At 31.5% G+C, this 57,671-nt stretch carries 54 protein-coding genes and 1 pseudogene (1 of these 55 cut by a window edge); 20 read left to right on the top strand and 35 right to left on the bottom strand.

Annotated elements, in window-relative coordinates; translation table 11 throughout:
- Positions 1-23: 23 nt before the first annotated feature.
- From HW275_RS12445 to HW275_RS09715, 11 genes are all read right to left on the bottom strand, one after another.
- Complete coding sequence (locus HW275_RS12445; protein ID WP_255460060.1) at positions 24-857, bottom strand: hypothetical protein; 834 nt, start codon at positions 855-857, stop codon at positions 24-26.
- A 33-nt stretch (positions 858-890) separates the two neighbouring features.
- Positions 891-1,967 (bottom strand): tRNA pseudouridine(55) synthase TruB, encoded by a 1,077-nt coding sequence (gene truB / locus HW275_RS09760; RefSeq protein ID WP_178936335.1) that lies wholly within the window; start codon positions 1,965-1,967, stop codon positions 891-893.
- Positions 1,968-1,997: 30 nt separating this feature from the next.
- Positions 1,998-3,608, bottom strand: coding sequence for a cardiolipin synthase (gene cls / locus HW275_RS09755; RefSeq protein ID WP_178936334.1), 1,611 nt, complete (start codon positions 3,606-3,608; stop codon positions 1,998-2,000).
- 317 nt (positions 3,609-3,925) lie between these two features.
- Positions 3,926-6,496 carry an ATP-dependent chaperone ClpB gene (gene clpB, locus HW275_RS09750; protein ID WP_178936333.1) on the bottom strand — a complete coding sequence of 857 codons (2,571 nt, stop codon included), beginning with the start codon at positions 6,494-6,496 and terminating at the stop codon, positions 3,926-3,928.
- Between the two features lie 863 nt (positions 6,497-7,359).
- Complete coding sequence (locus HW275_RS09745) at positions 7,360-7,725, bottom strand: Rid family detoxifying hydrolase (RefSeq protein WP_178936332.1); 366 nt, start codon at positions 7,723-7,725, stop codon at positions 7,360-7,362.
- A gap of 102 nt (positions 7,726-7,827) precedes the next feature.
- Positions 7,828-10,152, bottom strand: coding sequence for a patatin-like phospholipase family protein (locus HW275_RS09740; protein ID WP_178936331.1), 2,325 nt, complete (start codon positions 10,150-10,152; stop codon positions 7,828-7,830).
- 437 nt (positions 10,153-10,589) lie between these two features.
- The gene (locus HW275_RS09735; RefSeq protein ID WP_178936330.1) at positions 10,590-11,306 is read right to left on the bottom strand and encodes a YjjG family noncanonical pyrimidine nucleotidase; all 717 of its coding nucleotides are present in this window, start codon (positions 11,304-11,306) and stop codon (positions 10,590-10,592) included.
- 56 nt (positions 11,307-11,362) lie between these two features.
- Complete coding sequence (locus HW275_RS09730; RefSeq protein ID WP_178936329.1) at positions 11,363-11,935, bottom strand: TMEM175 family protein; 573 nt, start codon at positions 11,933-11,935, stop codon at positions 11,363-11,365.
- Between the two features lie 145 nt (positions 11,936-12,080).
- Positions 12,081-13,088 (bottom strand): hypothetical protein, encoded by a 1,008-nt coding sequence (locus HW275_RS09725; protein WP_178936328.1) that lies wholly within the window; start codon positions 13,086-13,088, stop codon positions 12,081-12,083.
- Complete coding sequence (locus HW275_RS09720; RefSeq protein ID WP_178936327.1) at positions 13,069-13,875, bottom strand: protein-ADP-ribose hydrolase; 807 nt, start codon at positions 13,873-13,875, stop codon at positions 13,069-13,071. The genes HW275_RS09725 and HW275_RS09720 overlap by 20 nt, the downstream gene beginning before the upstream one ends.
- 80 nt (positions 13,876-13,955) lie before the next feature.
- Entirely contained in the window at positions 13,956-14,396 is a 441-nt protein-coding gene (locus tag HW275_RS09715) for an Rrf2 family transcriptional regulator (RefSeq protein WP_178936326.1), read from the bottom strand.
- A gap of 205 nt (positions 14,397-14,601) precedes the next feature.
- Here HW275_RS09715 and HW275_RS12600 point away from each other — a divergent pair, with 205 nt between their 5' ends.
- Together HW275_RS12600 and HW275_RS09705 are read left to right on the top strand one after the other, a co-directional pair.
- Positions 14,602-14,742 (top strand): transposase, encoded by a 141-nt coding sequence (locus HW275_RS12600; protein ID WP_178936450.1) that lies wholly within the window; start codon positions 14,602-14,604, stop codon positions 14,740-14,742.
- Positions 14,708-15,028, top strand: coding sequence for a transposase (locus HW275_RS09705; protein ID WP_178936325.1), 321 nt, complete (start codon positions 14,708-14,710; stop codon positions 15,026-15,028). The genes HW275_RS12600 and HW275_RS09705 overlap by 35 nt, the downstream gene beginning before the upstream one ends.
- A 508-nt stretch (positions 15,029-15,536) precedes the next feature.
- On the opposite strand, the gene HW275_RS09700 is transcribed toward HW275_RS09705, so the two are convergent.
- The 12 genes from HW275_RS09700 to HW275_RS09645 form a co-directional block, all read right to left on the bottom strand.
- Positions 15,537-15,869, bottom strand: coding sequence for a hypothetical protein (locus HW275_RS09700; protein ID WP_178936324.1), 333 nt, complete (start codon positions 15,867-15,869; stop codon positions 15,537-15,539).
- Between the two features lie 150 nt (positions 15,870-16,019).
- Positions 16,020-17,273, bottom strand: a complete 1,254-nt coding sequence (locus tag HW275_RS09695) for an RNA-binding domain-containing protein (protein ID WP_178936323.1) — start codon at positions 17,271-17,273, stop codon at positions 16,020-16,022.
- A 92-nt stretch (positions 17,274-17,365) separates the two neighbouring features.
- Positions 17,366-17,656, bottom strand: a complete 291-nt coding sequence (locus tag HW275_RS09690) for an AraC family transcriptional regulator (RefSeq protein ID WP_018497707.1) — start codon at positions 17,654-17,656, stop codon at positions 17,366-17,368.
- A gap of 4 nt (positions 17,657-17,660) precedes the next feature.
- Positions 17,661-18,248: a TMEM175 family protein gene (locus HW275_RS09685; RefSeq protein WP_018497706.1), complete on the bottom strand. Its 588-nt coding sequence runs from the start codon at positions 18,246-18,248 to the stop codon at positions 17,661-17,663.
- A 216-nt stretch (positions 18,249-18,464) separates the two neighbouring features.
- Positions 18,465-19,049, bottom strand: a complete 585-nt coding sequence (locus tag HW275_RS09680) for a TMEM175 family protein (RefSeq protein ID WP_178936322.1) — start codon at positions 19,047-19,049, stop codon at positions 18,465-18,467.
- Between the two features lie 131 nt (positions 19,050-19,180).
- Positions 19,181-19,807 (bottom strand): flavodoxin, encoded by a 627-nt coding sequence (locus tag HW275_RS09675; RefSeq protein ID WP_178936321.1) that lies wholly within the window; start codon positions 19,805-19,807, stop codon positions 19,181-19,183.
- A gap of 47 nt (positions 19,808-19,854) precedes the next feature.
- On the bottom strand, positions 19,855-20,847 hold the full coding sequence (locus HW275_RS09670; RefSeq protein ID WP_218975119.1) for an alpha/beta hydrolase: 993 nt from the start codon (positions 20,845-20,847) through the stop codon (positions 19,855-19,857).
- 19 nt (positions 20,848-20,866) lie between these two features.
- Positions 20,867-21,151 carry a carboxylesterase family protein gene (locus tag HW275_RS09665; protein WP_255460059.1) on the bottom strand — a complete coding sequence of 95 codons (285 nt, stop codon included), beginning with the start codon at positions 21,149-21,151 and terminating at the stop codon, positions 20,867-20,869.
- Positions 21,152-21,176: 25 nt separating this feature from the next.
- Positions 21,177-22,079 carry an alpha/beta hydrolase gene (locus HW275_RS09660; protein ID WP_178936319.1) on the bottom strand — a complete coding sequence of 301 codons (903 nt, stop codon included), beginning with the start codon at positions 22,077-22,079 and terminating at the stop codon, positions 21,177-21,179.
- 90 nt (positions 22,080-22,169) lie between these two features.
- Positions 22,170-23,843 (bottom strand): carboxylesterase/lipase family protein, encoded by a 1,674-nt coding sequence (locus HW275_RS09655; protein WP_178936318.1) that lies wholly within the window; start codon positions 23,841-23,843, stop codon positions 22,170-22,172.
- The gene (locus tag HW275_RS09650; RefSeq protein ID WP_018499005.1) at positions 23,840-24,964 is read right to left on the bottom strand and encodes a carboxymuconolactone decarboxylase family protein; all 1,125 of its coding nucleotides are present in this window, start codon (positions 24,962-24,964) and stop codon (positions 23,840-23,842) included. The genes HW275_RS09655 and HW275_RS09650 overlap by 4 nt, the downstream gene beginning before the upstream one ends.
- Before the next feature lie 110 nt (positions 24,965-25,074).
- Positions 25,075-26,139: an alpha/beta fold hydrolase gene (locus HW275_RS09645; RefSeq protein ID WP_178936317.1), complete on the bottom strand. Its 1,065-nt coding sequence runs from the start codon at positions 26,137-26,139 to the stop codon at positions 25,075-25,077.
- Positions 26,140-26,288: 149 nt separating this feature from the next.
- Here HW275_RS09645 and HW275_RS09640 point away from each other — a divergent pair, with 149 nt between their 5' ends.
- On the top strand, positions 26,289-27,140 hold the full coding sequence (locus HW275_RS09640; protein ID WP_178936316.1) for a LysR family transcriptional regulator: 852 nt from the start codon (positions 26,289-26,291) through the stop codon (positions 27,138-27,140).
- Between the two features lie 35 nt (positions 27,141-27,175).
- On the opposite strand, the gene HW275_RS09635 is transcribed toward HW275_RS09640, so the two are convergent.
- Positions 27,176-28,018, bottom strand: a complete 843-nt coding sequence (locus HW275_RS09635; protein ID WP_178936315.1) for an aldo/keto reductase — start codon at positions 28,016-28,018, stop codon at positions 27,176-27,178.
- Positions 28,019-28,203: 185 nt separating this feature from the next.
- Positions 28,204-28,704, bottom strand: a complete 501-nt coding sequence (gene ybaK, locus HW275_RS09630; RefSeq protein WP_178936314.1) for a Cys-tRNA(Pro) deacylase — start codon at positions 28,702-28,704, stop codon at positions 28,204-28,206.
- Positions 28,705-29,065: 361 nt separating this feature from the next.
- On the opposite strand from ybaK, the gene argF reads away from it, so the two are divergent.
- The 13 genes from argF (at position 29,066) to dapB (ending at position 40,866) form a co-directional block, all read left to right on the top strand.
- Positions 29,066-30,055 carry an ornithine carbamoyltransferase gene (gene argF, locus HW275_RS09625; protein ID WP_178936313.1) on the top strand — a complete coding sequence of 330 codons (990 nt, stop codon included), beginning with the start codon at positions 29,066-29,068 and terminating at the stop codon, positions 30,053-30,055.
- 100 nt (positions 30,056-30,155) lie between these two features.
- The gene (locus HW275_RS09620) at positions 30,156-31,382 is read left to right on the top strand and encodes a family 10 glycosylhydrolase (RefSeq protein ID WP_178936312.1); all 1,227 of its coding nucleotides are present in this window, start codon (positions 30,156-30,158) and stop codon (positions 31,380-31,382) included.
- A 305-nt stretch (positions 31,383-31,687) separates the two neighbouring features.
- Positions 31,688-32,584: a F0F1 ATP synthase subunit A gene (gene atpB, locus HW275_RS09615; RefSeq protein WP_178936311.1), complete on the top strand. Its 897-nt coding sequence runs from the start codon at positions 31,688-31,690 to the stop codon at positions 32,582-32,584.
- 146 nt (positions 32,585-32,730) lie between these two features.
- The gene (gene atpE / locus HW275_RS09610) at positions 32,731-32,967 is read left to right on the top strand and encodes an ATP synthase F0 subunit C (RefSeq protein ID WP_006803454.1); all 237 of its coding nucleotides are present in this window, start codon (positions 32,731-32,733) and stop codon (positions 32,965-32,967) included.
- Positions 32,968-33,117: 150 nt separating this feature from the next.
- Positions 33,118-33,612 (top strand): F0F1 ATP synthase subunit B, encoded by a 495-nt coding sequence (atpF, locus tag HW275_RS09605; RefSeq protein ID WP_178936310.1) that lies wholly within the window; start codon positions 33,118-33,120, stop codon positions 33,610-33,612.
- Between the two features lies 1 nt (position 33,613).
- Complete coding sequence (atpH, locus tag HW275_RS09600; protein ID WP_178936309.1) at positions 33,614-34,141, top strand: ATP synthase F1 subunit delta; 528 nt, start codon at positions 33,614-33,616, stop codon at positions 34,139-34,141.
- 18 nt (positions 34,142-34,159) lie between these two features.
- Positions 34,160-35,665, top strand: coding sequence for a F0F1 ATP synthase subunit alpha (atpA, locus tag HW275_RS09595; RefSeq protein WP_178936308.1), 1,506 nt, complete (start codon positions 34,160-34,162; stop codon positions 35,663-35,665).
- A gap of 15 nt (positions 35,666-35,680) precedes the next feature.
- Positions 35,681-36,541 carry an ATP synthase F1 subunit gamma gene (gene atpG / locus HW275_RS09590; RefSeq protein ID WP_178936307.1) on the top strand — a complete coding sequence of 287 codons (861 nt, stop codon included), beginning with the start codon at positions 35,681-35,683 and terminating at the stop codon, positions 36,539-36,541.
- 56 nt (positions 36,542-36,597) lie between these two features.
- The gene (gene atpD / locus HW275_RS09585) at positions 36,598-37,995 is read left to right on the top strand and encodes a F0F1 ATP synthase subunit beta (protein ID WP_178936306.1); all 1,398 of its coding nucleotides are present in this window, start codon (positions 36,598-36,600) and stop codon (positions 37,993-37,995) included.
- A 132-nt stretch (positions 37,996-38,127) separates the two neighbouring features.
- The gene (gene atpC / locus HW275_RS09580) at positions 38,128-38,517 is read left to right on the top strand and encodes an ATP synthase F1 subunit epsilon (RefSeq protein WP_178936305.1); all 390 of its coding nucleotides are present in this window, start codon (positions 38,128-38,130) and stop codon (positions 38,515-38,517) included.
- Positions 38,518-38,597: 80 nt separating this feature from the next.
- Complete coding sequence (locus HW275_RS09575; protein ID WP_178936304.1) at positions 38,598-39,593, top strand: DUF4912 domain-containing protein; 996 nt, start codon at positions 38,598-38,600, stop codon at positions 39,591-39,593.
- 41 nt (positions 39,594-39,634) lie between these two features.
- Positions 39,635-40,018: a VOC family protein gene (locus HW275_RS09570; RefSeq protein ID WP_178936303.1), complete on the top strand. Its 384-nt coding sequence runs from the start codon at positions 39,635-39,637 to the stop codon at positions 40,016-40,018.
- 113 nt (positions 40,019-40,131) lie between these two features.
- Entirely contained in the window at positions 40,132-40,866 is a 735-nt protein-coding gene (gene dapB / locus HW275_RS09565; RefSeq protein ID WP_178936302.1) for a 4-hydroxy-tetrahydrodipicolinate reductase, read from the top strand.
- Between the two features lie 87 nt (positions 40,867-40,953).
- Here dapB and gltS read toward each other — a convergent pair whose 3' ends face one another.
- The gene (gene gltS, locus HW275_RS09560; protein WP_178936301.1) at positions 40,954-42,195 is read right to left on the bottom strand and encodes a sodium/glutamate symporter; all 1,242 of its coding nucleotides are present in this window, start codon (positions 42,193-42,195) and stop codon (positions 40,954-40,956) included.
- Positions 42,196-42,559: 364 nt separating this feature from the next.
- On the opposite strand from gltS, the gene HW275_RS09555 reads away from it, so the two are divergent.
- The 4 genes and pseudogenes from HW275_RS09555 (at position 42,560) to HW275_RS09540 (ending at position 48,028) form a co-directional block, all read left to right on the top strand.
- Positions 42,560-44,020 carry a sucrose-6-phosphate hydrolase gene (locus HW275_RS09555; protein WP_178936300.1) on the top strand — a complete coding sequence of 487 codons (1,461 nt, stop codon included), beginning with the start codon at positions 42,560-42,562 and terminating at the stop codon, positions 44,018-44,020.
- A 66-nt stretch (positions 44,021-44,086) separates the two neighbouring features.
- A complete protein-coding gene (gene rsmB / locus HW275_RS09550) occupies positions 44,087-45,388 on the top strand; it encodes a 16S rRNA (cytosine(967)-C(5))-methyltransferase RsmB (protein WP_178936299.1) in 1,302 nt (433 codons plus the stop codon).
- Positions 45,389-45,525: 137 nt separating this feature from the next.
- Positions 45,526-47,283 carry an NUDIX domain-containing protein gene (locus tag HW275_RS09545; protein WP_178936298.1) on the top strand — a complete coding sequence of 586 codons (1,758 nt, stop codon included), beginning with the start codon at positions 45,526-45,528 and terminating at the stop codon, positions 47,281-47,283.
- A gap of 41 nt (positions 47,284-47,324) precedes the next feature.
- A pseudogene (locus HW275_RS09540) lies at positions 47,325-48,028 on the top strand (M48 family metallopeptidase).
- A gap of 137 nt (positions 48,029-48,165) precedes the next feature.
- Here HW275_RS09540 and HW275_RS09535 read toward each other — a convergent pair.
- From HW275_RS09535 to HW275_RS09495, 9 genes are all read right to left on the bottom strand, one after another.
- A complete protein-coding gene (locus tag HW275_RS09535; RefSeq protein WP_255460056.1) occupies positions 48,166-48,558 on the bottom strand; it encodes a carbonic anhydrase in 393 nt (130 codons plus the stop codon).
- Between the two features lie 117 nt (positions 48,559-48,675).
- Entirely contained in the window at positions 48,676-50,325 is a 1,650-nt protein-coding gene (locus HW275_RS09530; RefSeq protein ID WP_178936297.1) for an NAD(P)/FAD-dependent oxidoreductase, read from the bottom strand.
- Positions 50,326-50,517: 192 nt separating this feature from the next.
- Positions 50,518-51,753: an NAD(P)/FAD-dependent oxidoreductase gene (locus tag HW275_RS09525; RefSeq protein ID WP_178936296.1), complete on the bottom strand. Its 1,236-nt coding sequence runs from the start codon at positions 51,751-51,753 to the stop codon at positions 50,518-50,520.
- A gap of 454 nt (positions 51,754-52,207) precedes the next feature.
- Positions 52,208-52,960: an endonuclease/exonuclease/phosphatase family protein gene (locus HW275_RS09520; protein ID WP_178936295.1), complete on the bottom strand. Its 753-nt coding sequence runs from the start codon at positions 52,958-52,960 to the stop codon at positions 52,208-52,210.
- Positions 52,961-52,987: 27 nt separating this feature from the next.
- On the bottom strand, positions 52,988-53,632 hold the full coding sequence (locus tag HW275_RS09515; RefSeq protein WP_178936294.1) for an O-methyltransferase: 645 nt from the start codon (positions 53,630-53,632) through the stop codon (positions 52,988-52,990).
- Between the two features lie 171 nt (positions 53,633-53,803).
- On the bottom strand, positions 53,804-54,847 hold the full coding sequence (locus HW275_RS09510) for a type II secretion system F family protein (protein ID WP_178936293.1): 1,044 nt from the start codon (positions 54,845-54,847) through the stop codon (positions 53,804-53,806).
- Between the two features lie 39 nt (positions 54,848-54,886).
- Positions 54,887-55,774: an ROK family protein gene (locus tag HW275_RS09505; protein WP_178936292.1), complete on the bottom strand. Its 888-nt coding sequence runs from the start codon at positions 55,772-55,774 to the stop codon at positions 54,887-54,889.
- A 59-nt stretch (positions 55,775-55,833) separates the two neighbouring features.
- The gene (gene rfaE1 / locus HW275_RS09500; RefSeq protein ID WP_178936291.1) at positions 55,834-56,835 is read right to left on the bottom strand and encodes a D-glycero-beta-D-manno-heptose-7-phosphate kinase; all 1,002 of its coding nucleotides are present in this window, start codon (positions 56,833-56,835) and stop codon (positions 55,834-55,836) included.
- A 162-nt stretch (positions 56,836-56,997) separates the two neighbouring features.
- On the bottom strand, positions 56,998-57,671 hold the 3' portion of the coding sequence (locus tag HW275_RS09495) for a type II secretion system protein GspD (RefSeq protein WP_218975117.1). 505 nt of this gene lie beyond the right edge of the window; the window shows 674 of its 1,179 coding nt (coding positions 506-1,179); its start codon lies off the right edge, out of view; its stop codon occupies positions 56,998-57,000.

Genomic DNA, 57,671 nt, shown 5'->3' with positions numbered 1-57,671 from the left:
AAGCTCTTCGGGTATTTTATTTATTATTTTTTTATTTTTTCCAGAAAAAAGTTTATTGCTGAGCAGCCATTCGTATAAGTAGTCTTTTTTATTGATAATCTATAAACCTTTTCCTGTGAATAATTATTATAATCGTTCATTTTTACTTTGGCTGGATAATGTATCTTTAACTGGCTGGAAATGGAGGTTTCGCCATGTAAAAGTAAAGTTATCAGTTTATCGTTATTATAGTTCAAATATTTTATTTTCCTTTTAAGTTTCATGTTGTTGCTGTAACTTCCATCTGTAATGATATTCAAAAGATTTTCCTTTTCATCCCAGTTACTTTTTTTTGATATTATAAAATTATACATTTTTTCTGTTGCCAGTACGTCCTGCAAGCAATAATCAATTACTTTGTCAACAATTTTATCGTATATATTTTTTTTAATCACATAATTAAAATTAGCAAAATCCTGCTCCTCAATATTATCTCCGCAATTAAACTCAAACCCTTTTACACCTAGATTCAAGTTATATTCATAAGCCAGATCGTATGAGTAAAATTCGTGGTTTTCATGTTTGTATTCGCCTTTTGGCATATTCCTTATTATTTTCAGCTCATTATTTAATTTTTTCCTGTTTGCATTTGTGTTTCTATATTTTAACAAATTATTAATTACAATATCGTCAAATCCGTGTCCTGCATATGAAATTAGCACATTTTTAGAAACTATGTCGTACAAAAGTTTTTTCTGACGGTTAAAATTGTCCGAATCAATAATTAGTATTTTGTCATCATTTAACTTTTTTAATACGACACAAAAGTAATTTGGAAAAACTTCAATATCAAATACGTATTTGCTTGACTTCTTCATAGTATTATTATCACCGCTTCTCACTTCTAAAAGTTACAAAAAATATTTATCTCTCTTCAGATAAATCCTGTCCCCCCGAATACTTGTAATTTTCACAATTCCCCGAAATTCCCTTTTATTTGTATCCCTATTTCGCACATATATTTTAAATTTCTGGTTTTCCCTAATATTCTCCCTTTTATTAATTTTTTTGCTTATATTTTCAAATTTTTTAAATGTGTCAATTACCGTCATCCCGTTTTTCAGCCTCCCATACTTCTCATTGGAAACATTTATCCCGTAATAATCCAGGATATACTCTATTTCTACAAAACAGACTATTTCCCGAATTTTTTCAGCCCTTATGGCAGCATCACTCTTTGTAGTCCAGAAAGACTCATTTTCTCTCTTTGCTTCCACAAGCTTCTTCAATTTCCCAATTTCAGCTTCAGCCTTTTCCAAAGTAATCGCATCTTCAATGTCAAGCCTTCCAATCTTAGTCCTCACAAGCCTTGTCATCGTAGCAAAAACTCCTAATTCTTCTCCAATATCGTAAACTAATGAACGGATATAAGTTCCACTGCTGACCTTTGTGTAAAACGAAATTTTGATATTTTGGGAGTTTTCTGAATTTTTATCTGGACGGATTATTTTTATTTCCCTAATTTCTGATATGTTTACATTTCTTTCAGCCCTTTCCACTTCAATTCCTTTTCTTGCCAAATCACAAAGTTTCTGCCCTTTTACCTTTATTGCTGAATACATTGGCGGAACCTGCTTCATTTTTCTTTTAAAGCTATTTATAGTCTTAATTATTTTAGAATTGCTTATATTAATTTCAGATTCATACTTTTCAATAATTGTCCCTTCCGAATCGTAAGTGTCAGTTTTATACCCAAGCTCCATTTCCACATAATATTCCTTATCTTTTTTCATCAAGTCGCCAGAAAATTTTGTGGCATCATTAATCATAACAATCATAAGCCCTTCGGCCATTGGATCAAGAGTCCCTGCATGTCCTACTTTTTTCGCCTTTATTACCCTTTTTAAATGACTTATCGCCCCAAACGAACTTATCCCCCTGCTTTTATTTAAAAGTATCAGCCCATCCTTTGTAAAATTCTTTTCCATTTTACTCCCTTCCTATACCCGCCATATTTTTTACATTATTGGCGAAATCAGCTTAAATACAGAGTTTCTTAGCCGTTTTATAAAAGTTACCTTTTTCAGCCTTGCCTCATCAAATTTTTCACAGACTTCCAGATCCTTTATAAACTGCGCCTTCAAATCTTTACTAATTTCCTCATTATAAAATACCGAATTCACTTCATAATTTATTTCAAAGCTCCGCATATCAAAGTTGCACGTTCCCATTGTAGATATTTTTTCATCCACTATCACGTTTTTACTATGTAAAAATCCCGCCTTATAGCGAAAAATTTTAATCCCTGCCTCAATCAATTCCGCAAAATAACTTTCTGCTATCCAGTAAGGCATTTTCTTGTCCGGCACTCCTGTAACCATTAATTTTATTTTGACTCCAGAAAGAGCCGCCATCTTCAGCTGTGAAATCAGATCAGTGTCAGGCACGAAATATGGACTTTGAATCAGGACTTCCTTTTTTGCCGTTGCAATCATTTTAGAATACAGATATTTCAAGGTTGTCCATTCGGTGTCAGGCCCGCTCGAAGAAACCTGCATCAGATATTCCAGTTTTTCCTGTCTGTCTATCGGCTTTTGCTCTTCCAGCTCCTGGACTGCCTCCCTTTTCATATCCTCAATAAAATCGTTTTTCCCACCGCTGTTTAGCCAGTCTGTAACAAAAATCGCAAGATACTGTCCGATTATTTCCCCTGTAATCCGAATATTCGTATCCCTCCAGCCATCAAACCTCTTTCCGCCATCAATGTACTCCTGCCCCACATTCATGCCGCCAGTATGCACAATATCATTGTCAATTAACGCTATTTTTCTATGATTCCGGTAATTCATCTTGGAAATAAAAAATTTTACATCTAAAAACCATCTTATTTTGATTCCAGCATTCCTAAGCTCCTTTTTATATTTTCCTGGCAATTTCCACGTTCCCACTCCGTCAAAAAGCAGCTTTATTTTAACTCCTTCCTTAGCCTTTTTCAAAAGTGCATTTTTTATTCTTTCTCCAAGCTCATCAGCCTTCCATATAAAATATTCCATATAGATTGTACTTTTTGCATTTTCAATATCCGCCAAAATAGAATCAAACGCCTCTTTTCCACCGTAAAATAGTCTGTATGAATCATTATTCGTCAAAAAAGTCCCTTCGGCTTCATAGAGCATTTTCACAATTTCCCTTTGCTGATCCGGCAATCCAATATTTGCTATCATTGTATCAATCTGATTGCGGATTTTTTTCTTTATTTCGGTTTCGCTCATTTTATCAGCATTTTTATCCAGATTTTCCAGCCGATTATAGTAAAAAAAGTCTTTAGATCTGAAAATATCCGACACATCCCGCTGCATAAAGTTAAAAATTCTTGAATACAGCTTTCTTTCTTCGCCTTTCATCTTCTTGGAAATTATCTTGTTCCTTCTCCAGTTAATCCCAAACAAAAGATATAAAATCGCCCCGCCAAGCGGAAATGTAAAAATCGTAAAAATCCACGCAAGCATCGCATTCGGCGACTTATCCGACAGCAGTACCGCCACCGCCAGAATGATAATTATCAAGTAATGTATTCTTTCAAACGGAATTATCCAAGTCGAAATAATTATAGCCAGTCCATGCAGCATATTTTCCCCTTTCATCTTTTACTTATAAATTAATTTGTCTTTATACCGTTATAATTATATATTTTATCACTTTTAACAAAGATTTTCAATCATTCTATCTTATGTAAATAAAAAAATTTAGTCGGTGTATTGTATAATTATGTGCAGCAGAAAATAATATAATATAATATAATATAATATAAAAAAATAAAGCATTTTTCAAAAGATGAATATTTTACTTTCATAAAAAAAAGAGGAAGCACCGTTTCTGATACTTCCCTATTTCCCAAAAAAACATCACTTCAAAAAATATTTTAAAGTCTTATTTAATTCTCAATTTATTTCTTCACATCATAAATCAATCTATCTCCATCACTATCCAACACAACCGTACTGTTTTCAGGCACTTCATTGCTCAAAATCATTTTTGATAAATTAGTCTCTATATCTTTTTGAACAAAACGTTTTAGAGGTCTTGCTCCGTAAGCCGGGTCATAAGCTTCGTTTACGATGTAATCCAGAGCTTTGTCTGTAAATTCAATCTTTATGTATTGTTCCTTTAATTTATCGTTGATTTCATCAAGAATGAGTGAAATAATACTTTTCACGCTTTCTTTTCCTAATGCCTTAAATACTATAATATCGTCAATTCTGTTCAAGAATTCTGGCTTAAATCTATGTTTCATTTCATTTAATACAGCTTCTTTTGTAGGCTCTGAAACTTGTGGATCTTCCAATATAATTTCACTACCGATATTTGAAGTCATAATGATTATTGTGTTCTTAAAGTCTACAACTTTCCCTTTACCATCTGTAAGCCTTCCATCGTCAAGTAGTTGCAACAGAATATTAAATACATCTGGATGAGCCTTTTCAATTTCGTCAAATAAAATTACTGAATAAGGTTTTCTTCTTACAGCTTCTGTCAACTGTCCACCTTCTTCATATCCTACATATCCCGGAGGCGCTCCGATTAATCTTGTCGTGCTGAATTTATCCATATATTCACTCATATCAATTCTGACAATGTTGCTTTCATCGTCAAACAGGTTAAATGCAAGTGTTTTTGTCAAATAAGTCTTACCTACACCTGTTGGCCCTAAGAAAATGAATGAACCGATTGGACGGTTTGGATCTTTCAGTCCTGCACGTGAACGGATTATTGTGTCGCTTATTGTTGTGATTGCTTCATCTTGCCCGATTACTCTTTTCATCATTTGTTCTGCAAGATGTAAGATTTTTTCACGCTCTCCCTGTAACAATTTTGAAACCGGTATTCCAGTCCATTTTCCAACAATTTCTGCTATTTCTTCGCTGTCAATTTCCTGTTTTAATAATTTATTTGCATCTGGATTTTGATTTTTGGCTTTTTCTTCTTCATCTGCCCTTTGTTTTTCCAGTGCCGGCAATTTACCGTATTGCAGTTCAGCCAGTTTGTTGTAGTCATTTTTTCTTTGCGCATCGGCAATTTGAAGTTTAACTTTTTCAATTTCTGTATTAATATTTTGTATTTTTTCAACTTCCTGCTTTTCACTTTCCCATTGTGCCTTAAATGCGGCTTTTTTCTCGTTAAGTTCTGCCAATTCTTTTTCCAATGTAACAAGTCTATCTTTAGAAGCCTGATCCTTTTCCTTCTCAAGCGCCACTTTTTCAATTTCAAGCTGCATAACACGTCTTGTAACTTCATCCAGTTCTGTCGGCATTGAATTAATTTCAGTCTTTACTTTTGCAGCCGCCTCGTCAATCAAGTCAATCGCCTTATCTGGTAAAAATCTGTCATTTATATATCTGTCACTCATTGTAGCCGCAGTAACTATAGCATTATCCGTAATTCTGATTCCATGGAAAATTTCAAATTTTTCTTTCAATCCACGTAAAATTGAAATTGTATCTTCCACAGTCGGCTCATCTACCATTACAGGCTGAAATCTACGCTCAAGCGCTGCATCCTTTTCAATATATTTTCTATATTCGTCAATCGTAGTAGCACCAATAACCTTTATTTCCCCACGTGCAAGCATTGGCTTCAAAAGGTTTCCAGCGTCCATAGATCCTTCCGTTTTCCCAGCTCCCACAATGTTATGAACTTCATCAATGAAAAGAATTATTCTTCCTTCACTTTTTTCAATTTCTTCCAATACCGCTTTTAATCTTTCCTCAAATTCCCCACGATATTTCGCTCCTGCAACCAAGGCACCCATATCAAGTGAGAAAATCGTTTTATCCTTCAAGTTTTCAGGCACATCGCCCTTTAGTATTCTTTGCGCAATTCCTTCTGCAATCGCTGTTTTTCCGACTCCTGGTTCTCCAATCAGAATTGGATTATTTTTATTTCTCCTTGATAAAATCTGTATAGCCCGTCGGATTTCATTATCTCTTCCAATAATCGGATCAAGTTTACCTTTTCGAGCAAGTTCCACCAGATCCTTACCAAATTTATCTAACGCTTCATAAGTTCCTTCTGGATTATCTGTCATAATTTTTCTACCTCCCCTCACACTTTCAAGCACAGTTTCAAACTGCTTCTTATTTATTCCATAATCTTTTAAAAAACTGTTATTATCATAACTTGCCAAGAACAAATGTTCGGTACTGATATAACTGTCCCCCATTTTCTTAGCAATATCTCTTGCTCCGACGAGAACCCTATTTAACTCTCCATTCGCTCTCGGTTCACTGTTACCGCCTTCAATTCTAGGAAAACTAGATAGTTTCCCTTCAATTTTCCTAATCATGTCAGCCGTATCAATTCCCATCTTTTTAAGTACGCTAGGAATCAGTCCTTCCATCTGCCCCACAAGCGCAAGCAGCAAATGTTCCACCTTTATATCAGAATGTCTATATCTAATCGCAAAGTTATTAGCCTCTGAAATAGCCTCAATACTTTTTTGCGTAAAGTTCTGTTCCATATCCATCACCTTTTTCTTCTTAAATTTCTTAATTAAAAACTATTTTTTAATTTATTAGCACTCTATCTATATGATTGCTAACAAATGTAGTATATCACTATCCAAAATTTTTGTCAACACTTTTTTTTAAATTTTTTTAAATTATGAAATTAAAGTCATTTTTTTTTACGTGATTATGTCATTATACAACCTGTGTAGCTATTAAAATATCCTTTAATTAAATTTAATCATTAAGTATCCATCTTAAAGACTTTTATAATTTTATTTATAAATATTATGACTAATAATAGTTTTTTCTATTTCTTTATTCAATTTTTTTAACGTAAGGGCATCAGACGCCATGCCCTTACAACCCCGCTTACGCAAAACTTTCTTATAAAGAAAAAATAAAACTCGCTTCGTAAAACTACGCTCAGACAGTTATTTTTCCTTTAACGAAATTTTGCTTATTTAATATTTTTCAAATGTAAAAACCTAAAATTTAAATATAATAATCTTTATAATTTAATATAGAATGTCGTGATTTTTTTGGAATGAAAACGACTGTTTGAGCGTCAGCGAGTTTCGTTTTTGTTTCAAAAAAATGCTTAGACGAGCCAGGGTTGCAAGGGAAATGGCGATTGATTTCCCTTGCTTTATAAAAAGAAAAAACATAGGATTATGAAAAAATATTTATTAATAAAATATCCAAAAAATAATAAAAAATAATTTAGTTGAATGATTATGAATTAATTATCAAACAACTCTATTATAAAAATTTATTTCTATTTTCAAAAGGGGTTTAGTATTAGATATTGAAAATGAATTATTGTTACAAAAAAAGACGACTTCAGGTTATCCAAAGTCATCCATTTAATAAAGTATTATTTTCCAAAATAAGCTATCGCTTCAATTTCCACCAAAACTCCTTTTGGCAATTTATCCACCGCAAAAGCTGATCTTGCCGGATATGGTTCAGTAAAGTATTCTGCATAAATGTCGTTTACCGCTCCAAAGTCGTTGATGTTGTCTAATAATACAGTTGTTTTTATAACATTCTTTGTTGCCAGTCCATTGTTTTCTAAAATTGCCTTCAAGTTTTCAAGAACTTGTCTTGCCTGTTCTTCTACTGTAACAGCTTCGATTTGCTGATTTTCAGGATTTATTGCGATTTGTCCTGAAATGTACAAAAAGTCACCAGCTTTTCTAAAGGCTGAATACGGTCCAACTGCTTCAGGTATTTTTTTCATTTTTTCCTCCTAATTCTACTTAAATTTTCATAATTTATTCTATCATATTTTTTCAATATCAAAAAGAATTTTCTTCACTTTAAATCATTATTTTGAAAATTATTATTCTGGCAAATATCCAAAGTTTATAATGTACCGCCAGCTTTCTCCCGGCACTTTTGCAAATCCAAAATAAAGCGGAATTGACAAGGCTTTTACCCCAAGCCCAAATTTATAGCTTTCCTTTCCATCATTTCCAAAACTGTAGCTCTTCTGCGAAATACTTGCCCTTGAATATGTTGTGTCTAAATATACAAGTTTTGAAACATTGTACTGGGCTTTCAGGCTCCCGACAAAAATGCTGTTTCCACGAATTTTATCTGCCGGCATTCCAGCAAATTCTAATGAATTGTCAGCTGTCCGTATTCCTCCCATTTTAGGCCTGTAAGTTTCTGGAATATCGTCTCCATAGGATGTTAAATATGCCACTTTTGGAGTGATTGTAATTTTTTCGCCAATCGGTATGTTAATTTCTCCACCTGCGCTTAGTGAGTTAAATTTGGCCTTTTTTGCATTTGCCAATGTATAACTTGAAAATAAGTGCACTCCTCTTGTCGCAAAGTTTATACTGTCTCTTGTGTCGTAATCCAGCTGCGCTTCAAAATACGGGAATGATTTTCTTACATTTTCATCATGATTTTCATGTTTTGTCACATCTGAAAATTGATAACCTCCACCTACTGAAAATAGTAAATTTTTGTACATTTCAAACCCGATTCCTGTTCCAAATTTGAATTTCCTGTTTTCAAAATCAAAATATCCATTATTGTACTTCTGATTTTTTATAATGTCACGTTTGTATTCAAATTCACTGTAAACCAGCGCTTTTGAATTTTTTCCAAGTTCAACGGTAGCCTTGCCTCTTGCCCCATATTCATTCGCAACTGTCCCGCTTACTGAATACCTGACGTTTGTATTATTTAAAATCTTGCTCCCTTGAAATCCAACATTTACCGTAGCCAAGTCTTCATTGTTTATGTTTCCTGAAAGCGTCAAATAGTCGCTCGGTTTTTCCTGCACATTTATTACCAGATCGTTATCTTTGACTTCATAATAAACCGTTGTAAAATCACCATTCTGATAAATATTATTAACAATTTTTTCCATATCCAGCCTGTTTAAAATGCCAAGTTTCTTAGGTAAAAATTTATCAAAATACGCTTTTTTATATTTTTTGTTCCCTTCTATCACAACTCCTGTAATATTGTACTCATCGCTCCAAGTCCGTCTAAACTCCTTCCGTTTCTCCTCCAGCTTTTCATAAAGTTCAGGATTTGACAATTTTCTGATTTCATCTATATTCTCCCTTGCGATTTTCTCTCCAGCCGCAATAAGTTCCTTCACCTTTGAAAAATCATAGGACTCGAACTTTTCCAAATCTGGTTTCATATACAAGTCAAGCATACGGATTTGCCGCTCCACTTCCTGTCTTCCGGCAATTGTTGTAGAATCTGAAATTACATCAATCAAGTTCATTTTGGACTCATCTCTTTTTGTAAATCCATCTCCTACATTCACTCCAATTGTATAATCTGCTCCAAGCACTTTTACATCCTGCACAGGTAAATTTCGAGTAACTCCTCCATCAATGTAAAGCCTTTTCTCATCTCGGATAGGCGCAAAAATTGACGGCAATGACAAACTTTCCCTAATAGCCGTTGCAATTGAACCCTTGTCAAGCATAACTCCTTCTCCAGATTCCAAGTCAGTCGCAACTGCCGCAAATTTTCTTGGAAATTTTCTGAAATCCTGTACTCTTAACGCTCCATAAAAAATTTCATTCAACCTTTGGCTAGCAGTCTTTCCCCCAACAACTCCACTAGGTAATTTTGGCATAAAATTTTTCATCGGAATTACCGTGCTATTTTTATCCTCAATCGAATTTCTTATAGCCCCCTTATCCTTTCTTTCGATTTTATCGCTAAAAAGTCCTATCCAGTCCATACTCGTTGCTATTTCCTCAATTTCCTGCGGAGTATAGCCCACACTGTACATTCCAGCAATAATGCTTCCCATACTTGTTCCCGTCGCATATTCCACAGGCACCTTCTCTTCATCCAGCACCTTCAATATCCCAATATGAGCAAGCCCTTTCGCTGTCCCTCCGCTAAGCACCAGCCCAATTTTCTTATCCTTAAAAGGAATTTCACTTTTTTTATTTTCTAAATTTTTTTCATTATTTACAGTATTCTTATATGATTCCATCTTAAGTTCATTTTCCAAGAATCTCTTTTCTTTCTCTTCCTTATTTTTTTCCAAATTTTGTTCATCTTTTTTCTCATTTTTTAGCACAAAATAATTTTCATCTTTCAGGCTTTCAGAAAACCCAAAACTATTTACCAAAAGAAAAATAATTAAAAACAAAAATCTTTTTCTTTTTTCAATCATCTACATTATCCTCCTTCTTACAAATTTTTTTACTAATATTTACTAAAAATCTTCTCTTGAATTATTAAGACAAATTATTTCCCCTAATTTTGATTTCAAGTTATTTTATTCAATAATTTTTTTCTTGTTTTTTATTTTCTGATTTTTTACGCAGGTGTATCAAACGCCATACCTCTGTACACCCGCTCTCAAATTTTAATTTTAGCTTAATAAATCGACGGCTTTTTTATTTGTTCAACTATGACTGTTTAAAGATTGAAAACATGAGTTTCACAGTTGGATAAATAAAACAACTTAAAAATTATAAAAAAATATTTATAAAACAATTATGATGAATTTTAAACAAAAACTATATTTTTTAAAAAATTGACTCTCTAGTCATTTTACTATAAAAAAATTTTATTTTTCTTATAAATTCAGTAAAGTTTTAAGTAAATTTATAATATTTCAAATAATTCTTCCAGGTTGCCTATTTCATATTTGGGAATTATTCCAGCATCATTTACATTATTTCGTAAATTTACCCAGCAAGTATCAATTTCAGCGTTTTGTCCTCCCTTTATATCTGCTCCTAATGAATCACCTATCATTATAACTTCGGCTTTGTCCATTATTTGAAAATAATTTATTGCATATTCAAATATTCGTTTATCAGGCTTATTTACTCCAACTTCATCGGAAATAATGATTTTATCAATGTATTTTGCAATTACAGAATTTTCTATTCTTGGATACTGGACTTCCTTTATACCATTAGTTACAATTCCGACTTTATATTTTGAATGTAAATATTCACATAGTTTTTCAGTTGCTTCAAAAGGAAAAATCCCTTCTCCCAGTTTTTTCAAGTAAAGCTCGCTCATTTTGTACGGATTATATTTCAAATCAAATTCCTCAATTATTTTTTCAAATCTCACAACCTTTAATCTATCCTTATCCACAGCCCCTTTTTCCAAATCCTTCCACAACTGCAAATTCACATCTTTATATCTATCTTTTATCTTCTCATAAATTTCTTCTTTTTTCTTCTGCCCCAATTCACTTTCTGCAAAAAATCCCAATTCTTCAAACGTTCTCCTAAATGCCTCTTTTTCAGTTTTTGGATAATCAAAAAGTGTGTCATCCAAGTCTATTAATACAAGTTTGTAGTTCATTTTCCACTCCTTCATTTATTTTATCTAAAATATCTCCATCAGTTTTTTAACGTGTTTTAATATTTCTTTTTTTTCAGTTTAGGCATTGGAATATACCATATTGACAATGAAATAAATCCTATTACTAGCATAAGCATTGGATTAAATAGACCTATTATAAAAGAAGAAATTTGTAAAATCGTTGTTATTTTGTGTCTTTTAAGACTTATTACTGTTTTCTTTAGCTTTATATTTTCGGAATCTGCCTTCACAAGTTCATTACAAAGCCACGAATAAATGATATTCTCTCCCAACAGAAAAAATATATATACACATTCCACCAAATAGCTGTAAGGATTTTCAGAAACCCACAATGTTATATATGGAAACAGCGTATTCAAAAACAATAAAAGCATCTGTATTTTAACTATTTTAGAATTTATTTTCTCAACCTTGTCAAATATCATATGATGAGTATCCCAAAATATTACAAACAGTATAAATGTCGTTATATATGCAAAATAATTTACTCTATTTTCCCAAATGGCTGCCAATGTTGTGCCTTTTATTTTAGGCAGCTCCAATACTAAGACTGTCATTATAATCGCTATAACTCCATCAAAAAAGCCTACTAATCTGTCTTTTTTCATCTTACTCCTTCTCCTTGTATCTGAATCCATAATAGTAATTATACTAAAAAGGTTCAATAAAATCCAGCACATCTTTTATTTTTTTGATATTTTATTTTCAATATCAATTGATACAGATTTTATCAACTGGAAAATGAAAAAAATTTTAAATATCTTCTTCAATTTTTTTATATATTTCACCCAAAACTTCCCCAATATCCCCATCTAAACAAATACTTCTATCTTCAAGTTTAATCGGACAAAATGCTTCCCTGTAATTTATACAGGCATAAACAGCTTTTTTGTTTTCCATCGTCATATACCAGAAGGGATACTTAATGATTACAGGCGTGTTTGCTCCAACTCCTAATTCTAGAAACAAAATGTGCATATTTTTGTGATTTTCAAGAAATTCTGAATATTTTTCAGCAGCTGTATACCATCCTTCATCTTCTACAAATGAACTGTCAGCCCGAAGATTAGTTGTCATATCTGAGCTGTCATCAGGGCATTTAGGAATTAATTCTGCCGGTATTCTCATAAGAATTTCTCCATTCGTAGGAATGCCGAATACTCCATTTCCATCTTTTACAAATCCTTGTGCTTCCATCGCTTTCATTACCCATTCTTCATTATCATAGGTTTTTTGTATCTGCGGATTCACACTTTGGAATAAACCGTAATCTCCTTGCGTATAGAAAAGTCTCTTTTTATCAAATCCTGCCTTTTGAAATTGATGATCCACATTTGTTGTAATAACAAAATAATCTTTATCTTTTAAAAGTGAAAATAATTCATTATAGACAGGTTTTGGAGCTTTCACATAACGATTAAAATATATGTGTCTTGCCCACCAAGCCCAACGGATTTCATCATTTGGAAATGGATAAAATCCACCTGAATACATATCTGTAATGCCATATTCCTTTATAAAGTCAAAAAAGTATTTTTCAAATCTTTCTCCGCTATATGTAAAACCTGCCGAAGTTGATAATCCTGAACCAGCACCTACTAGGATAGCATCCGCATTTTGAATTTCATTTTTCAAAAGTTCTATTCGTTCTTCTCTCGAACCTTTTCCTAATGAAAACTTATTTTCAAAAGTCCCCAATACCACCAATCCTTTTTGAAGTGTTTCTAAATATCCATTTCTTCTACTGTAAGATTTCTTCATAATATTTTTTATCTTCCTCTTTAAAAACATTAAAAATCACCCTTTCCATAGCATTTGGATTTTCCACTAACCATTTTTGTACTGTATCCACAGCAATTTCTGCCGCCCTTTTATTCGGAAAACGAAATACTCCAGTCGAAATACAGCAAAATGCTACACTTTTCAAATTATTTTCCAGACACATATTTAAAACGTTTGTATAGCAATCTGCCAATTCCTGTTCTAATTCTGCTGTCAGTCTATTTCTTACTATTGGACCGACTACATGAATTACATTTTTTGCAGGAAGATTGTAGGCATTTGTAATCATAGGAACAGATGTTGGCTGCTCGTAATGACTTCCATATTTTGCCCTTAATTCCTTCATTTTATGACTGCATTCTTCCCTAAGCTGTACTCCTGCATAAGTATGAATCTGGTTATCAATGCACATGTGCATCGGTATAAAACATCCTAACATTTGAGAATTTGCCGCATTTACTATGACATCCACTTCAAGCCTTGTAATATCTCCCTGCCATATAGAAATATTCCCTTTAGTTACAGGAATATCTGAAAGCTGGACAATACCTTTTTCCTCAGCACAGACAGATAAATATTCATCTTGTACCTTCAATACTGAATCTGACATTTTCTTAGGCATACGGACATTCATTAAAGACCTTAAAATACAACGTTTTCCATTTATATCTTCTGGAACTTCTATATCTTTATATTCAACTGAATCAGCTTTGAACTCTTCTAAAAGATAATCAAGCCTTTTTTCCTGCTCTTTATTCTTTTCCATAACTCTACCTTCCTTCCATTATTCATTCAAATAATTTCTATAATTTCACAAATATTTTCCTCAATTTTGTTATTTTAAATTTAGTCTTTTTTTCCTAAAATCTCCTGCATCTCATCTTTAAGACCTTCCAGTGTATATTTTTTCATTTCATCTTCCATAACCTTCTGTATTGTTTCAAGTTTTCTGTCAAGCAATTTATGAATATTTTTTCCCACAGGACATTCTGGATTCGGATTTTTATGAAAATTAAACAATTCATTATCTTCCAATGGTTCTATTGCCACATATACATCATAAAATGTTATTTCCTTTAGAGGTTTTGTCACTTCAATTCCTCCAGTTCCTCTTGCAACTGTTATCAATCCCGCACTTTTTAATTTTGTCAAAATTTTTCTTATAATAACAGGATTTGTATTTATACTCCCAGCAAGAAAATCACTTGTAATTTTGTACTCATCTTTAAATACCTCTACACAAGCAAAAATATGTAGTGCTATCGTAAATCTACTTGATATCTGCATAAGTTCATTCTCCTTTTTTCTATATTTTTATTTTTTTTAAATGGCTTTTTTTATTTTCAAAACTTCAAAATTGACTCTGATATTCTATAAAACTTCTAATCTCCCTTTAGATGTAATAGTGATAGTTACATCTTATAAAATTATAATACAATATTTTTGATGTAATGTCAATAGTTACAACAAAAAATTATAAAGCACAAAAGGCATTATCAGGTATCTTGGACAATACTTCTCACGCTCCCCTATTGCCGAATACAAGATTACTGACATTGCTGATGACAAGGTCACTTTCTTTTTTAACGATCTAGCTAATGATAAAAAAAACTTACATTACTATGCCTTCTGAAAAATTTATTTCCCATATTTTAATTCATCTGCCCCCTAAGAACTTTAAGATGGTAAACCGCTACGGATTTTATTCAAGGTGTATTTCCGACAGGCTTAAAAAGACAATTGATGCTTTCAGGAAAAACATTGCCGTGTCAAGATATTCATTTTATCAAAGGCAGATGTACAAGACTTTTTGGATGAATCCTTTTTACTGTCCAGTATGCAAGGTTAAAATGATTGTATGGGAATTTTATCATTACAAGTATCCAGCTCCCAGAAAATATCATTATAAAAAAATATAGTTTTTATATATTATATTTATAGTTTTACTATTTTGAGACAGGCTTTTTTGTACTTATTTAAAGTATCGTATAATGGTATAATGAATACAAGAGGTGAATTCATGAGAAAAGTATACACAGAATGTCCAGTTGAATATACTGTTTCAATAATAGCTAATAAATGGAAAATACTAATATTGAAAGATTTATTATTGGTGAATTAGAAGAAGATGATATTATAAAAATCAGAAAATGAAAAAAATGTCTTAAAAAAATAAATATAATATATGAAAACTATATTTTGAGTTCACAAAGAGAGTGTAAAAATTTTTGTGTAAATAGAATAGCAAAGTACTGAATTTACTGAATTTATCTATTAGTTTACACAAAATCCTGGACACTCTCTTGTAATTTAGAATTTTTAAAAATAGATTTTATTGAATTAAAAGCTGTCTCATGAGGATTATTTTATGAAACAACTTTTTCATTTTTCAATCATTTTTTACTAAATATAAACTTTACATAAAAATTAAAGACCTGCTGGATCATAAAATATAATTCTCTTATCATAATCTATTGCTATATTGACCCCTTCGTTCATAGATAAAGTTGAATTTTTATAATATCCAAGTATTGTTACTCCTATATTTCTATATCTTAATCCATTAATTCTACATAATTTGAAATTCATAACAGTTCTCGTACCTCCTCCTCCGTGTACCTCTTCTCCCATCGTATACCTTCTTATAACTTTTCCTCCTTCACAATATCCTTTTTCAACTGTAATCTGAGGGTAACCAAGTCCAAATGAAAAGCTCAAACTTCCTAAAACTAATGATAAAATAACTACAATTCTTTTCATAAAAATCAGCACCTTTCTTAATATATTTTTCAATTTTATATTATTTTACATCACTATTCTTTTTTTTTTTTGATTAGAATATAATTTGAATAATAAAAATTTCAAATTTAAAATACGACAAAAATATTTACATCGTTTTTTTGTGGTTTTTTAGTTTTTATAATACTTAGTTCCTCTTCCATTTCCAATAGTTACAATATATTTTTTCTCAACCAAAGATTTCAATAATTTCAAATTTTTATCCTTTTTAAATCCTGTTATTTCTGATATTTCCTTATTCGATAAAATATTTCCATCTTTTAATGTTTCAAATACAATTTTTTCATCTTTAGACAAAAATATTTTATTAAAAATTGTAAAAAGTGTGATTTTTATTGAGTTTTCATTGATTTCATAAATAGGTTTTGTGCTATAATTTCTGTAAATTTCATTTATTCTTCTTATTCCTGTTCCAAACATTTCAATATACTTCAATCTAAAAAAAACATTTCCCAAAATAGGATTTCTAAGTTGTGAAATTTGTCCGTTTAAATATTCTTTTTCAGTTATTCCCGAAGGCAATCCTCCTGGAGAAACAACTTCAATTCTATTCTCAAACATTGATATTCTTATATTTGAGTTTATATCCCAAGTTCTATGAATTATCGCATTTGCAATCACTTCTCTAAAAGCTTTTTCTGGTATTAATTCTTTTTCAATTCTTTCAAAACCCTGAATTTCCTCATATTTATAGTATCTTTCAAATACTTCTATAGTTTTATGAAATTGAGAAAAAATAGACATATTGACAAATGTATTTCGGTCAAGAATCTTATTTATATCCTTACCAAATCTCGCAATATCTATTCCTGAAAATGAATTTCTATCTGCTACAAGTGCCGCAGCATTGTTGTAACCTTCTTTATCATCATATAAATTCAATGTTTTAAGTAAATCAATAGAAAAATTTTCAATTGCAAGTTTTTCCTTTAATTCTTTTTTCAATACTTCAAATTTTAAATCTTGGTCATTTGATCGTAATTCTTCAAAATATCTGTTCATTCCTTCCAAAGTAAGTCTATTCAATTCTAATCTGTCAACTTCAATAGTTGATGTATCATTTCTTTTATAGGCTTTTCCTTTGTATAAATACGGTTTATCAAGTCCCTCTTTAACTACAAGTGTTATAGTTTTATCCCTATTATTTTTTATAAAACTAAAATTAGGTTTTGGTACAATATTATCATTTATTTTATTTTCAAGATTTAAGCATGTCTCATCCAAATCATCTATCCCTACAATTTTTCCATTATCATCAATTCCAAAAATTATTCTACCTGAACCATAATTAGCAAAAGCACTCACTGTTTTTAAAAAAGTATTTGTTATCGTTAATTTTAATTCTAATTCTCTATTTTCTTTCATACCTTTAAATCCTCCTGAAAAAATTATACCATAATTCCGTCAAAAATACGACAAAAAAAATACGTCGGTTTTCTGACGCATTTTAATATCTATTACTTCTCTTTTTGATACTGCGAAACTGTTTTCCCTGTCCAATTTTTGAATGCTCGATAGAAGGACGAAATCTCTGTGTATCCAACCAGATAGGCTATTTCATCAATTGAAAGTTCCTCTGCTTCCAAATAGTTGAAAGTCATTATTTTCTGAATATCTTTCACCAGCTGATTAAAACTGGTATTTTCTGCCGACAGATTTCTTTGAAGAGTCCTTCCACTTATCCCAAACTCTTCTGCTACATTTTCTAAGCCAAACTGTCCACTAGGAATAAGCTGAAAAAATTTCATATTTCTATTTTTCCCTTCTCCTTTTTGCCGCCTTATATTGTGCGGGAAGTACAATTCCAAGTAAAGTAATATAAACACTTGTCATCATTGCAGGCGGATAAAAGGTGCACGATATTATTAACCCTATAATTTTTATAATTGTATCAATACTTAACCATCTCATCCTTATTTTTAATGATTCCTGTAGTTTCTCATCGTTTCTATTTGCTTTTCCTATCAAATGCCCAGAAATTATATTACAAAATGTAACAGCCAGAACTATTATCCCATAAAATCCTTGTGCTACACTACTGTTGTAATATGAAGTGACAAAAGAAGTCACATAAGGAAAAAACGAAGAAAAAAACAGTAAAACTACGTTTGCCCAGACAACTGCCGGTGTAATGTATTTTATTTTATGCCATTCATTATGCATATTTATCCACATTGTTCCAAGCCAGAAAAATGAAATCGTATATGCAAAAAAATTTACTCTTAAATTCCAAAGGGCTTTTAAAGTTGCTGTTTCAGGCTTTTTTAGCTCTAATATGAGAATTGTCATAATAATTGCAAGTACGGCATCCATAAAAGCTGCAAGTCTTTCCTTATTCATAATCAAACTCCATTCCATGATTTTATAATAATAGTACAATTGTATCATAAATCAGTAGAAAATTCAATTTTCAGTTTTTCATATTCTTCATCTGAAACTTCTTCAAACCACTCTGCATCTCCAGCTGTAATGGCAATATGTGAAAACCAGCTGTCTTTCGTTGCTCCATGCCAATGCTTTACATTTTCATGATCAGTATTAGATTTACTACTCCTATTAATCCCTTCTTCTTTTTATTGCCTTATACTGTTCCGGAAATGCAATTCCAAATAAAGTAATATAAACACTTATCATCATTGCTGGCGGATAAAATATACACGATATTATTAACCCAATTATTTTTATACTTATATCAACTTTTATCCATCTTATCATTATTTTTAATGATTCCCGCAATTCTTTATCATGTTTATTCACCTTTTCTATCAGATACAACGAAATTATATTGCAGAATGTAACAGCTAGAACTATTATCCCATAAAATCCTTGTGCTACACTACTGTTATAATATGAAGTGACAAAAGAAGTTACATATGGAAAAAATGAAGAAAAGAAAAGTATTACTACATTTACCCAGACAATTGACGGTGTAATATATTTTATTTTATGCCATTCATTATGCAGATTTACCCACATTGTTCCAAGCCAGAAAAATGAAAGCGTATATGCAAAAAAATCTACTCTCAGATTCCAAAGGGCTTTTAAAGTTGCTGTTTCAGGCTTTTTTAGCTCTAATATGAGAATTGTCATAATAATTGCAAGTACGGCATCCATAAAAGCTGCAAGTCTTTCCTTATTCATAATCAAACTCCATTCCATGATTTTATAATAATAGTACAATTGTATCATAAATCAGTAGAAAATTCAATTTTCAGTTTTTCATATTCTTCATCTGAAACTTCTTCAAACCACTCTGCATCTCCAGTTTCTATTCAGTATTTTAAGCTTTTCACCCAATCTACAACCTCAGATTCATTATAACTGCTGGAAAATCTTTGTCCATCAACCCAGTTTCCTGTTTTTGTCAATTTTTTCAATCTGTTTCCGCTAGTCCCATCTCCTGTTGACATTGATGTACCAAACGGAATTACAGTTTTTCCAGTAAAATCATTTTTCTTAACAAAATCATCCAGAACCCAGGAAGCCTCTCTCCACCAAATCGGATACCCGATAAATACGGTATCATATGAAGAAAAATCAGGAATAACCGCATTTTTCAATTCTACATTTCTACTATTTGGGTTATCATGTTCTCTGTTAACTCTACTATTTTCATCAGTCCAATTCAAATCATCACTTGTATACTCGTTTTTTACTTCCAATTTAATCAAATCTGCATTCGTTTCTCTCGCAATAATTTTAGCAACTCCTTCAGTTGTACCTGTCTGTGAATAATATACAACTAAGACTTTTCCGTTCCCTTTTTTTGCATTTCCGTTTTTTCTTGAATTTTGGTTATTTACTGCTGAAGAATTATTTCCACATGCAATAAATCCAAATAATACCGCCATATTTAAAATTACTTTACAAAATCTATTTCTATTTACAAAATTTTTCATTTTTTTGCCTCCTGTTTTATTTTTAAATATACTCTATATTCTTTGTTTTATAAATTTTTATTATAAAACTGTGTCAATTTTCCACTAATTTCTTTCACAAACTCAGGCTTCCAGTAAGTTTGAATATGAGTTGCACCTTTTACTAAAAATAATTCTTTATTATTTGTTCCAGTTGCATTTTTAAAAACTTCTTCTGTCATATACAAACTATCAGCCTTATCTCCAGCTATCATTAATAATGGCTGATTTATTAAATCTACATTAGTATTAACATCAAAAGACATTAAATCTAATAAGCTACTAACTGTATTATTAGTTTGAGAATTTGGATGTTTATGAGTTATTCCATAATATTCATAACCATCTCTATACAATTCAAAAGGTAATGCTGCTATTTCTTCTTTTGTCATTCCATCTGCAAAAGCTGGTGTGTATCTAACTTCTCCACCTGCTGCTTCTTGTGCTCTTGCATCTGAAGCATCTTTTAAACGAGTTTGTATAGTATCCATTTGTGTACGATTATATCCATTACGTCTAACATCACCTGTATTAAACATACTTACAGTCGCTACAGTTTTAAATCTTTTATCTGTTTGTGCTACTTTTATTGAGTAGCCACCTCCACCACAAATTCCTAATAAACCTAATCTATTTTTATCTACACCAGGATATTGAGTTATGAAATCAGCTGCAGCTCTTATATCTTCCATACGATTTGCAGGTTTATCTACATAACGAGGTTTTCCTCCACTTGCTCCTTGATAAGCAGCATCAAAAGCTATTGTAACATATCCTTGTTCTGCTAATTTTTGTGCATATAACCCTGCAACTTGTTCTTTAACTCCACCATTTGGGTGTGCTACCACTATTGCTGGAAATTTACCATTTGGAGTATAATTTGCAGGTTTGTATACATTAGCTGCAATATCAATTCCATTAATTTTATAACTTACTTTTTCTACATTTACCTTTCCTTTTTCATTTTTTGTAATCGCTCCATCATATACAAATGTAAAAGGATTATTTCTATAATTTGCCATTGCCATACCTCCTAATATTTTAGAAATTATAGTCAGGTGCTAATAATTTCATTAACTCCTCATCATGTTTATATTTAACTTCTGACTTATCATCAAAAATCATAACTGCTCCATTTTTAGTATTATATGGTAACCATTTTGGTAAGCCTTTCACATTAGGATTTCCTGTTCTTGCAAAATTTATCCAAGCTTGACTTACTTTATCTGCTAATTTATAAGCTTCTTTTTCTCTACCTTTTATAAGTCCTTCGATCTTATCTATATTATTAAATACAAATGGAATTTCTGCTGTGTGGAAAGACATTGCCATACCCTCAACCATAAGTTAGTCACTTTTCATATTTTACACTTTGCTTTTCCCAAAATTTTATAGCACTATCTATCCAATTTTCTGCTGAAGTTCCAATGCCTAATCCAAAGCCATGCTTTACATTTTTATATTTATGAAATTCTACTTTTAAGCCTGCTTTTTTCATTTCATTAAATCTATTTTCAACAACTCTTGGATTAGCAATTCCATCTCTGTCACCAACTGCCATAAATGTAGGAGGATCATTTAGTGTAAAACTAGCTAATCCTGTGTAAAGCATAACTATTGTATTGGGTTTAGTATAATTTTTTTCTCCAAAAGAAACTAAACCTCTTGAGCCAATTGCTGCAACCATCCTAGCTCCTGCTGAACTTCCCCATAAAGAGTAATTATTTATATCAACTTCAAATAAATCTTTATTTTCAATTATATATGATATTGCTCTTGCTAGGTCCTGAGTTGCCCTATAACCATCTTCAACTCTATATTGTAAAACAAAAGCATTATAACCTCTTTTATTTAATTCTATTGCATAAGGAAAACCCTCATGTATAGAACCAACATAGGAAAAGCCTCCACCCGCATTGATTATAGCAAAAGGTGCATTTTTATTTCCTTTAAAGAAAAATATTCCTGTATTTGCTTTGCTCTTATCTTCTTTTATTTCTTTATCGGTATAAATTTTATAGAATATCTCTTCACCCTTTTCACTTCTATCAATTATATAATTAATACTCTTTAAAGTTGTATCAGTATTTATATTATTATGATATGGTAATAAATAAGCTATATCTTTTAATTTTGAGTTTGGATTGTAACCATGTTCAAGAGGTAAAATAAATTTTGAAAACTCTTTTATACTTGGATAAGTTAAAAGTTCTTTTATTGTACTATCTTTATTTAAGTATTCTTTTTTTAACATTTTTTCTCCTCCAACACTTGCTTCTATACTTTTTATATAGAAAAAGTTAATAATAATTAAAATTAATATATTCAGTCTTCTCATAATATTTTAGAAATTATAGTCAGGTGCTAATAATTTCATTAACTCCTCATCATGTTTATATTTAACTCCTGACTTATCATCAAAAATCATAACTGCTCCATTTTTAGTATTATATGGTAACCATTTTGGTAAACCTTCTGCATTAGGATTCCCTGTTCTTGCAAAATTTATCCAAACTTGACTAATTTTTCCTGCTAATTTATAGGCATCCTTTCCTCTACCTTTTAAAGTTCCTTCAACTTTATCTATATTATTAAATACAAATGGAATTTCTGCTGTATGAAAAGACATTGCCATACCATCAATCATAGGATTATCCCAAGCAAAAATATAACTATATACTGGTGCTCCATTTTGATCTGCTTTTAATCTTGTTGTTTTCAATGTTTGTTTTCTTAATAAAGCATCAACATAAAGTGCATCTACTGCTTTTCTTTCTGGATAAGCCTTTTTAAATTCTTTCGCTATTGCTTCTGCTCTGTCACCATATTTTTCTTGCATTTTCTTTTTTATTTCTGCATTAGTAAAAGTATTTTTATTTTCAACTTTATTATTTGATAATACAAATGGCATTGTTTCCCATTCTGTTAAGTTAGTACCTATTAATAAAGGAATCTCTCTTGATTGTTCTGAATATTTTTCTCCTACAGGTTCTACTGGAATATAGCTATCTAATTTAGGTGCCCAATCAAGTCCTGGTTGTCCAGTTAAAACATTTTTATAACCTTGTTCCTCAGCTGTTTTTGCTAAGGCTTTTTCTGTTGCTTCCATAACTTTTTCATAAGGTATTTTTTGAATTTCATCTACATTTTTTGCATTTAATCCTAAATTTTCAAGAGTTAATTCTGCAACTCTTCTAGTAGCTTTTTCTGGTAAAAGTGTCATTCCCATTTTTTCTACTGCTCCACTTTCAGATATAGCTTTGTGGAATAAACCTTTTGCAGCTGGTGTAGCCATAAGAGTTAAAACTTTTGCTCCTCCTCCTGACTCTCCAAATATAGTTACATTATTAGGATCTCCTCCAAATTCTTCTATGTTATCTCTTATCCATTCAAGAGAAGCAACTAAATCCATAATTCCAGCATTGGCAGAATTTTTATATTTTTCTCCATAAGCTGATAAATCTAAGAAACCTAGTGAATTTAATCTATGATTTACAGAAACTACTACTACATCTCCTTTTTTACTTAAATTTTTTCCATCAAAAATATAATTTTCAGCAGATGAACCGCTTCTAAAACCTCCACCATGTAACCATACCATTACTGGTCTTTTCTTTCCATCTTTTATACCAGGAGTCCATATATTTAAGTTATGAGAATTTTCACTCATCTCTAATTTAGGTCCTGCAAACCAACCTCCACTTGAAACCATACTCTCACCTTGTGAAAAATATGTTCCAAAAGTTACAGTTTGTTTAATACCATTCCATTTTTCTACTTTTTTAGGTGCCATAAATCTTTCGGCTCTTGCATAAGGTACACCTAAGTAAGTATATATTTCATCTTGAATAAATCCTTGTATTTTTCCACTTTCTGTTGTAGCTATTGTATTAGTATTTTGATTTACAGTATTTTCAATTTTTTTAACTACATTTTTATTTTCATTTGTTTCAGAAAATAATAAATTTCCAGTTCCAATTTGTAATAAAAATAAAGCTACTAATAGCATTTTTTTCATTTTTCAACAACTCCTTTTAATCTATTAGATGAATCACTATCAACTTCTTTATTTAAAATATTTACAACTTTTTCTAAATCACTTTTTTTAATTCCTAAATTAGTTATTAAATTAACATGTGAAGCTAATTGTGCCTCTCCACCTGATATTGTGGAAATGGTTGAAACTGTTGTTAATTCTCTATTTACATAGTTTAAATTATCTCTACTAAATAAATAACCAAATAAATGTGCCTTTAAAGCATAGTCAACTCCATCAAAATTTTGTAATAATCCACTGCTATCTCTTTGAGATAAAATACTTAAAGTTTCTGTTCCATATTCATAGTAATTTATATCCCCCTTATTTGTAGGAACTTTCCCTTCAATATCTTTTTTACCATTAACTTTTCTTTCTTCTAACACTTTATTTAAAGTAAGCATTCCATTTAGTGCTCTTGGAAAACCTATATAAGCATATTGATGATTTAAAATTTCTCTTATTTCATTAATAGTTAAACCTTTATCTAATCCCTTATTCAAAGCTACTTTTAATTTATTTAAATCTCCTTTTGCCGTATTAGCTGCTATTGAAACAATAGCTAGTTGTTTTTCTGTCAAAGAAGTATTTTGTTTATGTTTCTCAATAGAAATTTTCAATCTTTCTTCTGTTGGTTTTTCATTTAATTCAACTTTTTCAAACCAAGTAGTTGTATTATTTTCAGTATCAGGTGTTATTACTAAGTGGGACATTGAAGTTGTTTCCCCAGCTCCATGCCAATGTTTTACATCTGCTGGTATCCATACAACATCACCTTTCTTTACATATTGAATTTCCTTACCCCATTCTTGAACTCTACCTTCTCCCTCAGTTATATATAAATATTGCCCTTTTGAATGTGAATGCCAATTGTTAACTACTCCAACTTCAAAATCTACTATTGCAACACTATCCTTAGATATATCAATTTGTGGTAAGATTGCAAACTCTGCTTCTCCTGAAAAATATTTTGGATCTGCTTTGATATATTTTAAATTTTCTTTTTTAGTAATACTTAGATTATTTACTGAATTTGCCATAATTAAATTTCCTCCCAGTAAAAAAATTATAAAAGTTAATATATATTTTTTTATTTTTTTCATTCTTTTCTTTCCAAATTTTATTTTAAGAGTCAAAATTATTTATTTTAGCATTTTTTAATTCCACATGAACTTTATCAAGATTTTCATGTGCTTTTATTACTCTGCTATTTTTATTTTGCTAATCCTTTTTCTTTCATCCATTTTTCCATGGCATTTGCTACTTCTCTATTATTTAAATCTGCCATCATAAAGTGTGTACTTCCTTTTATTCCTATATCAGGTAGCATTACAACTTTTACATCTCCACCTGCTTCATTCATCATTTTTTCCCATTTTTTAGCTAAATTTACTCTTATTCTCCAATTATCTAAACCCCAGTTATCAGTTAATTCAGTTGGAATATTATCACCAAAATATACAACTATTGGAATTTTAGTTAATTTTTTAAATTCAGCATCAGACACTTCATAGCCACTAGCTGGAAATGGACTTGTTGTTTTTTCAACTTCTGGTAATTTTCCTTTTGGAAATGGGAAAGTTCCAGGTTCTAATGCAATTACTCCTTTTACTTTGTCAGAAGCTATGGCAGTGTCCCAACCAGGTCCTCCACCAGCAGAATGAGTTACTAAAACTCCATTTCCTGATTTTTCAAAAACTTTTACCATCGCATCACTTATAACTTTTTGGTCAAAATCTCCAGTATCAGGAGTCATTTGTCTAAAAAACTGTTCTCGCGATTCCTTATCTCTAGGGACTGAAACATTGTCATATATATTTGGCCATTGTCCTATACGAAAATTATTATACCAAAGCTGGTCATCCGGTCTTGCTGTTAAATTTCTTGGAACTGTTGACTGCCCAGCTCTACCACGTCTAGGCTGGTCAACAATATATGTACTGTATCCTTTTTCCAAAAATATATTTTGAAATCCATCTCTTCCATCTGGTGTACTTTCCCAACTTTTTCCTGACTGTCCATACCCATGTAAAAATACAATACTATTCTTTTTTGCTTTTACTGGCTTTTGATAAAATACATAGGCATGATCTCCATGTAATGTTTCCCCATCAAAATTCATAGGCTCCGAATCTTTATATTCTCCTGGTGATGTTACAACTGTTCCTCCTGCCATAAAACTTCCCTGTTCTTTAATTGTTACAGGCTTCTGAAATCCAAAACTTGCAGTTGCTGATAATATCCCTATTGCCATTAATAATATTAAATTTTTTTTCATATATAATCTCCTTCATTTTCTTATTTTTATTTCCTTATCTTTATATATAGTTATAATACTAAAATTTAAGATAAAAGTACAATACCGTTTAGAAAATGTGCTATAATTAAAATGCATACTAGAAATAAAAATTATATGAGGTGATTAATATGATAGAATTGGAACAACTTAAACAGCTTATTGCGTTTGCAACATATGGAACATTATCAAAAGCTGCTGAAAAGTTGTATATTTCACAGCCTGCACTTTCCCGTTCGATACAAAAGCTAGAAAAAACTTTAGGGGTTGAACTGTTTGACAGGAAAAAAAATAAGATGGAATTAAATCAAAATGGAAAAACTGTTATCCAGTACGCAGAAAAAATATTGAATCTTGTAGATGAAATGGAAGAAAAAGTTAATAAAAATAATCAGATTCAAAATAATTTTTCAATCGGTTCATGTGCTCCGGCTCCATTGTGGGATATGATTTCATTATTTGGAAGATTTTATCCTGAAAAATATATTCTTCATAAAATAGAAAATAATCTTCAGTTATTTGAAAAACTTAAAAATGACATTTATCAGATGATTATACTTTCTGAACCTATTGATAATTCTGAATTTTTCTGTATAAAATACAAAACTGAACGATTATTTTTATCAGTTCCTCTAAGTCATCCGCTGGCTAAAAAGAAGGAAATACATTTTTCAGATATTACAGATGACAGAATGCTCTTATTCAATCCAATAGGAATATGGAAAGATGTAGTTTTAGAAAAAATGCCTAATATGAACTTCCTTATTCAAAATGACAGGATTATTTATCAGGAATTAGCTGAAATGCAGAATTTACTGCATTTCCGTTCAAATTTCACACTTGAACGTGAAGACAATTTCAAAAATAATATTTCAATTCCAATTGCTGACAAGGAAGCAAAAATGACTTTCTACTGTGTCTGTAAGAAAAATATAAAAAATGAAATTGAGAAACTTTTTGATAGTTTTAGTAAAAATTCTTAAAAAATAAGAGGGAAGAAATCTCCCTCGTATTTTTATTATTTCCTTCCATTAAGCCATTTTACTATTTCTACATCATCATGGTTTAAAAATAAACTTTCCTTTTTATCAAGTTCAGCTATTTTATTCATATCTTCTACACTCAATTCAAAGTCAAATACATTAAAATTTTCTTCAATTCTGTCTTTTCTTGTTGATTTAGGTATTACAACTATATTTCTTTGAATTAGCCATCTTAAAATTACCTGAGCCACAGATTTATTGTATTTTTTACCAATTTCAGACAAAATTTCATTTGCAAATATTCCATTTTTTCCTTCTGCAAAAGGTCCCCATGATTCTATTTGAACCCCATATTCCTTCATTATTTCATTTGCTTTAATCTGCTGATTGAAAGGATGTGTTTCCACCTGATTTACAGCTGGCACTACTTCATTATTCATAATAAAATCAACCAGTCTGTCAGGATAGAAGTTACTTACACCAATTGTTTTTATTTTCCCTTCCTTATACAGCTCTGTCATCGCTCTCCAAGCTCCATATACATCATTAAATGGCTGGTGTATCAGATATAAATCAATATATTCCAAATCCAATTTTTTTAAAGAAGTTTCAAATGCCAATTTTGCCTTTTCATAATTTGCATCACTTACCCATAATTTTGTTGTAACAAAAATTTCTTCTCTCGGTATACCGCTTCTTTTTATACCTCTTCCCACAGCTTCTTCGTTTCTGTAGGACGCAGCTGTATCAATCAGTCTATATCCTGTCTTTAATGCATTGTAAACTACTTCCTCACATTCTTTCGCATCTTCAATTTGGAATACTCCGAATCCTAATATCGGCATTTTTACTCCATTGTTTAAAGTTACATATTTCATAATATTCCCTCCTAATTTTTATATGTCATTTTTTAATTACAGTTACACTACCAATCTTCTTGAACATATTTTACAAAAAAATTTTTCTAAAGTACAATATCAATTTTGTAATCCACTATAACTAAAACGCATACTAAAAAATAAACTATAAAAAAATTAGCATTTAAACGTCATCCCTTCACAATCTAAATTTCTTCCATCGTCAAATCCACAATAGTCCCCTTCACTACTTCAACCAGCTTGTCTGTTTCCACTTCCATCTGTAATCCTCGCCTACCAGCTGAAACCATTATTTTGTCAAATTTTTCAACTTCCTTGTCAAAAAAAGTCCTGAACAGTTTCTTCATTCCCACAGGAGAACATCCTCCTCGAATATATCCTGTTTCCTTCTCCAATTCTGATAATGGCAATAAATCAATATTTTTCTCTTCACAAGCCTTTGCCACTTTCTTCAAATCCAGATGAGCCTCTCCATGAATCACACAAACATACAAATTCTTACTTTTCCCCTTTAACACAATTGTCTTAAAAACTCTCTCCGCCAATTCAGGCAACTTTTCAGCAACACCAAGCCCTCCGCTTTTATCTTCGCTCCACTCATAAGTATGGATAATGTATGGAATCTTTTGTTTATCTAGCTGTCTTAAAGCATTTGTCTTTACAATTTTTTCTTTTTTATGTTTCATTTTATACCCCCATAATCGTATTCTTCGTTATTTTCAGTATATCAAATTAATATTTTTCAGTCAATAAAAAAACAAGAAGTTAAATTAAATCCCTTATTTCTAAAAGCATTTTAATATTAAACTCCATTTAAATAAAGAGAAATAAAATTATAAAAGTCCTTACGTTGGATACTTAATGATTAAATTTAATTAAAGGACATTTTAATAGTTAATAGGCAAATATAATAGCATGATCTTGTAAAAAATGAGTTTAATTTTTTGATTTTCATTGTTTAAACAGGAAATAGTATAAATTATAAGATTTAAATGATATAATAGAATATATAAATTGCAAAACAATATTAGGAAAAGAGGTAAAATTATGTTGAAAGGACGTTCATTTTTGAAACTGCTGGACTTTACAACGGAGGAATTGCAATATTTGCTGGATTTGGCAAAGAAATTGAAGGAGGATAAAAAAAATAAAACTGAAAAGAAAAAATTAGTTGGAAAAAATATTGCACTAATTTTTGAAAAAACTTCGACACGGACTAGATGCGCATTTGAGGTAGCGGCTTATGATCAGGGGGCAAATGTTACTTATATCGGGCCTTCCACTTCGCAAATAAATGACAAGGAATCTATTGAAGATACTGCAAAGGTTTTGGGAAGATTTTATGACGGGATTGAATACCGTGGATACGGGCAGGATTTGGTCGAGGCATTAGCAGAGCATTCTCGTGTGCCTGTGTGGAACGGGCTTACGACTGAGTTTCATCCTACACAGGTTTTAGCGGATTTTTTGACAATTTTAGAAAAAAAGGGGACTTTAAAGGGTATTAAGCTTGCATATCTTGGGGACGGGAAAAATAATATGGCGAGTTCACTTATGATTGGGGCGGCAAAATTTGGAATGGATTTTACAATTGTTGCTCCGAAAGAGTATTTTCCAGATAAGGAACTGGCTGAAACTGCATTAAGACTGGCTGAGGAAAATGGAGGACGTGTTTCATTTACAGATGACAGGATTGCTGGCGTGAAGGATGCGGATGTGATTTATACGGATGTATGGGTATCAATGGGAGAATCATCTGATGTATGGAAGGAGAGAATAAACAGGCTTTCATATTATCAGGTAAATAGCGAACTTGTAAAACATGCAAAGGATGACTATCTGTTTATGCACTGCCTTCCTGCATTTCATGACTTGAATACAAAGGTTGCAAAGGAAATTGAACAGAAGTATGGCATTAAGGAAATGGAAGTTACTGATGAAGTGTTCAAAAGCAAAAATTCCGTGGTGTTTGATGAGGCCGAAAACAGGATGCATACAATAAAGGCGGTTATGACAGCAACTCTAGGAGAAAAATAAAAAAATTAAAAATTGAAAAAAATAAAGATAATGTATTGAAAATTTAGCAAAAATGTACTAAAATGATATTGAAGATTTAACATTCAGAAAGGAGATATTGGTGAAATCAATTATAAAGAAAATATCATTATTAGCAATTACAGTTTTAACAGCGGCGTCATTAAATGCTTCCAACATTATAATGGGAAACAATCACAATGCATCAAAAGTTAATAATCAGAAAGTAACAAAGAACAGGGAATTAAGAGGAGTCTGGGTAGCGAGTGTAAGCAACATTGACTGGCCATCTAAGAAAGGGCTTAGTGCAGATCAGCAAAAAAGAGAATTTTTGACAATTCTTGACAATGTGAAAAAATGGAATATGAATGCAGTATTTGTACAAATCAAGCCAACAGCAGATGCCTTTTATCCATCTAAATACTCACCATGGTCTGAATACTTAACTGGAACGCAAGGAGTAAGTCCAGGATACGATCCATTAAAGTTCATGGTAGAGGAAGCACACAAAAGAGGAATCGAATTTCACGCATGGTTTAACCCATACAGACTTTCCACATCAAGTTCAAGAGCCAAATTGTCAAAAGACAATATTGGACGTAAAAAACCTGAATGGACAGTGGCTTATGGTGGACAGTTGTACTTAAATCCAGGAATTCCCGAAGTAAACGATTATGTTGTAAACAGCATTGTTGAAGTTGTGAAAAATTATGACGTTGACGGTGTCCATATGGATGATTATTTTTATCCGTACAAAGTTAAAAATCAGGAATATCCAGATTCTGCACAGTACCAAAAATATGGAAGCAAATTTTCATCAGTTGGTGACTGGAGAAGAGACAATGTAAATAAGTTAGTTGAAAAATTGCATAACTCTATAAAAAAAGAAAATAAAAACGTAGAATTTGGAATAAGTCCATTCGGAGTATGGCGAAATGCCTCCACTGATCCGTCGAGAGGTTCTGCAACAAAAGCAGGAGTTCAAAACTATGATGACTTGTACGCAGACATTCTGTTATGGATGAATAAAGGCTGGATAGATTATGTAGCGCCGCAAATTTACTGGAATCAAGGACATAAATCCGCTGAATACAATACGCTTGTAAAATGGTGGAGCAAATATGCAGGGCAAACACAGACAGACTTATACATCGGACAAGCCGCATACAAGGTTAATGATTGGCAAAATGCAAAAGAACTAATAAATCAGGTAAATTTCAACAGAAATTACCCGGAAGTAAAAGGAAGCATCTTCTTTAGCTACAAATCATTACTGACAAACCCTAAAAATGCGACAAACAGTCTGGCACAAGGGCCTTATTCCAAGTAATGGCAATTTTTAGTTTTAAATTTAAAAAAATTTAGGATTTTAAAGAGTTCAAAAAAGAAAAAATCAGTGTTGTTAAAGTTATTATGACTTGGATAGCACTGATTTTTTTGTAAAAAAATTAAAATATATGAAAAATGATATAAATATTTTGCTATTTTTTGTATAAAATAGTTAGAAAAGTTTTAAATAAAGGGTTTCTTTAAATACTAATAAAATTTGCAAAATGAATTTAATTGGAGTATAATAAGCATATGTAACAAAGAATATTAAATCTTTACTCAAAGTTGGGAGAAAGGAGGGAAACAATGAAAAATAAAATTTGGAAATTTTTAGGATTTCTATTTCTTATGATGGTTGTTGTGAATGTGATTTTATCGATTATTTCAACATTTTTACCAGTAAAATTCGAGTCACCGAGTTCTGTCGTAGAAGCGCCGCACTATTTTAATTTTATTCTGGGGAACTTTAAATTTTCACTGAGCCAAACAGTCCTTGATACGTGGGCAATTATGCTTATAATCATACTTATTGTAAGAGCCGGGACAAAAAATATAAGTGTTGAAAAACCTGGAAAAATGCAGATTGTTATGGAAGAATACTATCATTTTATTGAAAACACCTTTTTGACTACTTTTGGAAAACATAAAAAAACTTATATACCATTTTTTGCGGCATTGTTTGCATTTATAATGTTTTCAAATTTAAGCACTTTCCTATTCCCGTTCATTATGATGGCAGTCAAGGAAAATGGCATTAGAACGGTAAAACCGTTTTTTAGAACGCCAACAGCGGATCCAAATACAACAATTGGGCTATCACTCGTGGTGATTGTCGTCTTCTTGGCAGTTTCTATAAAGCAGCATGGTTTAAAAGGATACATAAAATCATTGTTTGAACCAATGTGGTTTATGTTTCCGTTAAACGTCGTGGATATTTTTTCAAAAGTGCTGAACACTTCAATGCGGCTATTTGGGAATATGCTCGCAGGACTTGTAATTGTCGGGTTGCTGTATAGCCTTGTTGGGCGTGGACTGTTACAGTCAATGACAAATAATATGCTGAAGGGAAGTTTCTCATTTTCAGTCGGATGGCCAATGATTATACAGCTTTATCTGGATTTATTCATTGGAATAGTGCAGGCATTCGTATTTACAATACTATCATCAGTCTATATTGGTGAAGCGTTAGGTGAAGAGGAATAAAAATAAATTTGTAGTTCTTTTATATGTTCAAAGTCAATAAACTAATAAATTTTGCATAAATAACAGAATTATAAAAAACATAATTTTTAAAACAATCAAAGTAAAAATAAAAAAATAAATTTAATAAAAACTAGGAGGATTAAAGAATGGAAGGAATAGTTCAAGCAGCAGCTTTATTAGGAGCAGGAATTGCAGCAGTAGGGGGAATTGGAGCAGGATTAGGACAAGGGATTGCGACTGGATATGCAGTAGAAGCGGTTTCAAGACAGCCTGAAGCTAAGCAGGACATCATGCAGACATTAATTACTGGACTTGCGATTACAGAATCATCAGCAATTTATGCGTTGGTAATAGCTTTCTTATTGATTTTCTTAAAAGGATAGCAAAAATTAGGCATACTATTCGAACCCTTTAGAATTGTAAATAAATAAAACAATTCAGAAGTTTGGATAAAATAATTTTGATATGAAAGTTATTTAAAAAAATTAAAAAGAAACAAAAATAGGATTAATAATGTAAATTAAGGAGAAAAAATGAATGAAGGAGCAAGATTAGTAAACATCGATTTCACGATGGCTATTCAAATAATAAACTTTATAGTATTAGTCTATTTTTTTTCACGGGCTTTTGCAAAAAAAATCGGAAAAGTGCTTGAGGACAGGAAAAAATTAGCTTTGTCTGAAATGGAAATTGTTGAAAACGAAAAGGAAAAGCTGGAAGAACAGAAAAAAACAATAGAAAAACTAAAAAAAGAATCCAAAAGACGTGCTAATGACATTCTGATAAAAGCTGAAAGACAGGCAGATGACAGAAAAGATCAGATTATATCACAAGCTATGAGCAATCGTGAAAGAATGATGATGAAAGCTGAAGCTGATATTGAAAAAATGCGTCAAAACGCTAAATTTGAACTTCAAAAGGAAGTTGGAGAAATGGCAGTTGAACTTGCAGAAAAAATTATCAGGGAAAATATTGATGAAAAGCAGGATAAGACTATAAATAAGTTTATTAATGAGATAGGAGATTAAAATGGCTAATGATGAAATTGCAAAAAGATATGCAGCGGCAATTTACAATATAGCAAAATCTTCTAACAGTATAAATGAAGTTCGGGAAGTATTGAATATTCTTATGGAAAATTATGAGGAGGAGGAAGAATTCAGAAAAATTTTGGAAGATCCTTTGAAAAAATTTCCAGAAAAGGAAAAATTTTTAGAAAAATCATTTGATCACGTGACAAAGGAAGCGCTTGGAATAGTGAAATATATTGTGAAAAAACAGCGCCTGTCGTTAATCAGTGATATAAAAGAATATTTTTTAAAGCTTTACTACGAAGAAAACAATAAACTTCCAATAACTGCTATATTTGCAAAGGAGCTATCAGAAACGCAAAGAGAACAGTTAATAAAAAAACTTGAAAATAAATACGGTAAAAAAATCGTTTTAAATCTTAAGGTTGATAAGGAAATAATCGGCGGAGGAATTTTAAAAATTGGAAATGAAGTTATTAACGGTTCAATAAAAAATCAAATTGAAGAAATAAAGAAAAATTTTTAGAAACGGAGGTGCTTTTCTTTGAGAATCAAGCCAGAAGAAATAAGTAAAATAATCCGAAGCGAAATCGAAAATTACAAAAGTTCACTGGATATTTCCAATACTGGGACGGTTTTGGAAGTAGGAGATGGAATTGCCAGAATCTACGGATTAAGTAACGCTATGGCAGGAGAGCTTTTAGAGTTTGAAAACGGAACTATCGGAATGGCACTAAACTTGGAAGAAAGTAACATTGGAGCAGTAATTTTTGGAAAAACACAAGGAATAAAAGAAGGAACCATAGTAAAAGGATTGGGAAAAGTAGCTGAAGTTCCAGCTGGAAATGAGCTGCTTGGAAGAGTAGTTGACGCACTTGGAACTCCTATTGACGGAAAAGGCTCTATAACAGCTGACAAACATATGCCAATTGAACGACAGGCTTCAGGAATTATCGCAAGAAAACCTGTTACACAGCCTATGCAGACAGGAATAAAGGCAATAGATGGAATGTTCCCTATTGGAAAAGGGCAAAGGGAATTAATCATTGGAGATAGACAGACTGGTAAGACGGCAATCGCCATTGATTCAATTATAAATCAAAAAAATAACGACGTTTTATGTATTTATGTGGCAATTGGGCAAAAAAGATCGACAGTTGCACAAATTTATAAAAAACTGGAAGAGGCAGGTGCATTGGAATACACAATCATCGTTGCGGCTACTGCTTCAGAATCAGCACCACTTCAATATTTGGCACCATATTCTGGAGTTGCCATGGGTGAATATTTTATGGATGAAGGAAAAGATGTACTGATAGTTTATGATGATCTGTCAAAACATGCGGTAGCTTATCGTGAAATGTCATTATTGCTAAAACGTCCACCAGGAAGGGAGGCATATCCAGGAGATGTCTTCTATCTTCACTCAAGACTGCTTGAAAGAGCGGCAAAATTAAGTGATAAACTGGGTGGAGGCTCAATTACGGCACTTCCAATCGTAGAAACACGTGCAGGAGATATTTCGGCATATATTCCAACAAATGTTATTTCAATAACAGATGGACAAATATTTCTGGAAACAGATTTGTTTAATTCAGGATTCAGACCAGCAATAAATGCGGGAGTTTCTGTATCACGGGTTGGAGGAGCAGCACAAATCAAGGCAATGAAACAGGTTGCTTCAAAAGTGAAACTGGAACTTGCCCAATACAATGAATTGCTGGCATTTACACAGTTTGGATCGGATCTGGACAAGGCTACAAGGGATCAGCTTAACCGTGGATCTAAAATCATGGAAGTGTTAAAGCAGCCGCAGTATAGCCCATTCAAGGTTCAGGAACAGGTAATTTCATTTTACTGTGTTACAAATGGATATTTTGACGACGTTCCAACTGAAAAAGTTAGAGCATTTGAAAAAGACTTAATTGAAGCGCTTAAAAATGATTCAGAAATTTTAAATGAAATTTTGGAGAAAAAAGTATTGGATGACGAGCTAAAAAGTAAACTTGATAAATTTATAACAGACTTTAAAAAAGAATATGTGTGGTAAAGCAGGTGAAATAATATGGCAGCAAATATGAAAGAAATAAAAGAACGTATTGACAGTGTAAAAAACACAAGTCAAATAACAAATGCAATGAATATTGTTTCTTCCACAAAATTTAAAAGATTTCAAGTTCTGACTTTAAAATCCAGAAACTATGCTCATGCAGTAGATGAGGCTTTTGACAATCTGGTTGCAAGTCTTAAAGGAAATAAGTTTGTCATTTTTGATGGAAAACTGGAAGTCAAAAAAATCGGTATTATTGTAATGACATCAGATCGTGGGCTATGCGGAAGTTTTAACTCAAATACTTTTAGAAGGCTCGAAAGCATGAGAAAGCAATTTGCAAAGGAAGGAAAGGACGTTTCAGTCGTAACAATTGGAAGAAAAGCGAAGGAATATTGTAAAAATCGGGACGTTAACGTTGACAGTGAATATACTCAAATGATTCCTGAAACAATGTTTGAAACTGGAAAAAAAATCAGCGAGGATGTTGTACAGTTTTATTTAAACGATTTTTATGATGAAGTTTATATGATTTATTCAAAATTTGTATCAGCAATTGAATATAACATTCAAGTTGAAAAATTGCTTCCGATAGAAAAAAAAGAAGGATTGCCAACAAAGGAATACGTATTTGATCCGTCAGAGGAAGAAGTGTTAAATTCGTTTGTACCGCAAGTTCTGAATATAAAATTGTATCAGTCGCTACTGGAAAATTCGGCAAGTGAACATTCAGCTAGAATGTCAGCAATGAAACAGGCTAACGACAATGCTGCTGAAATGATAAGAAACTTGGAAGTACAGTACAATCGTGAAAGACAAGGAAAAATAACACAGGAATTAACAGAAATTATAAGTGGTTCTTTAGGAGTACAGTAACTTATTTTCAAACTAAAGAATCGAGCATAAACTAAGAAGGAGGTTAAAGGTAACCGATGAGTAAAGGTAAATTAGTGCAAGTTATTGGGCCAGTTATAGATGTAAAATTTGAAAAGCAATTGCCTGATATTTATAATGCGCTTGAAGTATATAAGGAAAACGGAGAAAAATTAGTAGCTGAAGTTCACGCCCACAATGGAAACAACGTTGTAAGAGCAGTTGCAATGTCTGGAACTGAAGGGCTAAGACGTGGACTGGATGTTGTAGATACTGGCAACCCGATTCAAGTTCCCGTTGGAAGAGCCACATTGGGAAGAATCTTCAATGTGCTTGGAGAAGCGGTTGATGATGGCGAAAAATTAGATGCAGATGTATTAAGGGAATCTATCCATAAGGATGCGCCGTCATTTGAACAGCAGGGAACAGATTCTGAAATACTGGAAACAGGAATAAAAGTGGTAGATTTACTTGCTCCATATCTAAAAGGTGGAAAAATCGGACTGTTTGGAGGAGCAGGAGTCGGAAAAACAGTATTAATTCAGGAATTAATTAACAATATTGCCAAAGGGCATGGAGGACTTTCTGTATTTGCAGGAGTTGGAGAACGTACACGTGAAGGGCGTGATTTATACAATGAAATGACAGAAAGTGGCGTTATTGACAAGACAGCGTTAGTGTATGGACAAATGAATGAGCCACCTGGAGCAAGACTAAGAGTCGGACTTACAGCGCTTACAATGGCAGAATATTTTAGAGATAAGGAAGGGCAGAACGTACTTTTATTTATTGACAATATATTCAGATTTACTCAGGCGGGATCAGAAGTGTCGGCACTTCTTGGAAGAATGCCATCAGCCGTAGGATACCAGCCAAACTTGGCAACTGAAATGGGAGCCTTACAGGAAAGAATAACTTCGACAAGTACAGGTTCAATTACATCGGTACAGGCTGTATATGTGCCAGCAGATGACTTGACAGATCCGGCGCCGGCAACGACATTTGCCCATTTGGATGCAACAACAGTATTGTCAAGACAAATTGCATCACTTGGAATTTATCCAGCGGTGGATCCGCTTGATTCGACTTCAAGAATATTAGAACCAGAAATTGTTGGACATGAACATTATAAAATTGCAAGGGAAACTCAGAAAGTATTGCAAAGATACAAGGAATTACAAGATATTATCGCAATTCTGGGAATGGATGAACTGGATGAAAATGATAAATTGACAGTAAACCGTGCAAGAAAAATCCAAAGATTCTTTTCACAGCCTTTCTCAGTAGCGGAACAGTTTACTGGAATGAAAGGAAAATATGTACCTTTAAGGGAAACAATACGTGGATTCAAGGAAATTTTAGACGGGCTTCATGATGATTTGCCTGAACAGGCATTCCTATATGTCGGAACAATTGACGAGGCAGTGGCAAAAGCCAGAGAATTAATGAGTGAATAATTATAAGAAACAATTATAAAAAAGTTTATTGGATCTGGGGATAGATTCCCCTATTTTCCAATAAATAATTTAACAAATTTAAAAATGTACTTGTTGCATAATCTGGCATATTCTAAGCAGAAAGGAGGATTTATGGCAACAGAGTTTATTTTGGAAGCAGTAACTCCTGAAAGGCTTGTTTTTGAAAAGCCCGTCGAATTTGTGAAATTGCGGACAGAAGGTGGAGATATTGGGATACTTGCCAAGCATATTAACTACATTACGCCAATCGGTGCAGGAGAGATGCTTGTCCGTGAAAAAGATAATCAGGAGGTTACATATTATCTGGAAGGTGGATTCCTTGAAGTTCGACAGGATAAAGTCGTTATTTTGGGAGTAAATATCGTTGAAGCTACAAAAGCGGAAGCAGAACGGATGGCAAGGGAAGTTGCCATTGAAAAGGCAAAAAAACAGAAAATAAGAGAAGATCGGGATATTTTGGGAACAAAAAAACGAATTCAAAGCAATTTAAGCAAAAAATAAATTTTTAAAATTTTAAAAAATGTGTTATAATTATTGTAAATAGAAATTAAATAAATAATTAATGTAAAGGTGGAATGGGAATGGAGCAAGTAAGAAAAAATAGAAAAAGAACACATTATAGAAATTACGTGAATGAAAAATTAACTGGAAATAGAAGAAAAACCTTTAAAAAAATAGAGGAAATAATTTCATTTGAAGTTATTGAAAAAGAAATTATTGAAAGAATTTTAGTAAAATACTTTTTAATAAAAAGAAGCAGAACATTTTATAGAAATTTCATAAATAGAAAATTAGTTGGAAATTTTGGAAAAAAATATAAAAGAATGTTTAAATCTTTGAATTTTGACTATGAAAAAATTTCACCAGATCAAATAAAACGTAGATACACAGAAACTGAAATTAACCGTTCAAAATATGCAAAAGGTGTTGAATATGATGGACATTCAAACCATGAGGATATTTACTTCGATAAGGCTCCATTGCCAGCAGCATATTTTGTCGATGAAATTGTGCTAATGCCAAAAAATCCTACAACATTGTTTATGTATTGGGAAATTCGTGACGATACGTATGAAAGACTAGCGTCAAATAATGGAGTTGTTGACAATATAGTTATAAAGCTTTTCAAGCATGGACATGAATACAGAAAAATTATAAGACACGAAAGAATAGGTTCACATTATATTACTGATATTGATGTAAACCAAGATTATGAAGTATTTATCGGATACGAAGATCAATATGGAAACTTCTCAGAAGTAGCACATTCAGTAGATACTATAACACCAAATGACAGAGTTTCAGATAATTTTGACTTATTATGGGGAACAGTGAAATACGATCCAAACACAAATCAGCTTATAAAATATATAAATTCGCCTGTTTCAACGCCAGAAGGAAGAGAACTTTTAGGAGTGCCTGCTGATCTTGATGTAGATGAAAACAACGAATTTATAATTGAAGTTATAGAAAGATTGACAAAAGTCGGAGCTTCAGAATCATTAATTGAAAGAAAAGTGATAAAAGGAAAACTTCCAAATCTTAGACTGGATATGGGTGGTTCAAGAAGCAGTTAAAATGTTTTTAAAATGAATAAAAATGAAAAGGAAGGGATAAAATGGCTATTTTAAATATGTTGCACGCTTGTTTACGTGTAGAAAATTTGGAAGCGTCTATTGAATTTTATGAAAAGGCATTTGGATTTAAAGAAGATCGACGTATGGATTATCCAGAGCATAAGTTTACTATCGTTTATTTGGCTCTTCCAGGTGAACATTTTGAAATTGAATTGACTTACAATTACGGTCACGGACCATATACGATTGGTGATGGTTTTTCACATCTTGCAATTGCTTCGGATGATTTGGAAGGCGACAACAAAAAACATAAGGCACTTGGATATGAAACAACTGATATTAAGGGCTTACCTGGAAAACCAGGACACTATTATTTTGTGACAGATCCAGATGGATATCGTATGGAAGTAATTCGTTCAAAATAAAATATTAAATAACAGTAAATAGTAATTTTGATAAAACAATAAAAAGGCCGATATTCTCGGTCTTTTATAATAATACCATAAAGTTAAATTTGAAATTATAAGGAGATTATTAAATGAAAATAGTAGTTTATGGTGCTGGAGTTATGGCACAATATGTGAAGGAATCTGTAATAAATTCTGGAAATGAATTTGTTGGATTTGTTGACCCGCTTGGAAATGGAGATTTTAAAAACTTGAAGGAAAATAATGTAGATTTTGATGCGATTATAGACTTTTCACACTTTAGCCTTTTGGAAGATGTGCTGGAAGCGGGAATTAATAAAAAAGTTCCAGTTCTAATTGCCACAACAGGGCATTCAGAAGAGCAGCTCACAAAAATTGAGGAAGCGGCAAAGCAAATACCAATAATTAAGGCGACAAATACTTCAGTTGGAGTAAATATCGTGAATGAAATCGTAGCTTTTGCAACAAAATTATTAAAGGATTTTGATATTGAAATAATTGAAAAACATCACAACAGAAAAATTGATGCACCAAGCGGTACAGCAAATACTCTACTTGAAATTGTAAAAGAAAATCTGGATGATAATGGGAAAGATTATAGAACAGTTTACGGAAGAAAAGGGCATAGTAAACGTGCTGAAAAGGAAATAGGAGTTCACGCTATACGTGGTGGAAATATTGTGGGAGAACATACCGTAATTTATGCAAAAAATGATGAAATAATCGAAATAAAACATGAAGCATTGTCAAGAAAAATGTTTTCAGATGGTGCAGTTAAGGCTGTGGAGTTTCTTTTCGGGAAAAAAGCAGGATTATATACAATGAAAAATGTACTTGGTTTATAATAATAAAATAAAAAAAGAAGAAGAACTTTAATTCAGGCTTTTCTTCTTTTTCTCTTATTTTTACTACTTAATAAAAGTTTTAATCCTTTATTTAAAAAACTGTGTAAATATTGTAATGATACTGATGTTGGCAAAGTCGATAAATAGTGAACCGACAATTGGAATTACAAAGAATGCCATTTTTGAGTAAATGTATTTTTCTGTGACTGCTTTCATGTTTGAAATTCCGTTTGGAGTCGCTCCCAGTGCGAATCCACAATGTCCTGAAACCATTACTGCCGCATCATAATCTGATCCCATTGCCTTAAATGTTACAAAATTTAAGTACAGATAAACTAAAATAATTTGTGCAATCAGCAAAATAATTACAGGAAGTGCCAAGTCAATTAATTCCCATAATCTCAATGTCATTAGTGCCATTGCCAAAAATAAGCTAAGTGCCACATCTTCAAGAATGCTTATTTCCTTAGTTGGAGCATTCATTGCCTTCACATTGTCAGACAAATTTCTAATAATTGCCGCAACAATCATTGGCCCAATATAAATTGGAAAATGTGCCTCAAAATTTGTAAAGCTCATAAGATAGTCAATAAACATTGATAAATATGAGCCAATCCCCATTGCAATCAAAATATAGAAAAATGCCATTGAAAAACGTTCGCCGTCAAGATAAGGCTTTTGTCTTTTTAACACTTCCTCGTCAATATCTTCATCTCCATGCTGTATTCCGTCTTTTACAAAATGCTCTGGCAATAATTTATGTTTTTTAATAAGCCTGCTTGCAATAGGCCCTCCCATAGCAGATCCTGCAATAAGCCCAAAAGTTGCAGAAGCAATGGCAATAGCATTTGCCCCTTTATATGCAGAACCAAGAGCTTCAATCGTTGGAGCCACAGCCGCTGATGTTCCATGCCCTCCAGTCATTGGAGTAGATCCTGTCATTAACGCCAACAGTGGCGGAATTCCTACAAATTTTGAAAGTCCAACTGCAACAACATTTTGTAAAACACACAATCCTGATGCAACAAACAGGAAAACAACAACTTTTTTCCCGCCTTTTTTCAATATTTTAAGACTTGCATTAAATCCTACACTTGTAAAAAACATAATCATAAAGAATTTTTGCAATGTGTCAGTAAACTTTATTTCAGCTATATTTGCCTGTCTTAAAATAAAAACAAACATTGAAAATAAAAAACCGCCAATTACAGGTGCCGGAATGCAGTATTTTTCAAAAAATTTAATTTTTTTCCTAAGTTTCATCCCAATTAACAGTAAAATGACTGCCAGCCCAATAGTCTGTATCATATCCATGTTAATTTTAGCCATACTTAATTCACCTCGATACTATAAAAATTTTTTCGTAATGTAATATTATACTATAAATTCAAATAAAGTGCAAATCTAAAGCAAAAATTGTTTTTTTACTCTTAAAATCACCTGAAAAGTCATAATAATTTATAAATAGGGCTGTAAAAATTTGGAAAAAATAATAAAATATGGTAAAATATAGTAAAATTGGTTTAAAGTCGAACTTAAAAAGTTATAACTATTTTACTTAAACTTTAAATTTATTTAATTTCTATCAGTTTATTATTAAAAAAGTTCGGATATATAGTGAAAAAATAAAAATAATGGAATATAAATAAGAATCAATAATTAAAATTTAATGATATGAAAGGTGGCTTAAAATATGGATTTTACAAAAGTTAAAGAAAATGAGAAAAAATCAATTTTAGAAAAAAAAGAGATTGTAGAAAAAGACTTTTGGCGGCAAAAATATCATATTCAGGGAATTGTGGGACTTATTAACGATCCGAATGGATTTTCTCAGTTTAAAGGTAAATACCATATGTTTTATCAATGGAATCCGTTGGGAACTAATCATAAAAACAAGACTTGGGCTCATAGCGTAAGTGATGACTTGCTACATTGGGAAAGGCTAAAAACGGCTTTGCGGCCTGATACCTGGTATTCCAAGGATGGAGTTTATTCTGGAAGTGCGATTGCGGATGATAAAAAACTTTATTTATTTTATACAGGAAATGTGAAAGATGCTGATGGAAACAGAGAATCTTACCAATGCCTAGCAGTTTCCAGCGACGGAGAAAATTTTGAGAGATGGGAGCCAAGCATTGTAAATCAGCCAGATGGATATACTCGGCACATAAGAGATCCAAAAATCTGGAAAAAAGATGGAAAATTTTATGCGGTAATTGGTATTCAAAGTGAAAATTTGGAAGGAAAAGCAGTATTATACAGTTCAGAAAATATAAAAGACTGGAAGTTTGAAGGTGAAATTGCTGGGGCAAATCATGGAAAAATTAAAGACTTTGGATTTATGTGGGAATGTCCTGACTATTTTCAGCTAAAAGACGAAAAAACTGGAGAAATTAGAGATTTGTTGATATTTTCACCGCAAGGGCTAGAGCCAGAAGGAGATTTATATAATAACAAATATCAGACAGGATATTTATTTGGAAAATTAGATTATGAAAAACCTGAATTTGAAATTTTTTCAAACTTTGTGGAAATCGACAGAGGACACGACTTTTATGCACCGCAGTCAATGGAAGATGACAAAGGAAGAAGGCTTTTTATAGGCTGGATGGGAGTTCCAGAAGAAGAAGACTTTCCAACTGTAAAAAATGAATGGCTTCACTGCCTAACATTGCCAAGAGAACTTAAAGTGATAAATGGAAAACTTTATCAAGTGCCAATAAAGGAAATGGAAAGTATCCGTGGAGAAAAAATTGAGTTTAGTGGAAAAGTGACTGGGGAAGTGAAAGTTGGAACAGGAACTACTTATGAATTAAAAGCTAAATTTACAAATATTAATTCTGATTGCGGATTAAAATTGAGAACTGGAAAAAATAGTGAAACAGTTTTAAAATTTGATTACAATGATAAAAAATTTGTGTTAGACAGGACAAAAGGTGAACAGTCTGATAAAAGATTAAGAAAAGTTTATTTAGGAGATATTTCAGAACTGGAACTTACTGTGTTTGTAGATAATTCTTCTGTGGAAATATTTATCAATGGCGGACAGGAAGTATTTTCATCAAGAATATTCCCTGAAAAAGGTGCAGATGGAATAAGCGTATTTGCGGATAAGAATGTAAATGTGGAAATAGAAAAATGGGAATGGAAATAGAGTTATTTTAATAAAATAACATAAATCTTATAAAATAAATTATTTATAAAATTAGAGAGGAAAAAATTGATAAAGAAAAATAATATAAAATTAGATATGGTGAATTTACTGGATGAAATTCAGAATGGGAAATACAGCAATATTCAGTTAAATTACTATTTTTCTAAAAATAATTATACAAAAAAAGAAAAAATGTTTATTACAAATGTGATAAATGTCGTGATAAAAAATTTGATTTATATCGATTATCTGATTGGAAAAAGTGTTAGAAATGTGAAAAAGCGGAAAATAAGGCAACTTTTGAGAATTTCGGTTGCACAATTATTTTTTATGGAATCGGATAATGCTGGAGTGATTTTTGAGGCTGGAGAAATTGCAAAAATTTTGAATGCACACCAAACTGGATTTGTGAATGCGGCTTTGCAGACGATTTTGAAAAATAAAGAAAAATTTGAGAAGAAAATTCCAAAAGATAATAGGGAAAGTATTGTTTTATCGTATCCGCAATGGTTTGTGAATAAGATGAAAATTGATTATCCTGATGCTTATTTGGAAATGCTAAAATCTTATAAAAAAAGAAGTTATTTGTCAGTTAGATTTGATAAAAATAAAATTACGAGGGAAAAATTTGAGGAATTGCTGAAAAATATTAAGACAGATGTCTTATTTTCCGTCGGTGAAATTTATTATTTATCAAATGCAAATATTTTTGATACGGAGATTTATAAGAATGGGGATGTTGTGATTCAAGATGCTTCGTCTTATCTAGCTGTGAAAAATTTGAATGTAAAGGATGAAGATATTGTGCTTGATGCCTGCGCTGCCCCTGGCGGAAAATCCCTTGCGATTTTACAGTTATTTAATCCGAAAAAGCTAATTTCTACTGATATTTACGAGCATAAAGTAAAGATATTGAATGAACTTAAAAATAAATATGGATACAGCAATTTTGAAGTAAAATTGAATGATGCCACACAAATTGAGAATTTAGATACGATGTTTGATAAAATACTCTTAGATATGCCCTGCAGCGGGCTTGGAGTCCTTCGGAAAAAGCCTGAAAAAATATATAATCTGACTGCAAATGATATAAAAAGTTTGAAAAAACTTCAGAAAAAGATATTTGAAAGTGCATATAAATGCTTAAAAAATGGCGGGGAAATAGTTTATAGCACTTGCACATTTTCTAAAAATGAAAATACAAATAATATTCAGTATTTCCTGGAAAAATTTGAGGATTTGGAAATTTTGGAAATAGAGATTCCTGAAAATATTGAAATTACAAAAGATGAATTTGGGGGAGTTTATATTTCGTATAAAAATAAATATCTGGACGGATTTTATATTGCAAAATTAAGAAAAAAATAAAAAAATTTGAGTATATTAAACTAAAAATAATAACTAAACTAAATATTTTAAAGAAAATTATAAAAGAAAACTTAAAAATTTGAAAATAAATTATTCTATAAAAGTACATAAAAAATGATTGAAAGGACATATTTGGGATGCAATTTAATTTGGATAATGATGTGAAATTCATATTGGAACAACTGAATAGAAATGGAACAGGATTTCTTGTCGGCGGAGCAGTTAGAGATAAAATTCTAAATAAAGATCCTGGCGATTATGATTTTGCAACTGATATAGAATATTCAGAGTTAAAAAGAATTTTTGCTGATTATAACCCAAAGGAAATGGGAGCTCATTTTGGAATCCTTATGATAAAAGTCAATGGGAAAAGTTATGAAATAGCAAAATTCCGTAAGGAAACAGGAGTTTTCAACAGCAGATATCCAAAAGAAATTAAATTTGTAAAAACAATCGAAGAGGATTTGGCAAGACGGGACTTTACGATAAATTCACTGGCATATAGCAAAAAAACTGGAATAATTGATTTGTATGGCGGAAGGCAGGATATTAGAAGAAAAGTAATAAGGTTTGTTGGGAAGCCAAAATTAAGAATAGAAGAAGATGCTCTTAGAATTCTAAGGGCTTTTCGATTTATTTCAAAATTAGGATTCAATCTGGATAAAAAAACTGCAGAAGCGATTTATAAAAAAAGAAAATTTCTGACTAAAATATCTAAAGAAAGAGTTTTTGACGAGCTAAGTAAAATTCTTATGGGAAATTTTGCAAAAAAGGCTCTTATTGAAATGAAAAAATTGCAGGTTCTGGAAATGATAATTCCAGAATTTCGTTATGCCTACAATTTCAATCAGAATAATCCCAATCATCCAGACGATTTATTTAATCACATTATAAAAGTTATCCATTTTTGTAATTATGATTTGGTAACCAGATTTGCCGCACTTTTTCACGATTTGGGGAAAATAAATGTAAAAATTATTGATGCAAAAGGTATTTTTTATTTTTACGGGCACGAAAAGGAAAGCGCATTAATTGCAGAAGAAGAATTAAGACAGCTTAAAGCGTCAAATGATTTTATAAATTCAGTGAAAAAAATTGTAAGAAATCACATGTTAATTTATGAAGATGTTTCGGATAAGACGTTGAAAAAATTGATTATTGAAATGGAAGAAAAAAATCTGAAAAGACTTTTTAATTTATTTTATGCAGACTTAAATTCTAAAGGACTTAGAACAAAAAAAGAAAATAAAAAAATTTTACAAAATTTCTGGGACAAAATTGAAAATATAAAAAAACAGGGAAAAATACCGCAGTTTAATGATTTAGACATAACGGGGATTGATTTGATAAATCTTAAATTTAGCAACCGTGAGATTGGGGAAGTAAAAAATAGATTATATGAACTTGTGCTTGGAGATGAAATTGAGAATGAAAAGGAAGCATTGCTAAAATATATTGTGAAGCATTACAATCTAAATAGTAATTTCGAATATGAAAACTCATGCGGAGCAATTGTTTTTAATGAAAATACTGAAAAAGTGCTGCTTGTAAAAATGCACAATGGCAACTGGGGCTTTCCAAAAGGACATATTGAAAACAACGAAACGAAAGAGGAAACAGCAATTCGTGAAGTTCATGAAGAAACAAATGTAAAAATAAAAATAATTCCTGATTTTGAGCGGGAAATAAAATATGTTCCAAATGAGAATACAATTAAGAAAGTTGTACTTTTTGCAGGAATTACGCAAGATGAAAATGTGCAGATCGATACTCATGAAATCGAAGATTTTCAATGGTGCACTTATGAAGAGGCTTTAAAGCTGGTTACTTATAAATTGCAGAAGGATGTGCTGGAAAACGCAAAAAAAGTATTTATAAAGTCTAAGACAGGTTAGGTTTTTAATAAAAAAAATGTAAGAGGAAAATAAAGTAAAAAATGAAAATAGAAAAAATTTTAGGTTATGAAATTCACAGGAAAAAAGTGAAAAATATAAATTTGCGGATAAAGCCAAACATGGAAGTATATATTTCTGTGCCAATGAATTTACATCGTGACTACATTGAAAATTTTATCCGCTCTAAAGAAAGTTGGATAAAAAGCGTTTTGAAAAAATTGAAGATGTGAAAGAAAAGCAGAAGGGCTTTGAGTACAAAACTGGAGAAATTCACAAATTTTTAGGAAAAGAATATAATTTAACTGTGAAAACAGGAAACTTTAATGGCGTGAATTTAGCAAACAATGAAAAAAAGCCAAATATAATTTTGACAGTTAATGAAAACATTTTAGAAAATATTGATGAAAAGAAAAAAATTATGGAAAAATGGTATTTTGAAAATGCAAAAAAATTATTTCCACAATTTATGGAAAAATGGCTGAAAATATTGGATGAGCATGTGGAAAAAGTGGCAATAAAGCCGATGAAAACTAGATGGGGTTCGTGCAATTATGTAAAAAAATATATAAATCTTAATACGGAGCTTATAAAAAGAACGCCTTTTGAGATAGAATATGTGGTTTTACATGAATTGACACATCTAAAATATCCAAATCATGGGAAAGGTTTTTACAATTATGTCGAACGGTATATGCCAAATTACAAGATTGCTGAAAAGATGCTAAATGCTAAACATTATTATTGATTTTATAATTAAAAGTTAAAGAAAAAATATTCAAAAAGGATATCTTTTTATTCGTACTTTTAGACTAAAAAAAATTATTTAAATAAAAACAGGAACTATCAATTAAAGACAGTTCCTCTATTTTTTTATTAACTTAATTAATTAGTATTTGTTATATCGTAATCCACTAAAATTTCAATTTCTCCATTTTCATAAACAAAAAGGCCAGTAACAGCCTCATGTGGCAAATCGCTGTGCATTTTCTCGGCAGCTTTGCGAATATATCCTTTCTGCGTTTCATCATCAATTGGACAACCAGCACAGTCGCTATGTCCTGCCACAAAGATATGATCAGATTTATGTTTATTAACCGAAATTAAAACAACCTTATCTTCTATTTTTTTTAAATAATCCTCATCACTAACAATTTTATTTACAGCTCCTGCATCAGTAATGGTATCAACAAAAGTATATCTATAATTACTTCTGATATATTCATTCAAAATATGAATAAATCTTCCATCCATACAGCATACTAAAGTACAAAACATAATTTCCTCCCTCGTTCAAACAACTGTATATTTTTAATTATTACAAGTTTGAAGTGTTTGAAATATATCTTAAAGATGTTGAAATTATAGCATATTTATTGGCAAAAATCAAAAATTTCAACTTAATAAATTTTTCATAAAATATTCAATTACATATTCTGCACACTTTATCCCGTCAACTGCTGCCGACATAATCCCCCCAGCATATCCTGCACCTTCCCCGCAAGGCATAAGCCCTTCGATATTTGAGAAAAATCTTTCATTTCTAGGAATTTTCACCGGAGATGAACTACGGCTTTCGACACCTGACAGAATTGCGTCATAACTGGCAAATCCCTTTATTTTTTTATCCATTAAGGTAATTCCTTCTTTTATAGAATCGTTTATGAATTGTGGAAAAATTTCATTTAAATTTGCAAATTTGTAGCCTGCCAGATAGCTTGGCTTTATTTTTCCTAATTTTGTTGAGATTTTATTGTTTACAAAATCGCCAAATAGCTGAATAGGGGCTTTGTAATCTTTTCCGCCAAGTTCAAATGCTTTTTCTTCCAGCCTTCTTTGAAATTCTACTCCAGCCAGAACGCTTTCTCCTGGGAAATCCTCAGGAAATACATTTACCAAAATTGCTGAATTTGCATTTTCCAAATCTCTTTGTGAATAACTCATTCCATTTACAACAAGCCTGCCTTCCTCGCTTGAAGATGGTACAACTACACCACCAGGACACATGCAGAATGTATAAACTCCACGTCCATTGCTTGTCTTCACATTTAATTTATATTCTGCGGCTGGTAATTTATCAGCAAATTTTCCATACTGCGAGTAATTTATCATACTTTGAAGATGCTCAATTCTGACTCCTACTGAAAAAGTTTTCCGTTCCATTGCAACATTTTCTTCATTCAGCATAAAGAAAGTATCCCTTGCACTATGCCCGATTGCGAGAACTAGAATGTTTGTTGAGATTTTATAAATTTTATTTTCATCAGAATTTTCCACATTTTCAACTAAAATGCTTTTTATTTTGTTATTTTTAGAATCGTATTTTTCATAATTTATTTTTACAAGTTTTGTGCTAAAACGGTACTCTCCTCCAAGACTTTCGATTTTATACCTAATTTTACGCATTATTTCGATTAATTTATCAGTTCCAATGTGGGGTTTTGACATATAATTTATTTTGGGATCAGCACCAGCGAGAATTAATTCATCATAAACCTTCTGAATCCGAAAATTATTTGTATTCGTATTTAATTTTCCATCTGAAAATGTTCCAGCTCCTCCTTCTCCAAACTGCACATTTGAATATTTATCGAGTTTTCCAGTTTTGAAAAAATTATAAACATCCTTTTCACGCTCATCTACATTTTTCCCCTGCTCAATAATAATAGGCTTCAATCCAGCTTCGGCAAGCACAAGTCCAGCAAAAATTCCGGCAGGACCACTTCCGACAATAATAGGGCGTTTTACATTTTCAGTTTCTGTAAAGTTCTTAATTTTTTCCGTAGAATAAGGCTTTTTCTCAATTTTTCGCACATTTTTCACATTTTCAAATCTTTTCTTTTCCGTTTCCTCGTCAAACTTAAAAGAAATATCCACCGCATAAACAAATACAACATTATCTTTTTTTCTGGCATCAATCGCCTGTCCTGCAATTTCAAAACTTTTTACTTCATTTTCATTGATTTTGTAAAGTTTGTAAACTGTTTTTTTTAAATCATTTCCGTTGTGTTTTACAGGCATTTTTATATTATTTATTCTAATCATTTTTCTCCTTATTAGTTTAGTTGTTTTTAAAAGTTTGCAATATTATTTTTATTTTAAATAGTAAATTTTCTAAAAATTCATTTTAGCAAGGGAGTTAAATTTTTTGTTATCAAGTAAATAAAATACCATTTTTATAAAATTTATTACTAATAGTATTTAATTTAGCAACATTTTAAATTATACAGTCCTTTTTTAAAGATTTTTTCCTAAAAAATATCCAGATGTCCAGGCCCATTGTAAGTTAAATCCGCCACATTCACCGTAAACATCCAGTATTTCTCCAGCGAAATACAGATTTTTAACTTTTTTTGATTCCAGATTTTCCAGATTCACTTCACTTAGAGGAATACCTCCAGCGGTAACTTGAGCCGCTTTAAAGCCATTTGTATCAATAATTTTTATTTTGTATTTTTTTAAAGTTGTACAGATTTTACGAATTTCATTGTCTGTAAGTTCATTTATACTTTTTGACAACTTTTCTATTCCTGCCGATTTTGTCAAAAATTGTCCCAGTTTTTTATTGACAATTCCATTAAAAAATTGTTCCATCGTAAAAGCCTTTAATATTTTTCGACGTTTTTTCAGAATTTCAAAAATTTCATTGTACGTAAATTTTGGCATAAAGTCAATTTCAAATTCCACATTTTTATAAATTGGAAAAACATACGAAATATTAAAAACCACATTTCCAGAAATCCCAAAATCCGTAAACAATAATTCTCCATCATAAGTGCAAATCTTTATTTTCTCTCCACTTCCATTTTCTCCAAAAGCCGTAACTTCCACATCCAACTTAATTCCTTTTAATCCCTTAATTTTTTCTTTTTCTGCCTTTAGCTGCACAATAACAGGCGTTAATTTCGTAACTGTATGCCCAAAGCTCTTTGCTAGCTCATAGCCACTTCCGTTTGAACCAAGTTCAGGATATGATTTTCCACCAGTTGCAAGCACCACCTTTTTAGCAACTATCTGTCTTTTATCCTCAGAAACTATCTTAAAATCAAACATTTTCTTCTCAATTTTCGTAACATAAAAATCTGTAATTATCTCTATTCCAAGACTTTGTGCATAAAATCTGAGTCCATCCACAATTGATGCAGCCTGTCCGCTAAGTGGATAAACTTTTCCACTATTTTCTTCATCGCAAATTATCCCAACTTCATCTTCAAAAAAATTCATTGCATCCTGTGAAGTAAAGCTTTCCAAAATTTTCTCAATCGGCTGCTTCATTTTCTCAATTCCAAAATAATTTCTATTTGAAGCATTCACATTTGTCAAGTTACATCGCCCATTTCCAGTAGTCAGCACCTTTTTCAAAACTCTGTCCTTTCTCTCCAGAATGACAACATCCTTACCATTTTTCTTTGCAGTAATCGCTGTTAGAAAACCCGATGCACCGCCACCAATTATCGCTATTTCTTTTTTCATCCTGTAATCCTGTTCTCCTAAATATTTATCATAAATTTCAAAACTATAATCAATCCACTTAAAAATTGGAGTAAAAACATGTAAAAAGCAATGGATAGCTTCTACTCCCGTTTTAAACTAGAATTGCTATATTATTAATTCCCCGTTCAAAAGCCTGTTTATAAAACAAAAACGAGCCGTGTGCTCGTTTTTTTGTATGAAAGAAGTCTAAATGTAGAGATGGGGCGTCTCTATTAGACAGTTATTTATATCATATATAACCTTATTTGTCAATATTCTAAAAAAATTCAAAAAATAAATCCATATTTTTAATTTTTTTATAGTCTTGTAATCTTTAAATCCTAATTTTTAAAGATTTATTTTTATATATCCAGCTAAGTAACTTTTCTAATTTTTATAACACTTATATCCTAATAAATTGTAAAGCAATATTGAAAAAAATTCAAAATTTTATTCAGCTTCTTTTTGAAAAATTAGGCATAATTTCAAAATCAACCAATATTGGCAAATGATCTGAAAGCTGAGTTTGTATGACTTCATAATTTTTTACTTTTATTTCTTGGGAACAAAGTATAAAGTCAAGTTCACGTTTAGGATTCCAACTTGGAAAAGTCGGTTCTTTCCTTGTATTTACATTTTTTAGATTTGAAGCCTGCAAAAACATCTCAATTTCCTCTTCGCCCCAAAAAACGTTAAAATCACCAGCTACTATAACTGGCTTCTTACAATTTTTCACCAAATTATAAAGCTGCACAATTTGTTTTTGCCGTGTTTTTCCTCCAAGTGCCAAATGTACAAGAAATACAATTATATCCTTTGTTTCCACCTCTATAATTAATTTTTTCATCCCAATATCCAGATAGTGAAACTCCTCTCTTACAATTGGATTTTTACAAAGTAAGGCATTCCCCTGCTTTCTCACCATTGGAAATTTCATATAGTTAGAATCTTCCTCATATTTATACTGATAAACATTATTATTTCTCGTAATTCTGCCAAGAAGTGTAGCCTGATTTCTGCTATACATACGAAATGAGCCAAGATCCACTTCTACAAGTCCCACAATATCAGGCTTGTACTTATTAATAAATTTCCCAATCCGATAAATATGCCTTATAGAACGTCCCAAATATCCCCGCATATGCTTAAACGGCTGATTCAAATATTTTCCAGTCCCATATCGAATGTTATACAAAAGAAATTTCATTTTTTCTCACTTCTCTTTCCTATGTCCTTACTTTTTCACTATCCCAACTCCATCTCCAAATGGCAGCAGTACAAAATTATACTTTTTATTCAATTTTTCTATAAATTCTTTAAGCCTTTTTACAATCGTCTTGTACCTTTTCGGAATTTCTTCCTTATCTGCCGCAACCAGTCCACGAAACATCAGATTATCAATAAAAATAATTCCATTTTCATTGAGAAGTTCATAACTCATTTCAAAAAACTTCAAATACTGCCCCTTTGAAGCATCAATAAAAATAAAATCATATTTCATATTCTTACCAAGTTTCGGAATTTCCTCCAAAGCATCTCCAAAAATCATCTTATTCTTTTCAAATAATCCAAGTTTCTTAAAATTTTCCACAGCTTTATTATAACGATTTTCATCAATTTCCATCGTTGTCAAAAATCCGTCATTTTGATTGGCAATTTGTGCTAAAAAAAGCCCTGAATATCCTGTCGCTGTTCCAATTTCCAAAATATTCCCAGCTTTTATATTTCTAGCCGTAAAAATCATATAATTTAGCACTTCATCCGTAATAATCGGTACATTTTCATCTAAACTTTCTTTTTTTATATCCTGTATAATTTCATTTTCTATTTTAAACAAATTCTGTACATATTTCGATGATTCTATAAAATTTTCTATCATAAATTTTCCTTTTTTTTCTTATTGTGTATTGGTATCCATTTAAAATTAAATCTATAAAATTTGAGCAGCATGCTCATAATAAATCCTGTATTTTAATAAAGAATAGCATTTTTGTGTTAAATCTAAAATTCCAATTTCCAACTTTAATTTTTCATATTTTTCATTTAATATTTACAACATTTCTCCCATTTTAAAAATAGGCAACATAACTGAAAACACAATAAGCCCAATAATTACTCCAATAAAAATTATCGAAAGCGGTTCAAACATTTTCAAAAACCATTTTATTTTTTCACTAACTTTTTCATAATAAATTTCATTCAAATTAAAAAATGATATTTTCATTTCCCCGGTTTTTTCTCCAATTGTAAGAAAACTTATGTATTCATTGTCAAAAAAAGTTGTATTTTTAAAGGATTTTTGAATGCTCTCCCCTTTTTCTATTTTTAAAATAATTTTTTTCAGCTCTTTATTTAAAATATTGCTTTTGGAATTTGTACACATCTTTAGCGATTGAATCAATGGAACATTGGCATCTGTTAGGGAATACATATTTCTCGTAAAATTTAATATGCAAATATTTTTATACATTTTCCCAATAATTTTTGTTCCCAATATTTTTTTCTCAAAAACCTTTTCATTCTGCCTTTTCCATTTTTTCAATATAAAAAATAAAAAAATTATAACTGCTAAAAAAATAATCCCATACCTATCAGTTATTTTACTGAGATTTATCACAATTTGTGTAACTTTTGGCAATTCCTGCCCAATGTCAGAATAAATCAGGACAAATTTAGGTACAACAAATTTTAACAGTATAAATACAATGACTAGTGCAGTAATTATAACTGTTACTGGATAAATGCTCAAATTTTTTATATCTTTTTTTATTCTCTGATTAAATTCATACTTTTCATAGAGATTTTTAAAAACAATTTCTAGATTCCCAGTTTCTTCCCCAATTTTAACCATTTCCATAAATTCCTTATTTGCAGTAATCTTTGAAAAAGCCCTATGAAGAGAAACTCCCTTTTCAATCTGCTGTTTTGCACGCATTATCTTGCTTTTCAAATCCCCGTCATAATTCTGTGCAACAATTCCAAGCGTGTCAATTATTGAAATTTTACCATTTAATAAATAATATACACTTTTCGTAAATGATAATAAGTCTTTTTCTCCTATTTCGGTTTCTACATTTCGTATAATACTTCTCATTTTAATTAATCCCCCCTTTGATTAATTGTTAGTTAGTTATTATTTCCTGCTGTTCTCCAACGCAATTTTCCCCAATGCAATCGCACCAACAAATCCCGCTTCATCTCCAAGTCCTGGATAAACAATGTAATTATCAATTTTTTCTAAAATTTCTTCCTTTTGAACATAACCATTTAAAAATTCCAATGTATATTTTCTAATTAATGGGAAAAGCTGCTTTTGCTTCATAACTCCGCCACCCATAATTATTTTTTGTGGCGATAAAATCAAAGTATAGTTTACCACAGCCTGAGCCAAGTAATATGCTTCCATATCCCAGACTTCATCCCTATCGGCAAGTTCAATTCCTTTTTTACCCCATCTATCCTCTATTGCAGGCCCTGCTGCCATTCCTTCCATACAGTCCTTATGAAAAGGGCATCTTCCTTCAAATTTATCATCTTTATGTCTTTTCAAGAATATATGTCCCATTTCAGGGTGAGTCAGTCCTTGAAGCATTTTTCCATCAACAACCGCTCCAGCCCCAATTCCAGTTCCTACCGTAATGTACATAACATTTTTCAGGTTTTCTCCAGCACCCCACCAGCTTTCTGCAAGTGCTGCGCCATTTACATCTGTATCAAATTCCATCGGAACATCATAATGTTTTTTTAATTCCCCAATTAAGTTATAGTCACTCCAGTAAGGCTTTGGAGTTTTTGTAATGTATCCATAAGTTTTAGAGCCTTTTACAGGATCAATCGGTCCAAAGCTCCCAACACCCATTACATCAAATTGCTTATCCTTAAAGTATTCAATAACTTGTGCCATTGTTTCTTCAGGAGTTGCAGTTGGAATACTTACCCTGTCGATAATTTTTCCATCTTCAGTCCCCAATCCACAGATAAATTTCGTTCCCCCGGCTTCAATTGCCGCAATAATTGCCATAATTTCACTTCCTTTTCTTTTTTATTTTATAACATTACTAAATTTAATAATAACTGCTTTTATATATTTTTCAACACATTGTCATTATCTTTGTAAAATTCCAGTATTTCATTCTGCGTTGCAGTAGCCGTTCCTATTTTTGCTACTACAATTCCAGATGCCATATTTGCAATTACCCCGGCCTCATACAAATCCGCTCCAGCACATATCGAAAGTAAAAATGTCGATATAAAGGTGTCTCCAGCTCCTGTAACATCATAAACTTCCCTTGCCACAGTCGGTATCCTCTTATGTTCTGTTCTAAATAACGAAACTCCCTCCTCACTTCGAGTAAGCACAACGCTGTCTAGTTTTAACTCGTCCTTTAACTGTGCCATTTTTTCAGCAATTTCTTCTTCACTTGTGAATTTTTTCATTCCAAAATAATCCAAAATTTCTTTTCTATTTGGAGTCATTGAAGTTGCTCCCGCATAATTTTTAAAATTCTGAGGTTTTGGATCAACCATTATCTTTTTATTATGTTTTTTAGTTATTTCAATAATTTTTTTTGACAAATATTTTGTAAGCAGCCCTTTATTGTAATCAGAAAGTAATACCGCATCAATATTTTCGATATTTTTTTCAAAATTTTCTAAAAGCTGTTTCTGAATATCTTCTGAAATATCAGTATCCTTTTCCCAGTCCAGCCTAAGCAGCTGCTGCCCTTGCGATAAAACTCTGCTCTTAATAATCGTTGGACGTGTTCCATCCTTCACAATTCCATCAGGATTCACATTCTTAGCCTCAAGCTCCTTTATAAATTTCTCTCCACTCGCATCATTTCCAATTACTCCGTAAACGAAAACTTTCCCTTCAAGTGAAGTCAAGTTATTTGCTACATTTGAAGCTCCTCCCAATACAAATCTCTCTTCTTCTATATTCACAATCGGAACAGGCGCCTCTGGTGAAATTCTGTTGACTCTTCCAATTAAATACTCGTCTAACATCATATCGCCAATTACAGCTATTTTCACACTACTAAATTTTTTTATTATTTCTTCAAGCCTTTGAATCGAAATCATCTTTTTCCTTTCCTTAATTCAAATTCATTAATTTACTGTTTTAAATTATATTTTTAATTTTAGTCTTTATTCAATATTATACTACATATTTTTGAAATTTGCAGTATAATTTGTAAAGTTTTTCATTTGAACTGCAAAAAGTTTAAAATGATCATTTTTTAGTTACATTTTATCCTGAATTACTGCCTCAATTTCAATATAAATATCCCGCATTTCCCTATTAGTCCTACGATACTTAAACAACGGCCCAATTATAGGGATTTTTGATAAAATTGGAACCCTTCTTACCGTTTCCTTGCTCACATCCTGCTTTAATCCTCCAATAAATGTCGAGCCGCCGTTATTCAATGTAATTGTTGTCTTAGTCTGATTCTTCTGTTTAGCTCCAGAAGAGGCATTATAGCTTGAAGTCAGCTTAAAGTTACTTATTTCTGTATCAATTTTAAGCAATATTTTCTTTACTCCGTTAATTTTCCTGATTTCAGGGTTTATTCTAAATACAATTCCAGCTTCCGAAAAAATTGGCTCCACATATTCAGTATCATTTTTTGTAGTCTTCTTTTCTCCAACCAGCACTTCCTCTGTAACTTTAAGTTCCCCTTCCTCATTTTCCATAATCATAAGTGTTGGCATTGCTTCTATACGTATATCCCCATTTTCCTTTAGCAAGTTAAAATCTATTCCTAAAAATCTGCCACCTCTTGAAAAAATCGATGCAATCGAAACTTCCCCATTTAAAAATTTTGCCACTAAATTATCCTTGGTCGCATTCGTATTATCACTATTTATGCTCCAGTCTATTCCAAGCCGCTCAAATAGATTTGAACTTGTGTCAA

Origin of the sequence: Leptotrichia sp. oral taxon 223, assembly GCF_013394795.1 — a bacterium.
In the GTDB taxonomy this organism is placed as follows: domain Bacteria; phylum Fusobacteriota; class Fusobacteriia; order Fusobacteriales; family Leptotrichiaceae; genus Leptotrichia.
This window is presented reverse-complemented; position numbering and strand designations above follow the sequence as displayed.

What these genes read in the sequence shown, in the direction of transcription:
- gltS (WP_178936301.1), bottom strand. Translation starts at nt 42,195, where the DNA reads ATGGCTAAAATTAACATGGATATGATACAGACTATTGGGCTGGCAGTC.
- HW275_RS09640 (WP_178936316.1), top strand. Translation starts at nt 26,289, where the DNA reads ATGATAGAATTGGAACAACTTAAACAGCTTATTGCGTTTGCAACATAT.
- HW275_RS09650 (WP_018499005.1), bottom strand. Translation starts at nt 24,964, where the DNA reads ATGAAAAAAATAAAAAAATATATATTAACTTTTATAATTTTTTTACTG.
- HW275_RS09575 (WP_178936304.1), top strand. Translation starts at nt 38,598, where the DNA reads ATGGAGCAAGTAAGAAAAAATAGAAAAAGAACACATTATAGAAATTAC.
- dapB (WP_178936302.1), top strand. Translation starts at nt 40,132, where the DNA reads ATGAAAATAGTAGTTTATGGTGCTGGAGTTATGGCACAATATGTGAAG.
- HW275_RS09635 (WP_178936315.1), bottom strand. Translation starts at nt 28,018, where the DNA reads ATGAAATATGTAACTTTAAACAATGGAGTAAAAATGCCGATATTAGGA.
- HW275_RS09740 (WP_178936331.1), bottom strand. Translation starts at nt 10,152, where the DNA reads ATGATTGAAAAAAGAAAAAGATTTTTGTTTTTAATTATTTTTCTTTTG.
- HW275_RS09695 (WP_178936323.1), bottom strand. Translation starts at nt 17,273, where the DNA reads ATGAAAGAAAATAGAGAATTAGAATTAAAATTAACGATAACAAATACT.
- HW275_RS09715 (WP_178936326.1), bottom strand. Translation starts at nt 14,396, where the DNA reads ATGCAGATATCAAGTAGATTTACGATAGCACTACATATTTTTGCTTGT.
- rfaE1 (WP_178936291.1), bottom strand. Translation starts at nt 56,835, where the DNA reads ATGATTTCGATTCAAAGGCTTGAAGAAATAATAAAAAAATTTAGTAGT.
- HW275_RS09725 (WP_178936328.1), bottom strand. Translation starts at nt 13,088, where the DNA reads ATGAAGAAATCTTACAGTAGAAGAAATGGATATTTAGAAACACTTCAA.
- HW275_RS09555 (WP_178936300.1), top strand. Translation starts at nt 42,560, where the DNA reads ATGGATTTTACAAAAGTTAAAGAAAATGAGAAAAAATCAATTTTAGAA.
- HW275_RS09665 (WP_255460059.1), bottom strand. Translation starts at nt 21,151, where the DNA reads ATGTCTTTCCACACAGCAGAAATTCCATTTGTATTTAATAATATAGAT.
- HW275_RS09645 (WP_178936317.1), bottom strand. Translation starts at nt 26,139, where the DNA reads ATGAAAAAAAATTTAATATTATTAATGGCAATAGGGATATTATCAGCA.
- HW275_RS09515 (WP_178936294.1), bottom strand. Translation starts at nt 53,632, where the DNA reads ATGATAGAAAATTTTATAGAATCATCGAAATATGTACAGAATTTGTTT.
- HW275_RS09730 (WP_178936329.1), bottom strand. Translation starts at nt 11,935, where the DNA reads ATGAAAAAAGACAGATTAGTAGGCTTTTTTGATGGAGTTATAGCGATT.
- HW275_RS09705 (WP_178936325.1), top strand. Translation starts at nt 14,708, where the DNA reads ATGATAAAAAAAACTTACATTACTATGCCTTCTGAAAAATTTATTTCC.
- HW275_RS09700 (WP_178936324.1), bottom strand. Translation starts at nt 15,869, where the DNA reads ATGAAAAGAATTGTAGTTATTTTATCATTAGTTTTAGGAAGTTTGAGC.
- HW275_RS09505 (WP_178936292.1), bottom strand. Translation starts at nt 55,774, where the DNA reads ATGGCAATTATTGCGGCAATTGAAGCCGGGGGAACGAAATTTATCTGT.
- HW275_RS09745 (WP_178936332.1), bottom strand. Translation starts at nt 7,725, where the DNA reads ATGAAAAAAATACCTGAAGCAGTTGGACCGTATTCAGCCTTTAGAAAA.
- HW275_RS09675 (WP_178936321.1), bottom strand. Translation starts at nt 19,807, where the DNA reads ATGAAAAATTTTGTAAATAGAAATAGATTTTGTAAAGTAATTTTAAAT.
- HW275_RS09685 (WP_018497706.1), bottom strand. Translation starts at nt 18,248, where the DNA reads ATGAATAAGGAAAGACTTGCAGCTTTTATGGATGCCGTACTTGCAATT.
- truB (WP_178936335.1), bottom strand. Translation starts at nt 1,967, where the DNA reads ATGGAAAAGAATTTTACAAAGGATGGGCTGATACTTTTAAATAAAAGC.
- cls (WP_178936334.1), bottom strand. Translation starts at nt 3,608, where the DNA reads ATGCTGCATGGACTGGCTATAATTATTTCGACTTGGATAATTCCGTTT.
- atpB (WP_178936311.1), top strand. Translation starts at nt 31,688, where the DNA reads ATGAAAAATAAAATTTGGAAATTTTTAGGATTTCTATTTCTTATGATG.
- HW275_RS12445 (WP_255460060.1), bottom strand. Translation starts at nt 857, where the DNA reads ATGAAGAAGTCAAGCAAATACGTATTTGATATTGAAGTTTTTCCAAAT.
- ybaK (WP_178936314.1), bottom strand. Translation starts at nt 28,704, where the DNA reads ATGAAACATAAAAAAGAAAAAATTGTAAAGACAAATGCTTTAAGACAG.
- HW275_RS09655 (WP_178936318.1), bottom strand. Translation starts at nt 23,843, where the DNA reads ATGAAAAAAATGCTATTAGTAGCTTTATTTTTATTACAAATTGGAACT.
- clpB (WP_178936333.1), bottom strand. Translation starts at nt 6,496, where the DNA reads ATGGAACAGAACTTTACGCAAAAAAGTATTGAGGCTATTTCAGAGGCT.
- HW275_RS09520 (WP_178936295.1), bottom strand. Translation starts at nt 52,960, where the DNA reads ATGAAATTTCTTTTGTATAACATTCGATATGGGACTGGAAAATATTTG.
- HW275_RS09660 (WP_178936319.1), bottom strand. Translation starts at nt 22,079, where the DNA reads ATGTTAAAAAAAGAATACTTAAATAAAGATAGTACAATAAAAGAACTT.
- HW275_RS09670 (WP_218975119.1), bottom strand. Translation starts at nt 20,847, where the DNA reads ATGGCAAATTATAGAAATAATCCTTTTACATTTGTATATGATGGAGCG.
- atpG (WP_178936307.1), top strand. Translation starts at nt 35,681, where the DNA reads ATGGCAGCAAATATGAAAGAAATAAAAGAACGTATTGACAGTGTAAAA.
- HW275_RS09680 (WP_178936322.1), bottom strand. Translation starts at nt 19,049, where the DNA reads ATGAATAAGGAAAGACTTGCAGCTTTTATGGATGCCGTACTTGCAATT.
- HW275_RS09545 (WP_178936298.1), top strand. Translation starts at nt 45,526, where the DNA reads ATGCAATTTAATTTGGATAATGATGTGAAATTCATATTGGAACAACTG.
- argF (WP_178936313.1), top strand. Translation starts at nt 29,066, where the DNA reads ATGTTGAAAGGACGTTCATTTTTGAAACTGCTGGACTTTACAACGGAG.
- atpH (WP_178936309.1), top strand. Translation starts at nt 33,614, where the DNA reads ATGGCTAATGATGAAATTGCAAAAAGATATGCAGCGGCAATTTACAAT.
- HW275_RS09535 (WP_255460056.1), bottom strand. Translation starts at nt 48,558, where the DNA reads ATGTTTTGTACTTTAGTATGCTGTATGGATGGAAGATTTATTCATATT.
- HW275_RS09735 (WP_178936330.1), bottom strand. Translation starts at nt 11,306, where the DNA reads ATGAACTACAAACTTGTATTAATAGACTTGGATGACACACTTTTTGAT.
- HW275_RS09530 (WP_178936297.1), bottom strand. Translation starts at nt 50,325, where the DNA reads ATGATTAGAATAAATAATATAAAAATGCCTGTAAAACACAACGGAAAT.
- atpC (WP_178936305.1), top strand. Translation starts at nt 38,128, where the DNA reads ATGGCAACAGAGTTTATTTTGGAAGCAGTAACTCCTGAAAGGCTTGTT.
- HW275_RS09720 (WP_178936327.1), bottom strand. Translation starts at nt 13,875, where the DNA reads ATGGAAAAGAATAAAGAGCAGGAAAAAAGGCTTGATTATCTTTTAGAA.
- HW275_RS09510 (WP_178936293.1), bottom strand. Translation starts at nt 54,847, where the DNA reads ATGAGAAGTATTATACGAAATGTAGAAACCGAAATAGGAGAAAAAGAC.
- atpE (WP_006803454.1), top strand. Translation starts at nt 32,731, where the DNA reads ATGGAAGGAATAGTTCAAGCAGCAGCTTTATTAGGAGCAGGAATTGCA.
- HW275_RS09525 (WP_178936296.1), bottom strand. Translation starts at nt 51,753, where the DNA reads ATGAAAAAAGAAATAGCGATAATTGGTGGCGGTGCATCGGGTTTTCTA.
- atpD (WP_178936306.1), top strand. Translation starts at nt 36,598, where the DNA reads ATGAGTAAAGGTAAATTAGTGCAAGTTATTGGGCCAGTTATAGATGTA.
- HW275_RS09690 (WP_018497707.1), bottom strand. Translation starts at nt 17,656, where the DNA reads ATGAAATTTTTTCAGCTTATTCCTAGTGGACAGTTTGGCTTAGAAAAT.
- atpF (WP_178936310.1), top strand. Translation starts at nt 33,118, where the DNA reads ATGAATGAAGGAGCAAGATTAGTAAACATCGATTTCACGATGGCTATT.
- HW275_RS09570 (WP_178936303.1), top strand. Translation starts at nt 39,635, where the DNA reads ATGGCTATTTTAAATATGTTGCACGCTTGTTTACGTGTAGAAAATTTG.